Annotated in this window: 51 protein-coding genes and 2 pseudogenes (2 of these 53 cut by a window edge); 18 read left to right on the forward strand and 35 right to left on the reverse strand. The window is 55.4% G+C overall.

Annotated features, from left to right (window positions below):
* From paoC to tssH, 28 genes and pseudogenes are all read right to left on the reverse strand, one after another.
* Positions 1-959, reverse strand: partial view of an aldehyde oxidoreductase molybdenum-binding subunit PaoC gene (gene paoC / locus QZ869_RS17130; RefSeq protein ID WP_296106153.1) — the start only. 1,240 nt of this gene lie to the left of the window's left edge; the window shows 959 of its 2,199 coding nt (coding positions 1-959); the start codon lies at positions 957-959; its stop codon lies off the left edge, out of view.
* 3 nt (positions 960-962) lie between these two features.
* Positions 963-1,913 carry a xanthine dehydrogenase family protein subunit M gene (locus tag QZ869_RS17135; protein ID WP_296106155.1) on the reverse strand — a complete coding sequence of 317 codons (951 nt, stop codon included), beginning with the start codon at positions 1,911-1,913 and terminating at the stop codon, positions 963-965.
* Positions 1,910-2,509 (reverse strand): aldehyde dehydrogenase iron-sulfur subunit PaoA, encoded by a 600-nt coding sequence (paoA, locus tag QZ869_RS17140; RefSeq protein ID WP_365999170.1) that lies wholly within the window; start codon positions 2,507-2,509, stop codon positions 1,910-1,912. The genes QZ869_RS17135 and paoA overlap by 4 nt, the downstream gene beginning before the upstream one ends.
* 156 nt (positions 2,510-2,665) lie before the next feature.
* Entirely contained in the window at positions 2,666-3,988 is a 1,323-nt protein-coding gene (locus tag QZ869_RS17145; protein ID WP_296106156.1) for a solute carrier family 23 protein, read from the reverse strand.
* A 509-nt stretch (positions 3,989-4,497) separates the two neighbouring features.
* The gene (locus QZ869_RS17150; protein ID WP_296106158.1) at positions 4,498-5,154 is read right to left on the reverse strand and encodes a type VI immunity family protein; all 657 of its coding nucleotides are present in this window, start codon (positions 5,152-5,154) and stop codon (positions 4,498-4,500) included.
* A gap of 215 nt (positions 5,155-5,369) precedes the next feature.
* A complete protein-coding gene (locus tag QZ869_RS17155) occupies positions 5,370-5,675 on the reverse strand; it encodes a PAAR domain-containing protein (protein ID WP_296106575.1) in 306 nt (101 codons plus the stop codon).
* Positions 5,676-5,757: 82 nt separating this feature from the next.
* Complete coding sequence (locus tag QZ869_RS17160; RefSeq protein WP_296106160.1) at positions 5,758-6,420, reverse strand: GAD-like domain-containing protein; 663 nt, start codon at positions 6,418-6,420, stop codon at positions 5,758-5,760.
* Between the two features lie 162 nt (positions 6,421-6,582).
* A complete protein-coding gene (locus QZ869_RS17165) occupies positions 6,583-7,248 on the reverse strand; it encodes a hypothetical protein (protein WP_296076479.1) in 666 nt (221 codons plus the stop codon).
* A gap of 204 nt (positions 7,249-7,452) precedes the next feature.
* Entirely contained in the window at positions 7,453-7,983 is a 531-nt protein-coding gene (locus QZ869_RS17170) for an SMI1/KNR4 family protein (protein WP_296106162.1), read from the reverse strand.
* Between the two features lie 9 nt (positions 7,984-7,992).
* A complete protein-coding gene (locus tag QZ869_RS17175) occupies positions 7,993-8,166 on the reverse strand; it encodes an HNH endonuclease (protein WP_296106163.1) in 174 nt (57 codons plus the stop codon).
* A gap of 455 nt (positions 8,167-8,621) precedes the next feature.
* Entirely contained in the window at positions 8,622-9,074 is a 453-nt protein-coding gene (locus QZ869_RS17180; RefSeq protein ID WP_296106166.1) for a hypothetical protein, read from the reverse strand.
* Positions 9,075-9,368: 294 nt separating this feature from the next.
* On the reverse strand, positions 9,369-9,815 hold the full coding sequence (locus QZ869_RS17185; RefSeq protein ID WP_296106167.1) for a hypothetical protein: 447 nt from the start codon (positions 9,813-9,815) through the stop codon (positions 9,369-9,371).
* Between the two features lie 450 nt (positions 9,816-10,265).
* Positions 10,266-10,889: a suppressor of fused domain protein gene (locus QZ869_RS17190; protein WP_296106169.1), complete on the reverse strand. Its 624-nt coding sequence runs from the start codon at positions 10,887-10,889 to the stop codon at positions 10,266-10,268.
* Positions 10,890-10,969: 80 nt separating this feature from the next.
* On the reverse strand, positions 10,970-11,437 hold the full coding sequence (locus QZ869_RS17195) for a hypothetical protein (protein ID WP_296106171.1): 468 nt from the start codon (positions 11,435-11,437) through the stop codon (positions 10,970-10,972).
* An 87-nt stretch (positions 11,438-11,524) separates the two neighbouring features.
* Positions 11,525-12,085, reverse strand: a complete 561-nt coding sequence (locus tag QZ869_RS17200) for a hypothetical protein (protein ID WP_296106173.1) — start codon at positions 12,083-12,085, stop codon at positions 11,525-11,527.
* A gap of 159 nt (positions 12,086-12,244) precedes the next feature.
* Positions 12,245-13,360 (reverse strand): hypothetical protein, encoded by a 1,116-nt coding sequence (locus QZ869_RS17205; protein WP_296106174.1) that lies wholly within the window; start codon positions 13,358-13,360, stop codon positions 12,245-12,247.
* Positions 13,361-13,441: 81 nt separating this feature from the next.
* Positions 13,442-13,873, reverse strand: coding sequence for a hypothetical protein (locus QZ869_RS17210; protein WP_296106176.1), 432 nt, complete (start codon positions 13,871-13,873; stop codon positions 13,442-13,444).
* A gap of 101 nt (positions 13,874-13,974) precedes the next feature.
* Positions 13,975-14,427, reverse strand: coding sequence for a hypothetical protein (locus QZ869_RS17215; RefSeq protein ID WP_296106179.1), 453 nt, complete (start codon positions 14,425-14,427; stop codon positions 13,975-13,977).
* 85 nt (positions 14,428-14,512) lie between these two features.
* Positions 14,513-15,594: pseudogene (locus QZ869_RS17220) on the reverse strand (IS66 family transposase); the annotation flags it as partial.
* Positions 15,584-15,775 (reverse strand): annotated as a pseudogene (locus QZ869_RS17225) (phage late control D family protein); the annotation flags it as partial. The pseudogenes QZ869_RS17220 and QZ869_RS17225, both read right to left, overlap by 11 nt.
* Before the next feature lie 63 nt (positions 15,776-15,838).
* Complete coding sequence (locus QZ869_RS17230) at positions 15,839-16,144, reverse strand: PAAR domain-containing protein (protein WP_296106579.1); 306 nt, start codon at positions 16,142-16,144, stop codon at positions 15,839-15,841.
* 70 nt (positions 16,145-16,214) lie between these two features.
* Positions 16,215-16,754, reverse strand: a complete 540-nt coding sequence (locus QZ869_RS17235) for a GNAT family N-acetyltransferase (protein WP_296106181.1) — start codon at positions 16,752-16,754, stop codon at positions 16,215-16,217.
* Between the two features lie 6 nt (positions 16,755-16,760).
* Positions 16,761-17,384: a hypothetical protein gene (locus tag QZ869_RS17240; RefSeq protein WP_296106183.1), complete on the reverse strand. Its 624-nt coding sequence runs from the start codon at positions 17,382-17,384 to the stop codon at positions 16,761-16,763.
* Between the two features lie 671 nt (positions 17,385-18,055).
* Entirely contained in the window at positions 18,056-19,057 is a 1,002-nt protein-coding gene (locus QZ869_RS17245) for a DUF4123 domain-containing protein (RefSeq protein WP_367115337.1), read from the reverse strand.
* A 5-nt stretch (positions 19,058-19,062) separates the two neighbouring features.
* On the reverse strand, positions 19,063-20,160 hold the full coding sequence (locus tag QZ869_RS17255) for a contractile injection system protein, VgrG/Pvc8 family (protein ID WP_296106187.1): 1,098 nt from the start codon (positions 20,158-20,160) through the stop codon (positions 19,063-19,065).
* Between the two features lie 169 nt (positions 20,161-20,329).
* The gene (locus tag QZ869_RS17260) at positions 20,330-20,830 is read right to left on the reverse strand and encodes a hypothetical protein (RefSeq protein WP_296083854.1); all 501 of its coding nucleotides are present in this window, start codon (positions 20,828-20,830) and stop codon (positions 20,330-20,332) included.
* A 125-nt stretch (positions 20,831-20,955) separates the two neighbouring features.
* Complete coding sequence (locus QZ869_RS17265; RefSeq protein WP_296014167.1) at positions 20,956-21,432, reverse strand: Hcp family type VI secretion system effector; 477 nt, start codon at positions 21,430-21,432, stop codon at positions 20,956-20,958.
* Positions 21,433-21,476: 44 nt separating this feature from the next.
* The gene (gene tssH, locus QZ869_RS17270; protein ID WP_296106189.1) at positions 21,477-24,140 is read right to left on the reverse strand and encodes a type VI secretion system ATPase TssH; all 2,664 of its coding nucleotides are present in this window, start codon (positions 24,138-24,140) and stop codon (positions 21,477-21,479) included.
* Between the two features lie 231 nt (positions 24,141-24,371).
* Between tssH and tssA the strand changes: the two genes are divergently transcribed.
* The 14 genes from tssA to QZ869_RS17340 all read left to right on the forward strand — a co-directional run bounded on the left by tssA (position 24,372) and on the right by QZ869_RS17340 (position 43,040).
* Positions 24,372-25,433 (forward strand): type VI secretion system protein TssA, encoded by a 1,062-nt coding sequence (gene tssA, locus QZ869_RS17275; protein WP_296037854.1) that lies wholly within the window; start codon positions 24,372-24,374, stop codon positions 25,431-25,433.
* A 63-nt stretch (positions 25,434-25,496) separates the two neighbouring features.
* The gene (tssB, locus tag QZ869_RS17280; RefSeq protein WP_296014162.1) at positions 25,497-26,006 is read left to right on the forward strand and encodes a type VI secretion system contractile sheath small subunit; all 510 of its coding nucleotides are present in this window, start codon (positions 25,497-25,499) and stop codon (positions 26,004-26,006) included.
* Between the two features lie 91 nt (positions 26,007-26,097).
* On the forward strand, positions 26,098-27,579 hold the full coding sequence (gene tssC / locus QZ869_RS17285; RefSeq protein ID WP_296037851.1) for a type VI secretion system contractile sheath large subunit: 1,482 nt from the start codon (positions 26,098-26,100) through the stop codon (positions 27,577-27,579).
* A 55-nt stretch (positions 27,580-27,634) separates the two neighbouring features.
* A complete protein-coding gene (gene tssC, locus QZ869_RS17290; RefSeq protein ID WP_296014159.1) occupies positions 27,635-29,029 on the forward strand; it encodes a type VI secretion system contractile sheath large subunit in 1,395 nt (464 codons plus the stop codon).
* A complete protein-coding gene (locus QZ869_RS17295; protein ID WP_296014157.1) occupies positions 29,026-29,853 on the forward strand; it encodes a type VI secretion system accessory protein TagJ in 828 nt (275 codons plus the stop codon). Before tssC (QZ869_RS17290) ends, QZ869_RS17295 begins: the two co-directional genes overlap by 4 nt.
* Positions 29,846-30,355 carry a type VI secretion system baseplate subunit TssE gene (gene tssE, locus QZ869_RS17300; RefSeq protein ID WP_296106191.1) on the forward strand — a complete coding sequence of 170 codons (510 nt, stop codon included), beginning with the start codon at positions 29,846-29,848 and terminating at the stop codon, positions 30,353-30,355. Before QZ869_RS17295 ends, tssE begins: the two co-directional genes overlap by 8 nt.
* Positions 30,348-32,132 carry a type VI secretion system baseplate subunit TssF gene (gene tssF, locus QZ869_RS17305; RefSeq protein WP_296106192.1) on the forward strand — a complete coding sequence of 595 codons (1,785 nt, stop codon included), beginning with the start codon at positions 30,348-30,350 and terminating at the stop codon, positions 32,130-32,132. The genes tssE and tssF overlap by 8 nt, the downstream gene beginning before the upstream one ends.
* Positions 32,133-32,140: 8 nt before the next feature.
* Complete coding sequence (tssG, locus tag QZ869_RS17310; protein WP_296106194.1) at positions 32,141-33,160, forward strand: type VI secretion system baseplate subunit TssG; 1,020 nt, start codon at positions 32,141-32,143, stop codon at positions 33,158-33,160.
* Positions 33,157-34,350 (forward strand): FHA domain-containing protein, encoded by a 1,194-nt coding sequence (locus QZ869_RS17315; RefSeq protein WP_296106197.1) that lies wholly within the window; start codon positions 33,157-33,159, stop codon positions 34,348-34,350. The genes tssG and QZ869_RS17315 overlap by 4 nt, the downstream gene beginning before the upstream one ends.
* Complete coding sequence (gene tssK / locus QZ869_RS17320; protein WP_296106199.1) at positions 34,340-35,680, forward strand: type VI secretion system baseplate subunit TssK; 1,341 nt, start codon at positions 34,340-34,342, stop codon at positions 35,678-35,680. Before QZ869_RS17315 ends, tssK begins: the two co-directional genes overlap by 11 nt.
* Positions 35,677-37,179 carry a type VI secretion system protein TssL, long form gene (tssL, locus tag QZ869_RS17325; RefSeq protein WP_296106201.1) on the forward strand — a complete coding sequence of 501 codons (1,503 nt, stop codon included), beginning with the start codon at positions 35,677-35,679 and terminating at the stop codon, positions 37,177-37,179. The genes tssK and tssL overlap by 4 nt, the downstream gene beginning before the upstream one ends.
* Positions 37,176-40,658, forward strand: a complete 3,483-nt coding sequence (tssM, locus tag QZ869_RS17330; protein ID WP_296106203.1) for a type VI secretion system membrane subunit TssM — start codon at positions 37,176-37,178, stop codon at positions 40,656-40,658. The genes tssL and tssM overlap by 4 nt, the downstream gene beginning before the upstream one ends.
* Positions 40,659-40,735: 77 nt before the next feature.
* Positions 40,736-42,157, forward strand: a complete 1,422-nt coding sequence (gene tagF / locus QZ869_RS17335) for a type VI secretion system-associated protein TagF (protein ID WP_296106205.1) — start codon at positions 40,736-40,738, stop codon at positions 42,155-42,157.
* A complete protein-coding gene (locus tag QZ869_RS17340; RefSeq protein ID WP_296106207.1) occupies positions 42,144-43,040 on the forward strand; it encodes a protein kinase in 897 nt (298 codons plus the stop codon). The genes tagF and QZ869_RS17340 overlap by 14 nt, the downstream gene beginning before the upstream one ends.
* Before the next feature lie 143 nt (positions 43,041-43,183).
* On the opposite strand, the gene QZ869_RS17345 is transcribed toward QZ869_RS17340, so the two are convergent.
* From QZ869_RS17345 to QZ869_RS17370, 6 genes are all read right to left on the reverse strand, one after another.
* Positions 43,184-44,320 (reverse strand): polysaccharide biosynthesis/export family protein, encoded by a 1,137-nt coding sequence (locus QZ869_RS17345; protein WP_363315907.1) that lies wholly within the window; start codon positions 44,318-44,320, stop codon positions 43,184-43,186.
* Between the two features lie 264 nt (positions 44,321-44,584).
* Positions 44,585-46,375 carry a methyl-accepting chemotaxis protein gene (locus tag QZ869_RS17350; protein ID WP_296106209.1) on the reverse strand — a complete coding sequence of 597 codons (1,791 nt, stop codon included), beginning with the start codon at positions 46,373-46,375 and terminating at the stop codon, positions 44,585-44,587.
* A gap of 222 nt (positions 46,376-46,597) precedes the next feature.
* Positions 46,598-48,139 (reverse strand): bifunctional diguanylate cyclase/phosphodiesterase, encoded by a 1,542-nt coding sequence (locus QZ869_RS17355; protein ID WP_296106211.1) that lies wholly within the window; start codon positions 48,137-48,139, stop codon positions 46,598-46,600.
* Between the two features lie 373 nt (positions 48,140-48,512).
* Positions 48,513-49,244 (reverse strand): LuxR C-terminal-related transcriptional regulator, encoded by a 732-nt coding sequence (locus QZ869_RS17360; protein WP_296014140.1) that lies wholly within the window; start codon positions 49,242-49,244, stop codon positions 48,513-48,515.
* A gap of 283 nt (positions 49,245-49,527) precedes the next feature.
* The gene (locus QZ869_RS17365) at positions 49,528-50,355 is read right to left on the reverse strand and encodes an iron-siderophore ABC transporter substrate-binding protein (RefSeq protein ID WP_296106213.1); all 828 of its coding nucleotides are present in this window, start codon (positions 50,353-50,355) and stop codon (positions 49,528-49,530) included.
* 41 nt (positions 50,356-50,396) lie between these two features.
* Positions 50,397-52,529 (reverse strand): TonB-dependent siderophore receptor, encoded by a 2,133-nt coding sequence (locus QZ869_RS17370; protein WP_296106215.1) that lies wholly within the window; start codon positions 52,527-52,529, stop codon positions 50,397-50,399.
* Positions 52,530-52,882: 353 nt separating this feature from the next.
* Here QZ869_RS17370 and QZ869_RS17375 point away from each other — a divergent pair, with 353 nt between their 5' ends.
* From QZ869_RS17375 to QZ869_RS17390, 4 genes are all read left to right on the forward strand, one after another.
* Positions 52,883-53,629, forward strand: a complete 747-nt coding sequence (locus QZ869_RS17375) for a helix-turn-helix transcriptional regulator (RefSeq protein ID WP_296037874.1) — start codon at positions 52,883-52,885, stop codon at positions 53,627-53,629.
* Positions 53,630-53,637: 8 nt separating this feature from the next.
* Positions 53,638-54,477 carry an ABC transporter ATP-binding protein gene (locus QZ869_RS17380; RefSeq protein ID WP_296106217.1) on the forward strand — a complete coding sequence of 280 codons (840 nt, stop codon included), beginning with the start codon at positions 53,638-53,640 and terminating at the stop codon, positions 54,475-54,477.
* 62 nt (positions 54,478-54,539) lie between these two features.
* Complete coding sequence (locus QZ869_RS17385) at positions 54,540-56,528, forward strand: iron ABC transporter permease (protein ID WP_296106219.1); 1,989 nt, start codon at positions 54,540-54,542, stop codon at positions 56,526-56,528.
* 78 nt (positions 56,529-56,606) lie between these two features.
* On the forward strand, positions 56,607-57,518 hold the full coding sequence (locus QZ869_RS17390) for a YiiG family protein (RefSeq protein WP_296106221.1): 912 nt from the start codon (positions 56,607-56,609) through the stop codon (positions 57,516-57,518).
* An 83-nt stretch (positions 57,519-57,601) separates the two neighbouring features.
* Here QZ869_RS17390 and QZ869_RS17395 read toward each other — a convergent pair whose 3' ends face one another.
* Positions 57,602-57,671 carry the end of an ABC transporter ATP-binding protein gene (locus tag QZ869_RS17395; RefSeq protein ID WP_296037805.1) on the reverse strand. Its footprint extends 1,013 nt past the window's final position, so only the last 70 of its 1,083 coding nucleotides appear in the window; the start codon falls outside the window, past its right edge; the stop codon is at positions 57,602-57,604.

Below are 57,671 nucleotides of genomic sequence, written 5' to 3' on the forward strand. Positions count from 1 at the left end.
GCAAGTTCAGGTTGGCCGCCAGGCAAGTCGCCTGACCAGCTTTCATGCGCAATTGCGGTAATCTTGCCGTCTGGCTGCGCACCGATGCGTATACGTTGAATCGTCGCGGGGCGGTGCGTGGTGTTGTTCGGTATCATCGGTCGTGGAAGAGTTACCTTTACTGGTCGACCGACAGATTTTGCAGCAAGCGCCGCCAATAGCGCATCGGCACGCAGGAAAAGCTTTCCGCCAAATCCACCGCCGATATAGGGCGAGACGACACGGACGTTCTCCTTATCGACACCGAGGGTGGTTGCAAGATCGCTACGCCACCAGTCGATCATTTGGCTCGATGTCCAGACAGTCACCTGCTCGCCGTCCCAGGACGCCAGCGACGCATGCGGCTCCATCATGGAATGGGATTGGTCGGGCGTCGTATATTCGGCATCAAGCGCAGAGTGTGCAGCGACGAAGGCGGCATCGAAATCACCGGCAGAACTTTCAGGCTCGGTCGAGGGATCCGGCGTCTGGGCGTTCGCCATTTCTGCTCTCAGGTCGAACCTACCCTGTTCGGGCGCATATTCAACACGAACCAACGCTGCGGCTGCCCTCGCCTGCTCGAATGTTTCGGCAACGACGATTGCAACGGCCTGATGGTAATGCTGAATTTCAGCGCCACCAAACAGCTTTGCGGTGTTGTACTCACCCTTTTGCAGCTCGCCTACATCCAAAGCGGTGATGATATCTACGACGCCCGGCGCGCTCCTGGCGGATGATGAGTCGATCGAGGCGATATGACCTTTGGCAACTGCCGAGCCAACCGGATAGCCGTAGAGGTGCGCGGAGCCAGAATCGTTCCACTCGTAAGCGTAAGTTGCGCGGCCGGTGGTTTTCAATTGACCGTCGATGCGATGGATCGGCTTGCCGACAACCTTCAACTGATCGATCGGGTTATTGGTCGCTGGTTTTTCAAACTTCATGATTTAAGCCCTCGCCTCTGCCAACACTGCGCCCAGCGTTCTTTCGACCAGGTCGATCTTGAATTTGTTTTCCTGCGTTGGCCGCGCGCCCGCCATAAGGACAGCCGCCGCCGCACGGGCGCCATTCGGGAGCTCGCGTTCCGCGGCTTCCACACGCCATGGCTTGTGGGCGACACCACCTACAGCGACTTTCCCCGAGCCATCTGGCTCTATTACCGCCGCCACAGAAACGAGAGCGAAGGCGTAGGACGCACGATCACGAACCTTCCGGTAGATGTGTTTGCCGCCCACAGGCGCAGGTAATACCACGCTGGTGATAAGCTCATCCCGTTGAAGCTCGGTCTCAATGTGCGGCGTGTCTCCCGGCAGACGGTAGAACTCAGAAATTGAGATAGATCGCTCACTTCCATCCGGTTTGACCGTTTCAACCACTGCGTCGAGCGCTCGCATCGCTACGGCCATGTCACTTGGATGGGTCGCAATGCAAGCGTCGCTGACACCGATCACGCCGAGTTGGCGCGTATAACCGCCTATTGCGGAGCATCCGCTGCCAGGCTGCCGTTTGTTGCACGGCTGGTTTGTATCGTAGAAGTAAGGACACCGCGTCCGCTGCAGGAGGTTTCCTGCCGTTGTTGCCTTGTTTCGCAACTGGCCGGAAGCACCTGCTACCAGTGCCCGGGACAGGAGCGGATAGTCGCGACGAACTCGCTCATCCGCAGCCAGATCGGTGTTACGCACCAGCGCCCCAATCCTCAGCCCACCCTCAGATGTTGGCTCTATCGCATCCAGCCCCAGACCGTTGACGTCGATGAGATGCGATGGCTTCTCAATCTCAAGTTTCATGAGGTCAAGAAGATTGGTACCGCCAGCGATGAACCTGGCGTCTTGGTGCTGAGATGCCGCCTCCGCAGCATTCCTGACGGATGAGGCTCGTTCGTAGGAAAAGGCTCTCATGCTCTTACTCCTGCAACGTCTTCTATAGCCTCGATGATATTTGAGTATGCCCCACACCGACAGAGGTTCCCGCTCATGCGCTCCCTGACTTCGCTTTCTGTCAAAGCGGCAGATCCGCACAGATCCGATGTAACATGGCTCGGGATATTCGCCGCGATTTCCTCCAGAACAGCCACGGCGGAACAGATCTGTCCTGGCGTGCAGTAGCCACACTGGAAACCATCATGCTTGATGAAGGCAGCTTGCATGGGGTGTAGATTGTCAGGCTGACCAAGTCCTTCGATGGTGGTGATGTGATCACTCTCATGCATCACCGCCAACGACAGACACGCATTGATGCGTCGGCCGTTGACTATCACCGTGCAGGCGCCGCACTGGCCGTGATCACATCCCTTCTTGGTACCGGTGAGGTGTAAATGCTCCCGTAAGGCGTCAAGCAGAGTGGTCCTGTTATCGAGGGTCAAGCTTTCGGCTTTGCCGTTAACCTCGAACGAAACTTGAGTTGTGCTTTGCAAGGCTGTTTCCTTCGTGCCAGCGGGTAGATTTAACCCGCTCCTCCACCACCGCGAACGATGCGGTAAAAGGACACAAGCCATTCTCGCCGTTAAAGTTCCAAAGTTTTGGATGTTTCTCTCATGGCATAACACGAACAGAAGTGCGCGAAGCACGGCGCAAAGAAGCAGGCAGGCGCAACCGCGCCAGCCTGCCCTCAGTCCAATGAATAGTCATTAAAAGGCTTTTCGAGCCTTACATCACTTGCCGGACGCTGCTTTGCCCAGACCAAGGAGATGGTAAAAGGCGATCGCGCCGATCGTTGCAGTACCGATACCGTCCAGCGTGAAACCGCCGACGTTGAGCTTGAAATTGCCTGCTCCTAAAACCAGAGCGATGCCAACGGTAATCAGGTTGCGCGGCTCGGAGAAATCAACTTTGTTCTCCACCCATATCCGGCCAGCCGTTGCCGCAATCAAACCAAAGACCACGACGGAAAGGCCACCGATCACAGGCCCTGGTATCGTCTGAATAAGCGCACCGAACTTCGGCGAGAAGCCGAGCACGATGGCGACCAGCGCGGCAACGACGAAGACGAGCGTCGAGAAGATACGCGTGATTGCCATGACACCCATGTTCTCTGCATAGGTCGTCATACCCGTGCCACCGAAGGCGCCGGAGAAAATCGTGGCAAGGCCATCGCCGATAAAGGCGCGACCGAGATAGGGGTCGAGATCGCGACCGGTCATCGCGCCAATCGCCTTGATATGTCCCAGATTTTCTGCGACCAGAATGACGACCACGGGGGCGATCAAGGCAATAGCCGAGGCTGAAAACACCGGTGTGGTGAAAGTCGGCAAGCCAAACCAAGAGGCAGCCGCAACCCCTGTAAAGTCGACCGGCTTGCCAAGACCGTACCCGTTTGCAAGCAGCAGATAAGCGAGATAGGCGATGGCGCCACCCAGAAGGATGGGAAGGCGGCGCGCCATACCAGGCGCGTAAACCGCAATCGCGCCCACCGATGCCACCGTCAAAATAGCAATCCAGCGCGAAAGCTGATCACCATCGGGGTTCCCGGGACCTGTACCGGACGCACTCGCAATCGCTATGGGAGCAAGCACGAGTCCGATTGCCGCGACGATAGCACCGGTCAAAACCGGCGGCATCAGCCTTTCGATCCAGTTATGGCCAGCGAACATGACGATGACCCCGATCAGTGCGTAAAGCACACCAGCGGCAATGATGCCGCCGAGCGCAAGCGCGATGTTCGGGCTCGCCGCGCCTGCGGCAGCTCCTGTCGCTACGAGAACCGGTCCGATGAAAGCGAAGGAAGAGCCGAGATAACTCGGCACCCGCCCTCCAACCGCAATAAAGAAGATCAGCGTCGAGATACCAGAAAACAGGATAGATACGTTCGGGTCGAAACCCATGATCAACGGCGCCAGAACGGTGGAACCGAACATGGCCACGACGTGCTGCAGGCCGAGCACCGCAGTCTGCCCGGCGGGCAACCGCTCATCCGGCATGATACGCCCGTCAGTTTTCAGCCGCCAGCGCGGAAAATACCCGCCCGTCTTGTTCATCTTGTTCCCCCTAAAACGCACCGGAAGCGTCTGGCCGATTTCAGCACCAGCTCACCGCGACGCAAATATCTCGCTTTGATGATGTACGCCGCTTTGGCTATTCGCGAATCAACGGTGGCACATCTTTTCCGGCGTAGCGCGATTGATATCCTCTGTCATCGGAACGAACCAGTTACCCACCGTTCAAGCCATGATTGGATGCCAGCGTGGACGCTTGGCCTCAAGTCAGCGTTGCATCGCCTTCAGTTTTATTCGCATGACAAAACACATTTGCCTTGGCTGACGGGCGCGATTCGGGCTTCTAGAAGGGCTCGTCGTCAGCTCACTACCACAAGAGCCATGGCCGTCAGCGCGTTGATGATCGACGTGGTCTGAGCGGAATTCAGAAATGACACTACTATCCAGTGTCAGTTTGACTTCGGTCAGTTCCTCCTAATCTCGGATCAGATGTACATTTTGCCCATGACTAACCAAACCACCGTTCTTGAAATCGATGGTTTTAAGATACTTCAATAAAATCGCCTGACCCAATTTATTGTCTCCTCCAAGGAATCTAAAGGCTGTGGCGCATCGATCAAGGGACGCTGATATTCGTTAAAGCGTATCGGCTGCATTGCTCGGGAAACGCGTTGATACGCCTTCGGTATAACTCCTGTATTCACATCGCCCAGTTCCGGTCTCTGACCCGCCTGAACGATAATTCCGCCGCTGTAAGAGTAAATAGGACATAACGTTCCCAAATCTTCCACAAGTTTCCCTTGTCCGCCAAGTTCGCTTACCAAACCGTCGTCGATAAACGTCAACCAATTTATGGTTCTGATAGCTCGTTTCCGCACACGGTTCATGCGAGCGTACCAACGAGAGTGTTCGGGTAAATCAAGACCGGGAAATCGTTTTGCAATCGGAAATGCAAGTAGACGATCGGAAAGTCCCTGCCGTCCTTTATTGAACAGGATTGAAAGACCGGCCGTTCCATAAGCGGGCTTCAGCTTTTCGCACCAGCGGCCGATGAGCGATCGATAGTGCTCGTAACCAACTGATTCTGGCCAACTGGCAGGTAGGTACATGTTGATGCTTGAAAATTCCCGGTTTTCGGTTTCTCCGATAGCTTCAGCATAATAGATTGTTGGATCGTCGAGATCGCCCCGGTTCGGGTAACCGAACAATGTGGCTTCGAATCCATCATCATTCTTCAGAACTCAATACACCTCGCTTGCGAGCGTGGCGCCCCAGAAAAAATCGTCGTTCAGTTCGATTAAATAGGTGTGGCGGTTTCGCTATCAGAAACCGGTTATACTTGGCTGGGAAGAGTGAAGCATTGCGGCATTCGGGCTTTCCATCTGACCGTGCTGAATTCGTGCCTGCCCTGAAAGATCAACAGCTATTCGAACGTAAGCCAAGGAACACCTTGCACCAGCTTTCCTCCGTGCGCGCATGCGTCGCCCATTCGAGCAACTTTTTTGCGCCCTATACTGGCGACTGAAGAGCCTTCCGTGATCTTATCAGATGTTGTCGGTATGCCACTACACAGACACGATTCGCCGACCGTGGCTACAGGAACGCCATCAACGGTAACAAAACTTTGGTGGATTGAAACGACAGGGCCGCCGATATGCGGTCGTGGCCCCGGATCAACCATGGGACACACATGCATATGGCCCTTCAAACTGACCGCACGGGAAACCATGTAAACCTTCTTTTTTAAATGTTCGCTCAAACGGCATCCTTCAAGCGCGAAACCGCTGGGAGGCATTTAAAAGGTTTTAGCATCAGCCGCCAATGGAACGGACCGACTTGGGCGGGTAAGCGGTATCATCCATAAGCTGTAATTCATGAGCTTGCGTCAAAATCGCCATGTGTGGCACGGCGTCATATATTGAGAGACTAGTTATGTCCCTGTTTCCTCCCAGTGCGAGAATAGGTTTGAAACCGTAAACTTGATCTATGCCGAGCTTGCCTAGTCTTGAACGCGCTCGTTCGAACAATTTTTTCATGTCGGCATCGTACTCATCAAAGCTCGGATCATCGAGCATCATGAGTTGGCTAGTAACAGAAAGGTTCGGGTCATGGGATTTCCTATTCACAAGGGCCGGACACGAAACTCTACCTTTAACGAGATCGATGATTACGTCTTGATGCGCTTCATTCCACGCAATGATTGTCCCGAAGGCACCGAAACCGAGAGAATATGTTTGCTCAGCACGGATCTCTGGATCATTATCGAATACCAGCTTTAGGATACCGCGATATCGGTTGGGATCGCAAAACTGGAAATATCCATCTAGAACGATGCCTGTGCCGTTGTGTTGCCAGAATTCCACCATTGCGTCTGGAACTTTACCCCGATAATCCTCGGCATCGATAGCACCGCCGCCCTGCGGAGCGCCGAAATCAGCGACAATCGAAGCTAGTCTAGTCTGATAATCTTTCACGGAACCTCCAATCATCTAGACATTAAGTCGGCAGCACATTATCGAATGGCAGAAACACTTGATTTCGTTCCATTATAAAGCACTAAAAGCAGTTGCGTCTTATCGTGAAACGTAAAGATTCACTCTAAGGGAATAGCAATCGCGCCACCTATCAAATTGGTCTCAAGCTAGAAAGCTGATTGGTTTCAATTCGTCCCTCACAGACTGCCATTCTTCAAGAACTGCGACGGTCATTGCCTTGTTTTCAAGGTCACCGTCATGAAAGCCAGTCAGTGATAAGCCCAGCGGCAAGAAAACTATGAAGCCGTACATCTCAAATGCTCCCCCTGCGTCGGCCTCTATCATTTTCAAAACTGATAAAGGTTCGGCAGAAAAGATATCGATATTCTTGTAAGTGATCCCCGAAGAATATCGGGTTGCGCCAATCTGAAACAAAGTGCCGTCGCGAAACGCTAAATTGAGGTAATTGTCAAAATACAACTCCGTCACGTCGTCACGAACAGTACGATCTTTTTCTTGGCCAAGCGTTCGTAATATCTGGTTGACACCCATCCCAAATTTCAGATTCCCGACTCCCTTTCCAAGGTAAATTTCCAGAGTCATGTCTGTTCCTTTAGATACTGGTGGTTCGGACGGGCTAGCTTTTCCGGTTCCTGGTGATGCCGGGTCAGGTAAAGGCACATCGACAGGCGTATCGGTCTCCTTGGGCGTATTCAACCCATTCTTCTCGCGGCAAGCTGCGTATTCCTCTGCTTCTTTTATGGCTTCGTCGTACTTAGTTGGATCCCCTGCTTCCTTCGCAATCCTATGTGCATGGTCGATATCCATCTGCCATGCCTCCATAATTTTTCATCCCGGATCATATCGACTTGCTTAGCGCGCCATCTGGCGCCAGTGGCCGATCGGATTTGCCTCAAGGGGTTTCATCCTGCAAACGACCGCCAGACGCCAGTCGCGAGTCTACCGGCACGTAGGGCGCTGGCTCGCTTACGGTCGACTCCCAACCGCCACTTTCAATGCACGCCAAGCGTGTCAAATCTCGTCCACCTTTCGCAGGCTGTAGAAGAATTCGAACAGCGATGGCGCGACCAGACCGAGCCCCCTAGCGTTGTTGCCTGTACCAAACGGATCGGAGGCCTGCTCCCAGATATAGACTTTGTTGTTGGACCGGTCGCGCCCGTCCATAACCGTCAGCGCCTGGCCGCCATCTGCAGTGCCAAAAAACACCATTGGCAAAGTGAATTGGTCTGGCCAGTTGGGCTTGGCAATGTACATGCGATAATTCTGATAGATCGTCTTCTTGGACGAAACGAGTGTCTGCGATTCATGCACCGACCGCGTTCCGTCCTCGAATGTAGCGAGAAACAGAGCGTTCTTGTCTGGTCGCCCGAAACCGTTCCATCCGTATCGTTTTAAAACATCGGCCAACTGGTCTGGTATTAGCAATCCCGTCTCGGCCTCATAATCTAAAATCTCTTGGTCAGACCAGAGTGAATCCTGCTCGTAATCCCAATCGCCGCTGGACTTCATTTTCTCGATGGCTTCGTTCAATGTGACTGGCATTTTCTTCTCCTAATAAGCCGGATCCTTGACGGCAGCCGCCCCGCCCGAATGAGCGCCTCCCCCATATCTGGTTCCGTGAATACGCCGGTATAACAATTGCATCGTCGACGTCTCTTCCATGTGATGCCAGGTGTGGCCGTCTTCCACTTTGCGTGCGGTGCAGCCGTTGGACTTTTCCGCCATTGCGTAACCAAAATCGCCGTCGGCGGCTTAGCTACGGCTTGATTTTGACTATCTGGCTCAGCGGTCGCGCCCGCATTCTCCTGTAACTCGCCAACGCTTCGGTCACCACGCGTCCCGCGTAGCCGCCACCCTGACTCCACTGCACGCCAATCCAAGCTCCTTCAGGGCCGACAAGTACACCACCGATAATACCACCTAGAACGCCGCCGCAAGTAGACCGCCTGCTTGTCTAATCGTTACAACAACGGCGCTCATGTTACTGCACATATGATATAAGTGTCAGACGCAGTCGCTTTGTTCTTCGGTGATAGAGTTCTCACATCTGGACAGTCGAAATTTTTAGCGATTATTTTTTGGCAGGGTCGAGTGGATTAGAAACATCCATGACCTTTCTTTTCAAATCGGTAAATGTCGAACGCGGCAGTCTTCATAGTCTAGATAGCAATATTTCGGGCTTAATTTCGCTCATCTATTTGCTCGTCAGATTGCTGCTCTATTATCACGTCCTCGCAGAGGAAAGAGATGTTGCCGCCATAGCTGCAATCGACTGAAACTAGTTTCCCCTTAGTCATATGGCGTTGATATCTGGCGATATGGGCGACGACTTCCTCTCGATCATTGATCCTTCCTTCGAAAAGGTGCGACCAGCCTACTTCGGAATTAGAAATGTAGCGATCCGGCACCTTATCGAAATCCCATACGAACACGCATGTAACGATCGAGCCTTCCCATAGGCCGGATACGTTTAGCGTATGCAGACTGGACGTTTTGATGATCGTGTCCACGCCGCCAGACTTGAGCTTGAACAAAAGAGTTTTTGCCGCACCAATGAATCTAAGGTCAGCGACTAGACTGTCATGGATTCCACTTAGGGCCAGTCTCCCCGATTCATCTGTCTCTAAAGACATTATAATCTCCTGAATTTGTGGGCTAGGAATATCCCGCCACGGAGCCGGTGGGTCGTCAGCGTTGGGGAGCGAGCTAACTCTCGATATGTACGGCTTGGTGGTCAGCCGCTCGGTAGTCTTCCCCTTTCATGCGAATGATTACCATCACCTATACACCACCGTGCTCAACCGGGGTCATAACCTCATTTAGCGATCTTAGATGACAATAGAGATTACGAGTTCCCGCCGAGCAGGACCAAGCAGTTCCAGGACCCTACACACTCGCAGTTCGGGAGAGAATAATTAAATCAACCCTCACGTGAAGCTAATGCCCTCAAAATCTTCCAACTTGCCGTTCCACGTGCCCCGTGCGGACGCAGTCACCGAATGTCCTGTGCGGGGGCCTTGATCCAGACGTCCAGTGGTCAAACCGAGTTTGTCAAAAACAACAATACCAACAGACAATTTCGCATCGCCATTCAGTTTCCCCAATCGACGAAGGACCTCCAGCCCATCCGACTTGAAAATATCGATTCCCTGAAATGTTACTGATTCTAGATCGTAAAACGCTTCAATTTCCCTGACTCGGTTTTCGTTGTACCGCACGATCGGTGTCCTGTTGGCACGAAACTCGTTGAAGGAGCCAGATCGCAATCCTCGCCTGGATCGATCGGGAGGACCGACGACATCTGCTACTTCGTTCGGCGTCATTCCGAATCTGATAGCTCCTATGCCTTCAAAGGAAACGATTTCCCAATCCATCTTCGTCTCGTACTTTTTTTACCGGGTAGCCAACCATGATCTCTCAAACAATTATAGTATGCGAGAAGCCCGCGGGTTGCCTCGTTATATTTCGTTATGTCGCCACCTTCTTCTGCATTTCTTCTAACGTCCCGTATGTCCCTCACCAACAAACATACGGTCTAGTGTTACCACCAAAACTGGCAGTTAGAAGGCTGTCAGCGCAAGACGGCCTTCACCGTGGGCTTACCGCGAAGCCATTCACGTTGGCTTCGAAGATTCTGATCAACTGTACTCACACGTGCGTAACCGATGCGGGCCATATGTAACCTCCTGCTTAAGGGTCATGGCTACAATATCACAAATAGGCCGTGTCAACTCAGATGTTACTTAGCTGCTCACTTCAGCCAGCATGCCACGAAGGGGTACACCCTCGCGTAGGCAGGCAACCTTTTATATTTCCTACGCACATCAAAAAATTGATGCTCGTTTCAAGTTGAACCAATCGACGTCGTTCTCCTCGAATGCCTCTTCTAACTTTTCAGTTGAATTCTCCCGCGCAAACTGAACCTCAGCTGAAGAAACTGGAACGGGAGAAAGCCATGACACTTTCCGTTCACCAAAGCTTTCAGTTGAGAACCCATCGAATCCAAAAGGCGTGGTGAAGTAGAGATGCTGCATATCGCCGAATTTGCCGAAGCGGGAAACTGCATTGTTTAAAAAAGTGCCGGGCGCACAAAACCATTTTTGCTTTATTATCGTCCGAGCAGAGAAGAAAATCATTTGTTCGAACTCGTCGGCTTGACCTGTTTCGCAAGCACCGACAAGTTCTAGGCGAGTATCAGAATACACACTCCCATCGGAGGCATACAGTGGATAATTAGAAATGCCGTTGGTGGCGAACGCGGTAAGTTGAGGAGAAGGACTATCACTGACCCGCCCAATAGCGACATATACGGGATCTGTCGGCTCATCCCTGTGAATAAAGAACTTTGGACGTTTGCCCAAGCTTGTCTCTAGATACTTCGCGATAAGTTTCTCTTCTTGCGAAATTTGTGGCAGATTCAAAGCCTTAGTCTCCATGATGTAGGTCATCAGGTGCTTACGCCGGTCGCCTAGGGGAACCGCATGCTTAGTCCAGAAAAGAGAGCGTGCCAGGTCCTATCCTAAAGTGTCTATCGCTCTAGCAGGGCAGCTGGAATGTCGATGGCAATCCAGTCTGCTCCATCAAAAATCTGAACACCGTGCTTTCTGTCAAAGTAGTAGAGCGTGTTTCCAACTGTTTGTATTCTGAGCGGGTTGGGGACGTTCTTGTTGATGGTCGGATCGAGTGTCGGTTTGAGCGGCGACATGATATGCCCGTCAGAGGAATGTAGTGCATAATCCGATGCAAGAATCATCCTGCCCCCAAAGCATGTAATGGACCTCAGGTCTTCATCGTCTCCCTTGAAGGACACGTCTCTGAATCCTCGGTCAGCATTGCCCTCCAAGGTTACACTGTTTTCACCGACCGCCCAAACTTTGTCGGGAGCATCTACAAAAACGTCGGAAAGCACCGCTGGCTGGGGGTAGTGCTGTCCATCTCGCGGCGTGGCTGCCACTTTCCAGTGCGCACCGTTCCAGTGATAGAGCCGCCCCTCCATAACCTTCGTCTCGCCTTCCGCCGCGTGGTGGATACCGAGCGCTTCGTCCGTGCGTCCTAGGTCGAAGAGTTCCGCCGCCCGTTCTTCCTATTCCTCGGTCAATTTCCGTCCCGATTGCTTGGGTATGCAGGTAACCGTCATGTAGACGTCATCGAGGGACAAACCCGCCACTGCGCCGAACACGAGATGGTCAAAGTCATCATCGGGCAGCGGCAGCTTTTCCCGGTTGAACCACGTCCAACGACCATCTTTTCGGATGTATAGCTGGGAATTGTGTCCAGTTATCAGCGAAGTATTACCAATCGAAACGATACGGTTCGTGTATCCAAGCCCGGCGGCATCCTCGCCGTAAACGCCCGTTCCCTCGACCTTACTGTGTTGAGGCGCCGCACCAGCCGAGAGATCGTATACATCTCCCTCGTCGCTTTTTATGAAGATAACAGGCTTTCCGTCCTCATCGATCCAGCCCGTTACGCTATCAATGATGCGCGGGATGTCGAACCTTGTCCAAGGCTCCTCATAGTCGCCTTCGTAAACCAGAATAATCGAATACATCTTATCATATTCCGCGTCAATGAACGCGACCCAGAATTTCTTTTCCGACAATGCCATGGCAGCAGTCAAACTGAGGTTCGCCAGAGCATTCATTTGTCTCTCTCTGCTCATTTAGACAGGGGCCAGGAAAGGCTTTTCCGGCCGGTGGACTGTTTCGCAAAAGATCCAGGACCATCGCTTCTCTCAGAGATAGCGAATGTTTCATTGCAGATCCGGCTTTATGACATCGGAGGCTCGCGAGGCGGGATAATATCACGGTCGACCACGAGAAAGACCCTTGAAATGACGTTCAAGCAATTCTGGCGGAAGCTCGAACCACTCCCACCTCGCCCCGTCCCAACGAGCCACTCCATGTTTGCGGTCAAAGTATACCAGCGTGCTGCAAAAAGCTTGGATTTTCAGTGGAGTAGGAACATTATTATTTATCGACTGAGAGTTTAATCTCGGCTTTATCACGTTAAGCTTATGCTCATCGAAGCGCCGGAGCCCGTCGTCGGCTGCTAGGTATAATGTCGAATTTAGTCTCGCTGCGCTGAACAATGTTTCAGTGTCTCCGTAGAAACCAACCTTCTCAAATTCTCCGCGGTAATTCCCCTTTAGAATGAGACCTGACACGCCTAGCAGCCAAATCGCGCCGTCTGGTTCGCTGTAGATACCGGAGATCACGCAGTCCTCTGGAACAGCGAGACGTGAGAATTCGCTCTTATCATGAAGATAGACGCTCTGGATGCGTGGCTTCGCGCTTCGCTCCGCCTGATCTTCGTCCATCATTGCGAGAAATTGTTCGGCCGTCATGTTCTCCCATCGCTTTGGATTGAGGTCCTCAGCCGTTGTTTCGGAATGCGACCGTTGGAAACCGACTATTAGTAGACGGCCGTCGACCAAGGCGGCATGTGCGAAATGCTCCGCCTCATAACCGGGCGAGCGTGATGCGTCTGCGGATAATCTTTCCCAGTCACCCAGCCCATCCCGCTGGTACAATTGGCGGCTGTCGCCGACGACGTATTGGCGACTACCGTTCACCACCAACGCATGCACAGCACCTAAGCCTTCCGCGTCTTCGCTAAGAACACCAGCACCGGGTATCTTGGAATGTTCCGCCCAGTCGTCTTTCACGACATAGACATCCCCCTCACTGCTAAGCGCGACAGGAGAGATACCTTCGGAGCCAGCGATATCCATGTAAGAGACATCTACGATTTCACGGTGGACATCCACTCGGCTCCAGGGTTGAGAAAATTGTCCGTCATAGGAGATGATTGCCGTAAATGGATCATCGTATTCGAGTTCGCCGATGCAAATGGTGAAATGATCTGCGTCGCGCGCGGCAGCTGCTTGCAAAGTTGCATTCCATTCGTTGTCAAACATCAATAATGGCCTCTTCTTAGAACTTTCTCTGCCTCACCGCTCGGCAATGGTCTCTCCTTGCCCTCCAGGATTACACCGCTTTCACCGACCACCCAAACTTTGTCGTGAGCCTCCACGGAAACGTCGGAAAGCACCGCTGGCCCGGGGGTAGTGCTGTCCATCTCGCGGCGTGGCTGTCATTTTCCAATGCGCGCCGTTCCAGTGATAGAGCCGACCCTTCATAACTTTCGTCTCGCCTTCCGCCGCGTGGTGGATGGCAAACGCCTCATCCGGGCGTCCCAACTCAAACAGCTCCGCTGGGCGTTCCTCCTGCTCTTCAGTTAATTTCCTGCCCAATGGTTTGGGTACGCAGGTAACCGTCATGTAGTCGTCATCACGGTATGGTCCCGCTACTGTGCCGAACACGAGATGGTCAAATTCATCATCGGGGAGCGGGAGATTTTCCCGGTTGAACCAGTTCCATTGATCGTCTTCCCGGATGTATGGCTGTGAATTATGTCCGGTCACCAGCAAAGTGCCGCCAATCGGTAAGCGGTGATTTCCCCGCACATTTACCAAGCGTGATAGACAATTCCGAAGAATCCCGCTGCGACATTGAAGGCAAGAATGCGCCATTAGCGGTCATTGAAGCTGATGCTCTTGAAGTCAGCGGTCTTGCCGTCCCAGGTGCCGGACGTAAAGGCGGTTACCGAATGCCCTGTGGGCGGATCTTCATCCAGGCGACCCGCCGTTAAGCCGAGCTTGTCGAACGGTATGATACCAGCAGAAATCGCAGCTCCCCCATTTAGCTGCTCCAATGCGCGGAGTACCTTTAATCCGTTCGTTTCGAAAATTGATATTCCTCGAAACATAACTACCCCAATGTCGTAGAAGGCTTCGATCTCGCGAACGCGGTTTCCTCGATAACGCACGATTGGCGCTTTGGTACCGCGATGTTCACTGAACGTATCAGACCGAAGGCCTCGTCTCGACCGGTCTGGTGTTCCGATATGTGTGGCGACATCCTCTGGAGTCATGCCGAATTGTATGGGCCCAATTCCCGAGAAAGAGTGGATAAGCCATGTCATATCAGTCTTCTCCATAATCAATTGAGAAATTAGAGGATTCGCAAAGTTGAGCAACCTCACTGACCGCTTTGGGCCGAAGCGGACTTCAACCGTTTGTTCGCCCGGAATAATTCCAAGGTAGCAGTTCATCGATCCGGCTCTGCTTGTGCCCGTTGACAATGGCGGTGAAGGTGGCAGTCAGGTAGGCCAAAGGATCAACCGAATTGAGCTTGCACGTTTCGATAAGCGATGCGATAGTGGCCCAGGTCTCAGCTCCAGCATCGTGGCCCGCAAAGAGCGCGTTCTTGCGGTTCAGGGCTATCGGCCGGATGGTGCGCTCGACGCTGTTGTTATCCATCTCGATACGGCCATCAGTCAGGAAGAACTTCAGACCATCCCAATATTTGCGATGTAGGCCAAAGCCTCGCCGAGAGGGGATTTGGTCGCTACGCAGGCACGGTGGTGGACGAGCCAGGTCTGCATGTCAGCGATCAGAGGGGCGGAACGTTCCTGTCGCCCCGCAAGGCGAGCCTCTGGATCGAGGCCACGCAGTTCGGCCTCGATGCGATACAGCTCACCGATCCGTTTGACGCCGTCCTCGGCAATCGGTGCTGCGCCGTTGCGGGTAATCTCGACCAGTTTGCGCCGCGCATGGGCCCAACAATAGGCAAGCTGAATGTCTGATCCGACACGGTCAGGAGCGATCAGCCTGTTGTATCCGGCATAGCCATCCACTTGCAGGATGCCAGAGAATCGCTGTAATATCCGTTCGGCATGAAGACCTCCGCGACCGGGAGCGTAGGTAAAGGCGACACCTGGCGTAGCACTGCCACTCCACGGCCGGTCATCCCGCGCCAGCGCCCAGAGGTATCCGGTCTTGGTCTTGCGCGAACCGGGATCAAGCACCGGGGCACGGGTCTCGTCCATGAACAGCTTGGTTGAGCGCTTCAGGTCGGCGATCAACGCATAGAAGACGGGCCGCAGTTCATAGGCTGCCCAACCGACCCAATCGGCCAGCGTGGAACGGTCGATATCAATGCCTTGGCGGCTCATGATCTGGGCCTGCCGATAGAGCGGTAGATGATCGGCATATTTGGAAACCAGCACGTGGGCGACGGTCGCTTCCGTCGGCAGCCCTGCCTGGATCAGCCGTGCTGGTGCCGGAGCTTGAACGACTCCGTCTGTGCAGATAGTCGAGGTCAGTTTCGTTCCATTGCACGCTGTAGTGCTGTAGGGGCGGTTGCGTGATGATGCCGGATGTGTCGGGTGCTGGAATGCCATGTTCGGAAAACAGCGTCTCGGCAATCTCTATCACCGTTTTGTCCATCCAGATGCGGCAGTCGGAGCGGCGGGACAAAAGCCACATTCGCAGGTGAAGTAAGGTAAATATGCTTTTGCTCACAGACCGCGGCGTAGGTGGAGATAATCGCTTCTACTCAAACGTCAGCCAGGAAACACCCTGCACTAATTTTCCTCCGTGAGCGCAGGAGTCACCAAGTCGAGCAATCTTTTTTCCTTCAATGTTTGCCACCGAAGAACCCTCCGTGATTTTATCAGAGGTTGTTGGCACGCCCGTGCACAGTAAACTGTCTCCGACAGTGGCAATCGGCACTCCCTCGACTGTAACGAAGCTTTGCTGACTAGAGACAACAGGTCCTCCAACATGCGGTTTTGGCCCAGGATCGACCATTGGACAAACATGCATATGGCCCTTAAGGGAAACTGAGCGGCCAACCATTATGAATACCTCTTTTTCACCTACGTACTCATTCAATCTCGAGTCTACGTCACCACCGCCTTCACATCATTCATCTTGCCCGGCCGTTCTGTCGCATGAGAACACAGTCTCGCCGTTCTGACGAAACAAGCGGATGTATTCTGTGATGCGGCAGCATTCTTTCGACGTGAAAGTCGACCTTTTCAAGCAGACGGATTAAAGGTGCCACCTTTGCGTCGATCAGTGTCCATGCTTTTGTTAGACCAAGCTCAGAAATCAGCCCGCGCATGATCTCTTCTGAGAAACCCTGGCCTGAAAAATCATTCATTAAAGCGCCGCCAAGTTCTTCGTCTGGGCCGATGTTCACGAATCCGATAGGCTCATCCACTACTTCTTTTCGTGCAACGACGTAAGTAATCAAGCCCTTGTCCCAGCTCTCGTCCCACTCAACGATTATGTGCTTGACGTCAGTCAATGTGCCAGTGAACGGGACGGGGCTGTAACGGAAAAGCTCCGGATCCGTAAGCATGACGTAAAGTCTGTAAGCGTCGCTCAGAACAGGCCGCCGAAGTATGAGCCTAGTGGTAGCGATTTTGTCAGGGCCTCTCTGCTTGGCCAAATATTTCGACATGCCTTACTACTCCAAAACTGAGTGAACGATAAATCGCTCCATCTCTTCCTCGGGGAGATATGGCTTCTCGCGCAAGATTACAGTACGGCCCTGGAAACGCTCATCACCGTCGCTAAGCGTTCGCACACCTGCCGCCTTTTCTGTAACGCAGAAGCCATCAGTCGAAATGGCAAGCTCATCGAATGCAGCTTCCGTGTTGGCATACCTGCCCGGTCTGCCGTTAAGACGCTCCAGCACCGCCAAAGCCTCCAGCGCTCCCACTGCTAGCAAGTCGACTCCATCAAGAAATATAGGTCGCTGCCCAATAGCGGGCATTATCTCGACTAAACGCTCAGCTTCATATCTGAGAATAAGGCCCGGGTTGCCCCGCGTTTCCGTGACGCTATCCGAAGATGGGCCAACCTGAGCATATGCGGCTATGAAAGCCTGCTTCTCTTCCTCGCTCATTGCTCCGCCAAATTGCTCTAACGTGTCTTTCAAAAGTTTGTCAGAAGCCCGGTCGCTACCGCGACCCGCAATCGCGCCATAAGTTTTCGACCAAACGTCAACTTCCGCTGGAGACATACCAAATTTGAGCTGACCCAGTCCTTCGCGTGGAAAAATCTTCCAATCATCCCCTGCCGTAATCATGATCCGTTCCTATTTCATTATTCCGTTTCGTTTAAGGCACTCGGCATACGCCGTCGCCTCCGCTATGGCCGAGTCGTATTTTGTTGGGTCGCCCTGCAACGTTGCCACTCTACGGGCGTCAACGACGTCAGCCATGAAGGCAGCGTAGGTCTGGCCGCGCGAAAGAAGGCCGCGTTGCAGCGCGTAGCTTGGTCCATGAACGCGGCCACCATACGAAGCGGTGAGGCGATGATCAACCGGATCCATTTGTATCGCTGGCCCCACAGGTCTGGGCAAAGGTGATTTTGAATCTGCTGGCATATGGTGGCTGTCTAATCCATCTCCCACCGTCTCGGGAGTATCAGTCATGCAGCCGTGAGCTCCGCCGCGGTAGGCGCTGCCAGGAGCTCCACAGGCAAGATAAGCGCAGAGATTTTGGGCGCAGCGAGCGCAAGTTACGGTTCGAGTTGCAGGTACTGCCTGATCCTCTGACTGAGCTTCCGACTGGGCGTTTGACATTGCTCCGCTGACGCCGTTAACGATGTCATCGCCATAGACGATTGCTCCTGTCGTTACTACGGCCCCTCCGAGTAACCATGCGGCGGTGCCTGCGGAAATAGTCGCTCCGCCTGCTGCGGCCGTTCCTCCACCAGCGAGCGCGAGCCCGCCTCCAACTGCCAACAAGGGAGGCATCAGTCAGCTCTCCTATGGACGCGAACAACGCTCTTCGTCTTATTAAATAGCACTGCAAAATTTTGGTCAGGAGTATCTGGACCAGATCGAATATAGGCTCGCACCTCAGGCGCCTGACCGCTTTTCTCATCAGAAATCAACATCATGAACGCCCATAGTTTCCGAGAGTACTCTAGCCTCAATCCAAGTTCCTCCGCTTCAGTATCCTGCCGCCGCACAAGGTCGCGCAATTCGTTGTCACTCTTTGTAACGGTAAAATCCGGCGCAACCTTCCGCAGGTAAGCCACGCGTTTGCCCGCGACTGCTTCCCGACGTTGATGCTCAATTTCATCAATATTTCTCATGTTGAAAGTCAGAAAACCCCTAGGCGCAGACGCGGCATCACCCTTGCGGCTGGCTCGCATTATACTGTCGCCCCACTCCTCATCCGGTTGGAAGATGATCGCGTCTGCTGGGCCAAGGAGACGAAGATACTGACCTCGGCTGAGTGTGGGTATAATTTGAGCCATTACGTTAGGGTCGCTATGGCGCAGGATGACCCTCTTCAGGTGACCGTGCGGGGCTACGGATTCATCCGCGTTAGGGCGTGGATCGACCTCATAGCTTTTGCCTTGATCCACTTGTGCATGTCTTGGAAACAGCACTACGTTGATTTTTCTCAAATGGTGATAAAGCTTCTCACCACCAGCTGCGCATTCCCAAAAAACGCAAGCGTGCTTACCTTTGATCAAGTCGATCAGTCGATCCAGTGAGGCTTGTCTAATTGGCCTGTTCACTGTTTGGGAAGCTGCATGACGCCCTCGGTCAAGCCACACCAATTGCGGGGCGCGCCGGTCTTGATCTTGGCCACCTCGCGAGGACGCGCGGTAGAGAGATCGATGAAATAGATCTCCATCAGACAGCGTTGTTGGAAGATCGGGAAATTGTGCACCATCAAGGACTGCAAACAATGGCCTTTGCGACCGCTGCAAAACCTCTTGAAGTTTAGACAAATCATCCATCGTGACTAACCAACAAACGGAGTTGAAGTTACCGTCATATTTCGTAAGCAAGAGGGAGCTTCACCCGGTCCGCCTTTCCTGAAGTTGATCTGGTTGCCCTCGATATCGATCTTCAGCGCGAAGAGTTTGATGCCGCTTTTCGTAAGGGAGATGTAACCACCCGGCGTGGAAAGCCGGATTTCGTCATCCCCGAAAATCTCCCAAACCTTCGCTTCACCGTGGTACTTTTCCTCCGACACGAGATTGTAGAGCTTGCCGACATTGACGGTAATCTTCTCACCAACACGCGTGTACTGGCCTTTTCCAACCTCGACATACTGTTCATTGCCGATGGTAAGGTTTTGCTGCTTTCCCACCTGCCTAACTTCGGTCTGGCCGATGTTGGTCACCTTGCTGACGCGCGCCCAGTCATTGATGTGGTTGCGGTCCGAAGAGCCCTGCGCCAGTCTCACCCTGCCTTCGCCTTGAGCGGAGGATGAAGGCCCAAGCCAGCCATTGGCGCTGTCGGCAATATGCAGCTTGTGGGAGCCGTCTTCATGGCTGAACCAGTAGAAGAGCCCATCTTCCTCGAAGCGGCGCAGGAGATAGTCGAGGTCAGTTTCGTTCCATTGCACGCTGTAGTGCTGTGGGGGCGGTGGCGTGATGATGCCGGATGTGTCGGGTGCTGGAATGCCATGTTCGGAAAACAATGTCTCGGCAATCTCAACCACCGTCTTGTCCATCCAGATGCGGCAGTCGGAGCGGCGGGACAAAAGCCACATTTGCGGGCGGATGGTCATGGCGTAAGACCGAAGGCCGCGAGTGATGGGCGGGCCTTCATGTAACTCCGTCACCAGACCGTTGAAGGGGCGACGCACGCCGCTGCCCGCTTCGCCATCACCCTGGCTTACCTCTACAGAGACATCAACCAGACGACCGATCAGCTCTTCAGGCTTCACCGCTTCCTTCTTGGCACGGACGCTGAGTTGAATCTCGAAGAGATGCGACACGCCCTCTTGGATCACCATGCGTTCGGGAAGAAGCTGGTCTTCTCCCAACGGCGACTTGACCTTCAGAACACGGCTCGCCTGAATGAAATCAGACGATGAGGGTTGGTCGGTCATGGTCTATCTCCGCAATCTATCAAATGAGAAGCGACACGCATGGATTATGGCTTTCACTACTGCTTTTTGCGAAGCAAAGCGGCTAGACCCTGCTTCGAATATTCGCACCTGGCTATCCGCCCGAGGAAACGAACTCGATCAAGTGGCACGACGTCGGTTTGGGCGTTCGTCACCGACGCTCTCCAACCAGATAGGCGTATTTGAATTTGGTCGCGTAGTTGGGAACGGCATCGGCCTTCGGCCCGAACATCACGTCAGGCGTCAGAACGGTGCCAATCTCTTTTGCGCTCGGCGCGGTACCGAGCAGGTATATGTCTCGCGACAAGAACATTTGATTGCCGAAAGAGTTGGCGACAGCGTAGTTTACCTGCAAAGCAAAAGCGCTGTGCCCATGCTGCAGCAACGCCTGGCCAATCTTCGCTTCATGGGCCTGTAGCCACTTCCGCAACCAGACGGAAACGGAGTGTTCGTTCAGAGCGGCCGCAGCCTGGCTGAAAACCGCAGCCGCAGCGCCGCCAACTGCGGCCCGCTGGTTGAACTGTCTGGGGCCATCCGGAAGAGTCATATAGGAAAGGTCTGGTCCCCTACCCATTTTTTGAGGGGCCACGACTTCGTCCTGTCGCACCGGGCGAACAGTAAAATTATCAGTAGAAACGGAAAAATTGGGCATTCAAGACGCCTTCCATGATGGACGATACAACCAGCATACGCGGCCCCGTGAGCACTTGAGCACCATCGGTCCGCAAAGCCCGGGATAGGTAATCCGGTGCCCGTGGGGGCACCGGATCAACATCATCAGGCGGCCTTGGTCGTCGCCAGATCGTAAGAGGCGATCATTGGAGACTGAGGCGTGTTGTTTTCATCTGCAGGAGTGTACTTCACTTCGATCTTGGTGAAGTTCAGCTTAATCGTCTCGACGGGACGGTCGCCACTGGAATCGACCGAATAGCTGGCGATCAGCGTGTTGGTCAGAAGATACTGGATATAGGTGTTGCCGGGATCGCCGGTGGTGACCAGGTGGATGGTCGCAGTTTTCCCCTGTCGGCCAGAGCACGCTTCCTGGAAAAGCTTTGTGGAGGAGGAGTCGCTGACTTTCGTGAGAATGACTTCCGAGATAGTTGGCTCGGATGCCTCACGATTTGCTGCAGAACCAGCAGCGGTGTTCATGTTTCGCGTCACATTCCAGTGGATTGCTTCGATGTCCATCCACTTGCGATGTTCCTGATGAGTCGCATCACCCTGAATACCGTCCAACTGCAGATAAATTGGCATGCTGTAAGCTCCTGTTTTAAACGACCTCTTGCTCCGAGGCCCCGTTACCTTTCGACCTGACGCCGCACACGCCGGGTTGCCCCTTTGGATGCGACAACTTCATCCACCCCGGTATCTGCCGGAGCGAAATCGCCTTTTTCCCCAGCCGCTTCGGCGCGAACGCCGAACCGCGTGCCATCAAAATTGACAGTGACCTTGCCAACGGTTTCGCCGGCGACAACACTCTCAAGGAAGAAGCTTGAAAGAGGTGGCAGAAGATCCTTGCCCATCATGATTTCGATTGCGCGTGCCCCGATGTCGCTGGAGCCCGCCTTGTTGACCAGTGCTGCCCGCGCCTCATCGGAAAGCGAAAGCTCTGCTCCGTAGGTAGCCTTCACGCGATCGCCGATTTTTTCGATCTGAATATCGACAATCCTGGAAAGCTGTTCAGTGCCAAGCGGCATGAATGGGAGAATGATCGTGCGGCCAAGGAAGGCCGGTTTGAACTGCTTCGTCAGTTCCGGCATCAACAGGGCTTCAAGCGCCTCGCCTTCCGGCATCGTGTCAGGGTCAGCGGCCAGTGCTGAGAGCAGATCCGAGCCCGTGTTGGCGGTAAGAACGATCGTGGTGTTCTTGAAGTCGATGTCGCGACCTTCACCATCGCGCAGAACACCCTTGTCGAACACCTGATAGAATATATCCTGGACGCCCGGATGCGCCTTGTCGATTTCGTCGAGCAGAAGCACGCCGAAGGGGCGCCGCCTAACGGCCTCCGTCAGCACACCTCCCTCGCCATACCCTACATAACCGGGAGGAGAGCCGAGCAGCAGCGAGACTTTGTGCTCCTCCTTGAATTCCGACATGTTGATGGTGGTGAGATGGTTGCTGCCGCCATAGAGAAGGTCGGCCAGCGATAGCGCCGTCTCGGTCTTGCCCGTACCGGACATGCCCACCAAAAAGAAAACCGCAGGCGGGCGACGTGGGTCGGAAAGGCCTGCGCGAGCAGCGCGCATGGCATCGGATATCCGTTCGATTGCAGCGTCCTGACCAATAACCCGTTGCTTCATCCGCTCGTCGAGTGTCCGAGCGCTCTCAATCTGGTCCGCGAGCAGTTTACCAAGCGGAATGCCGGTCCAGCGTGATACGACGGAGGCGATAACCTCCCTGTCCACCACGGTGGGAATAAGCTTTTCGGCATCAAGCTTTGAAGAGGCGACCCGCAGGGGCGCGACATTTGACTGGATCGGTTGATCGACGGCCTCTTCGGACGCCAGCAATTCGCGCATCTCTAGATCATAGCGCGCCTGCAAATCGTGTATCTCTGTTCCCAGAGACGAGATTTCGCCCTCTATGGCTGCCTGACGCGCAGCCACATCGTCACTGGCCGGTTCACGCTTCAACCATTCAAGTTCCGTGGCCAGAAGGCGCTGTTCGCTTGTCAACGCGCCAAGCTTCTGCGGTAATGTTTGCCGGGCAAGCGAAACAGCGGCGGCCGCCGTATCCAGCAGGCTGACCGCCTTGTCGGGAAGCTGCCGTGCCGGCAGATAGCGGGCCGAAAGCTGCACGGCCGCGACAATCGCGTCATCGCGAATGATCACGTTATGATGCTTGACGAATGTATCGGCCACACCTCTCAGCATCCGGATGGCTGTCGCTTCGTCCGGCTCACGAACATGGACGGGCTGGAAGCGCCGGGTCAAAGCGGCGTCCTTCTCAAAATATTTCTTGTATTCGCTCCATGTGGTCGCCGCGATCGTTCTCACTTCGCCGCGCGCAAGAGCGGGCTTGAGAATATTGGCGGCATCTCCTTGTCCGGCCGCGCCGCCAGCGCCAATCAAGCCATGGGCCTCATCAATGAACAGAATGATCGGCTCTACCGACCTTTTAACCGCGTCGATAACGCCATGCAGACGACGCTCGAATTCGCCTTTAACACCGGCACCAGCCTGAAGCAGGGAAAGATCGAGCGTCAGTAGCCGAACGTTCTTGAGTTTCTCCGGCACATTTCCCGAAACGATTTCGAGTGCCAGCGCCTCCGCCACAGCCGTCTTTCCAACACCCGCCTCGCCGACAAGAATAGGATTGTTCTGCCTGCGTCGGGTAAGAATATCGACAATCTGCCGGAGTTCGTCATCCCGGCCTATAACCGGATCAATGCGACCGGCTCGTGCGTCGACCGTCATATCCTGGGTGTAAAGACGTAAGAAATCGTTAGGCTCTGCCGATCGAACCGTCCCGTCGTTGGGCAGTTCTTCCCCGCCTGCCTCACTGCCACTTCCGGCGCTCCGCAGTCGCTGAAGAGCGTTTCGGTCCATGCTTTTCATCGATGGAAAAGTGGATCGAACGAGAGATCGAAGAGATTCCTCTTCGTCGAGCGAGAGAAGAAGATCACCAAGCACAACATGCTTACGGCCTGCCTCGAGAGAGGCAAGCAGCCAAGCCTCGCGGCCCGCAGAAAGCACGTTTTGCGACAGTGATAAATCCTCGCCATTGCCAACAATCGCGTCTTCCAAGCTCCTGTCGATCTCCGAACGCAAACGCTGCAGCGGAATGCCCAACTCGTTCAGGTCAGCAACAAAATTCTCAGATTCTACAACCGACTTCAGCCAGTGTGGAAGGTCAACGTAACGATGGCCCATCCGTACCGCAATGGATGCGGCGGCCTCCAAGGCGACCCGCAGCCCAGGCTCAAGCGCTCCGATGAGGCGATTGAGATCGATATGCGACATGCGAAGAGCCTCCCGGCCTTAATCAATTCACAACGTTGCGTAGTACAATTAAGATGATGAACCTGAGTTGTCTAGCCACAAGTTGATTTTTTTATTTAGTAACCGAAAAGGCACATGCCGCAATTTAGACACATTTTCAGGAAGTCTGTCTTAAGTCTGACAGTTGTATATCCTTACGTTACGGAATAAGGCGTCACAAAACTATTACATTTACTAGAGGAAAAACTGCATTTGGACGCGAAAACCGATAAAGCTATTGTAGAATTTTCAGGAGATTGCGGAGAAAACATTCGCGACAATGCTAGAACTCGTGAAATATATTACAAGATTAAGGACGAACGAAACCAAGCACGGACAGAAGAGCGGACGGCTTCGCCGCAGGAAGTTCTGAAAGTTTCGAGTAACTGGGAGAACGTCAACAATCTTGGATTGCATATTATATATTCCGAAAGTCGTGACGTTGAAATTCTAGCGTGGCTGGCGGAAGCAAAGTTGAGGCTTGAGGGTTTCGCTGGCCTTCATCAGGTTTACGAAATGTGCGAGGAGATTTTTCTCAACCATTGGGAAAAGATTTATTCGATTGACGACGAGAGCGAAGAGGACAAATTCGCGCCATTCGCTGGGTTGAACGGCGTCGGCAGCGAAGGATCGCTTGTCCAACCTCTCCGCCTCACATCTCTCATTCCCGGGAAAAAGTTTGGCGAAAACAGCCTCTGGGACTTTCAGTTAGCGCAGCGCCCGAATGAGACGGCACTTAAGGAAGACCTTTATCGCGCAGCGACGGAAGCCGGAAGTGCCGCCATGTCCTCTCATCTGGCGGAGGTGAATGCTTGTCTTTTGGCCTTCGACCGGGTGATGGCGCTTTTGACCGAGCGTTGCGGTCAATATGCACCTCCGAGCTCGAATATACGTAACGTGCTGATCGAAGCCTCAACCGCAATTCGCTCTCTCGGTGGCCGCGACTTAGATCAGCCTCACATCCGCGATGCCTCCCCTGCCCCGGTCGACGATCATACGTCCACACCAGCCACAACACGCCAATCCACTTCTCTCAACCCAGAGGGTATTCAATCCCGAGACGAGGCGTTTGAAACTCTTCTTTTGGTTGCGCGTTATTTCCGTCGAACTGAACCGCACTCACCTATTTCGTTGGCAATCGAAACATTGGTTCGCAGGGGGCGCATGGATTTCTCAGAACTGCTTGCAGAGCTTCTCCCCGAGGCCCAGGCCCGCAATGCTGTTCTCACCGCAGCTGGGATCAAACCCAGTGGTGACAATAACGCAAACCAGTAAGCCGGAGCGCAGATGCTGCGCTTTTCGCAATCAACCATGCGGATACGCATGAAGGAGGTCTAGATGGCAAGTGTTCATGAAAAGCTCGAACGGGTTCGCAAACCGCGCGTCCACATCAAGTATGAGGTCGAAACCGAAGGCGCGATGGTTGTTAAGGAGCTGCCTTTCGTTGTTGGGGTTCTTGGCGACTTTTCCGGCAACCCCACACAACCGCTGAAACCGTTCGGCGAGCGTAAGTTTGTCCAGGTGGATCGGGATAATTTTGACGAGGTCATGCGCCGCATGACGCCAGGCCTCAACATCGCGGTGCCTAACACGCTGGAGAAGGATGGAAGCGACATTCAGGTGAACCTGAAGTTCGAGAGCATGGAAGATTTCGAGCCAGGCTCTATCGTTCAGCAGGTGCCGGCGCTGAAGGCACTGCTGGATGCGAGGAACGAACTTCGCGATCTCCTGTCCAAGGCGGACCGCTCCGAAGATCTTGAGCGCATGCTGGAAGACATCCTTCAGAATAAGACCGATTTGGCCAAGCTGGTTTCCGAATTGAAGGAAAAGAACGGCGCTCCTCAGTAATCGCGCCCTGCCGAAACTTTCGAACAGCCCCACAGCCGGGGCTTTGAACGGTTCTAGCGGCAGAACTAGCCGCAATAGGAAGGATTGAAACATGAGCGCCGAAAGCCTGCTGAAAGGCGACACACAGGTCACGAGTACAGAAGACCAGGGTCTCTTGTCCAAGGTGGTTGCCGCCACGAGGCAAACTGAACCTGACCGTGCGCAAAATCTGCTGCGCACCCTGACGGACCAAGCCCTTAAGGGTACCGTCAAATACGACCGTAACCTGACAGTGACCCTGAACCGTGCCATTGCGGAGTTGGACAAGACAATTTCGGAGCAATTGGCTGCCATCATGCAGTCTGCGGAATTCGCCAAGCTTGAAGGCACATGGCGCGGATTGAACTATCTGGTCAAGAATTCCGAAACGAGCGTCAATCTCAAGATCCGCGTGATGAATGCGAGCAAACGGGAAATCTCGCGCGATCTCGAAAAGGCAGTCGAGTTCGACCAGTCCCGTCTCTTCAAGTCGATCTATGAAGATGAGTTCGGAACCCCGGGCGGAGAGCCGGTCGGCGCTATCATCGGTGACTACGAATTCGACAATTCCTTTGATGACGTCCAGACGCTCCAGGGCGTTTCCGCGATTGCGGCAGCGGCCTTCGCACCCTTCATCTCAGCCGCAAGCCCGCGCATGTTCGGCTTCGAAGACTATCGCGATCTCGCACGCCCCCGGGACCTGGAAAAGATTTTTGACACGGTGGAGTATGCAAAATGGCGCAGTTTTCGCGAAAGCGATGATTCCCGCTTCGTGACGCTGGCTTTGCCACGCGTGCTCGCGCGGATGCCCTATGGTCCCAAGACCAATCCTGTCGATGAATTCAATTACGACGAAACCAGGGGAGCGGCGAATGGCGATCTGAAGCACGATGAATATTGCTGGATGAACGCGGCTTACGTGATGGGCACCAAGCTTACTGACGCCTTTGCCAAGCACGGCTGGTGTACAGCTATCCGCGGCGCTGAAAATGGCGGCAAGGTCGAAAATCTCCCCATGCACGTCTTCTCCAGCGACGATGGCGATCTCGATCTAAAATGCCCAACAGAGGTGGGAATCACCGACCGCCGCGATGCCGAGCTCGGAAAACTCGGTTTTCTCCCACTCTGCCACTACAAGAATACGGATTACGCGGTATTCTTCGGCGCGCAGACAGCACATAAGCCGAAGCTGTACGACCGTCCGGAAGCAACTGCCAATGCCGCTGTTTCGGCTCGTCTGCCCTATATTATGGCGACGTCCCGCTTCGCGCATTACCTCAAGGTCATGGGACGCGACAAGATCGGCTCCTTCATGGAAGCGTCGGACTGTGAAGTCTGGCTCAATCGCTGGATCTCCAATTACGTCAATGCCAATGAGCAAGCGGGCGAAGAAAGCCGGGCGAAATATCCGTTGCGAGAAGCCAAGGTCACTGTTCAGGAAGTGCCGGGAAAGCCCGGTGCCTATAACGCAGTCGCATGGATGCGTCCGTGGTTGCAGATGGAAGAATTGACCACCTCGCTTCGTATGGTCGCTCGCATCCCATCCAAGAACTGAACCCTAGAAGGCGGGTGCGTGCCGTCCGTCCCGCCCTTTCCTCGGAGCGTTTCTCATGGCGCCAAAGTCCTTCACGGACGCCCGCAGTCTGGTCGATCAGCTCATCGCCTTTATTGACGATGCGCTGAACGAGCAGGTCAATGCCATTTTGCATCACGCCGATTTCCAATCGATGGAAGCAAGGTGGCGCGGTCTTGCCATGATCGTGCGAGAAGCGTCGCGCAGCGACGAGGTCAAGGTTAAGCTGTTGAATGCCAGCTGGCGGGAACTATCACGCAACCTCGAAAAAGCAACTGACTTTGATCAGAGTCAACTTTTCGAGATCGTCTACAATCGCGAATTTGGCATGCCGGGTGGCGAGCCAATAGGCATCATGATCGGCGATTATGCATTCTCGCCCGACAGCAAGGATGGGGCCGACTGTGTTACGGCGCTTTCGCAGATAGGCATGGTCGCGGCCGCAGCCTTCTGCCCATTCATTGCCGCAGCCTCGCCGGAAGCCGTGGGGTTGCAGGATTTTTCCGAGATGAGCAGGGTTCACGATTTTTCGTGGTTAAGGCAGGAAAAGTCTCGCCTAAGGTGGAACGCGCTCAGGGCCCGCGACGATTGCCGGTTCATCGGCTTGGTCGCGCCCCGGATCTTGATGCGCCCACCCTATAGGGCCTTTTCCAGACGCCGGAACGATCCTTTTCCTTTTCAGGAGCATATCGCCGAAGACGGCACGACCCTTCTATGGGGCAATCCGGCTTTCGCCTTCGGCACAATCGTCGTGCGTAACTTTATCGACAGCGGCTGGTTCGCCGACATACGTGGGGTGACGCAAGACGGCATCGACGGAGGCATGCTCTCGGCCTATCAGCTCCCACCGCTTGACTTTGGGCTGGAGAGCAATGGCCTCTCCGCGCAGCCACCGGTCGAGGTGCAGTTGACGACTGGCCAGGAGCAACAATTCTCCGACCTGGGTCTCGTCCCGATTTCCACCACTTATCTTTCAAGCATGGCGATCTTCAATGCAAATCAATCGCTGCATGCCCCGGGACATTATGTCAGCGAAAGTGCCCGCCAGAACGCCCGTATCGCCGCCATGTTGCAATATGTGCTCTGCGCCTCCCGCTTTTCGCACTACCTCAAGGTCATCATGCGCGACGACATCGGTCAACTGAGCGACGCAACCGCGATCGAGCGCAAACTCGAAGCCTGGTTGTCCTCCTACACGCTCGGCAATGACGATGCTGAAACCTCTCTTCGAACACGCTATCCCCTGCGATCCGCGGGTATCACTGTGTTCGAGATTCCTGGCAAACCCGGCAGCTTCTCCTGTACCGTGCGGATCCAGCCGCACTTCCAGCTGGACGACGTGTCCACCAGTTTCCACCTGATCGCCGAAACGGCGACACCGTCCGCGTCCACGCAATGGACATCGGCCGAGCCGAAAAGGATTTCCGCATGAACTTGCGCGCCGACATTTCCAGCCTCCTCGACGAAAACCAGATCGATACCGCGCTTTCGCTTGCCAAGGACCAGGTGAAGTCCTCACCGTCAGACAAGGAAGCCCGACACCTCTATATCGACCTGCTAATCCTCGCCCGCGACTACGAAAAGGCAGATGCTCAGTGCGGTCTGGCTGCGACGTTCTCGCCCCAGGACAGCGTCGGATTTTCGCTCCTTCGCCAACAATTGCGCGCCATGGCGGCGCGTGATGCATGGTTTACGAAGGGTGCAGTGCCGGAATTTCCAAGCGGTCCGAGCGAACTGGATCAACTGGCGATCAAGGCGAACATCGCGGCGCGCGAGAGCAACATCATCGAATGTGCCGACACCCTAAGCGAGTTGGATGAAAAACGTGGCGACGTTTCGATGTTCGTCAATGGCAAAAAAGTCAGCGATATCCGGGATCTCGACGATCGTGTTCCGCACGCACTTGAAGTTCTGACCAATGGCGGTAGGTATCTCTGGATCGGTTTCGACCGGATTGAAAGCCTGACGATCGGAGCGATGACCCGTCCACGCGATCTCGCCTATCGCGACGCCGAACTGACACTCAAGGATGGCGCAGTCGCATCGATACTCGTTCCCGCCATCTATCATGGCGAGGACAAGGCCGCAGTTCTACTGCTTGGGCGGGAGACTCGCTGGGACGAAGACAGCAGCCCATTGGTCACGGGTCAGGGGCAGCGATGCTTTTTGGTCGGTGATGATCTGATGCCGTTCCACGAAATTACGAGCATTACCGCGTCTCCTGCAAAAGACGAAAGGAAGATCGCGCGTGGTTGATCCGCTGGAGCAATATCGGCCGAAGCAGAGAACGCTGTCCCGCTCGGTACTGGACAGGCTGCTGGACGATGCGCCGGACGTGGATGGAGATCCGCTGGTCAGCCTTTCGGATCAGGTCAGGGAAATGCGGGAGGTGATACGTCGTGACCTCGAAGCGCTTTTGAACACCCGCCGAAATCCCGCCGGCCCGCCGGGCTTCCTGAAGGAACTCAATGACGCTCTGGTCTCCTACGGTATGGATGGTGTTTTGTCTGCCAACCTCGTGACGGATGCATCCAAGGAAAAACTTGCTCAGAGCATAGAGCGCCGTATCTCGATGTTCGAAACCAGACTGTCCGATGTGCGGGTCACCATCCTCAAGAACCGCATGGAGGGTGAACGTGCACTGAGAATGAGAATTCAGGCGACCTTCCGCCTGCATGAGGGCATGCCGCCAATCAGCTTTGAATCCAAGATCGACCCGTCGACACAGCGCTTCCATGTGGAGGCCGCCAATGGCTGATGGCTTTCTCGAGAAATATAATGACGAACTTTATGCGCTGAGAAAGCGTGCCTCGCGCTTTGCCGCTGCCTTCCCCAAAATCGCGGGCCGTCTGCGCATGACGGGCGATGTTGCCGACGATCCCCATGTGGAGCGATTGATCCAAAGCTTTGCCTACTCAGCAGCTCGCGTGAGACAGAAGCTGGACGATGAATTTCCCGAGCTCTCGGACAGCCTGCTCGAAACGCTTTACCCTCATTATCTGGCACCGCTCCCGTCCATGAGCATCGTCCAGTTCGAACCGAGCGCGTCTCTCGCGGCGGTACAGACGCTTGCCCGCCACAGTGAAATTCTTGCAGAACCGATCAATGGAGAGAGCTGCCGATTTCGCACCACGCAGAATGTAGAAATCGTGCCACTGACCATTTCGAGCGCGGTCCTTTCCGGCCAGCCTATCGACGCACCATTCTCCTCTGCTTCGGCGGGTGCGGCCAGTTGCCTGCGTCTTTCGCTGCGCACCACATCTCCGCGCCCGTCGACTTTTCAGGAAATGGGGCTCAAGAGGCTGCAGCTTTTCATTTCCTCGGCCTGGCAACAGGCAACGGCGCTTCATGAGTTGCTCGCGAACCATTGCGTCGGAATGGCGCTGGCGCGTCACGCGGAAGATCCGCAAGCCGTCTTTCTTCCGCCAAATTACCTAAAGCCTTCCGGCTTTGCGCGCGACCAGGCCATGCTGCCGTATCCCGCCAACAGTTTTGACGGCTATCGGCTTCTGACCGAGTTCTTTGCTTTACCGCAGAAGTTTCTCTTCCTCGACATACACGGTGTCGAGCGCTGGGCCGGTGGCGACTGCGAGTTATATATCTATCTGAACGCGGCGGATACCCGACTAGAGCGCTTGGTTTCAGCCAGGGACTTCGTGCTGAACGCTTCACCGGTCATCAATCTCTTCCAACAGAGTTGTGAGCCTTTGAGCCTGGATGGCACAAGAACAGAGTACCGGCTTTTGCCGGATGCCCGCCGCCAGCGAACGCGTGAAATCTACTCGGTCGAAAACGTCCAACTGACAACCCGCGACGGGGCGATTGAAAAGACCTCTCCTTTCTTCGGTCGTACGCAAAAAAACAATGGTTCGAATGTTTTCTGGCAAACATATCGTCGCTTTGACGAGGATGACGGCTCCTCTGATACCGACATAGCTTTTGTAGACGAAAAGCGCGGGCCGCTGGGACCAATCGATATCGTCGCCAGCATCGATACTTTGTGCATCAACCGAGAGTTACCAAGCCAGTTGCCCTTCGGTGGCGGGCATCCCCACCTGCAACTTTCCGCCGGCAACGAGGCTGTGCAGTCGATACAGGCGCTGATGCCACCGACACCCGCCGTTCGCATGAACGAGCGCAGCGCCCGCGAATGGCGGCTAGTCTCGCATCTCCTTTTGAACCACCTCTCCCTGTTCGATAGTGGCGGAGCGGCACTTAAAGATATTCTCTCGCTCTACGCGTTTCGGGATTCACCTGAGACGCGTCAGCTTGTCGAAGCCATATCTAATGTCCAGGCCCGCAATTCACACGCCAGGCTTGGTGCTGCCATGGTGCCCGGAACGGACGTGACGCTTGAGTTCGATCCAGCCCTGATCGACAGGCCAGCGGCATATGTTTTTGCAGGCGTGCTCAATCATTTCTTCGGGCTCTATACCTCGATCAACAGCTTTACCCGCTTGACGGTGACCATGCGCGGCCAATCCGAACCTATCGCCCTGTGGCCCGCGCGCGCGGCAGACCGCCCGCTGGTTTAGGAGTGTCCATGCCAACGCAAGCAGAAAGCCTGAAACATAAGCAGGAGGTACTCCTCAGCACTGACCCCGGTCGCTTCGATCCCGCGACCGCCTTTCGTGTTGCACAACATATTACGGATGAAGAAAGACTGGTCGTAGGCTCCCATGGAGGAACAAACCCGATTACGGCTTTCGTCGGCGGTTTTCGCAAGAAGGGAGAGGATGCTGAACTGCGCTCGGCGCTCGTTCCTATCGTTGGACCGCTCGGCTCACTGCCTCCTGCCTATAACGAACTTATCCAGCAAGAAGAACGCAACCGCTCTAAGGCACTTGCGAGTTTCTTCAACCTGTTCGCCACCCGTTTCAGCGAACTCTTTGTTTACGCGACAGAAAAATATCGTCTCGCACGCAGGCTTCGTTGGTCGGACGATCGACGCGACAGCCAGTTTAGCAAGACACTGCTGGCGTTAACCGGCTTTCGTACCAAGGGAATTGCCAAAAATGCGGGTGTCAAACAGGACGTCATGCTTCGCTTCAGCGGGCTGCTTTCAAACCGCACGAGGAATGCCACGGCGCTGACCTCAATGCTTTGCGAATTTACCGGTCTGCCGGTCAAAGTCGAACAGTTCCGCCGTCGTTGGGTATCCATCCCCAATAGCGAGCAGAGCCAATTGGGTCAACCCGGCGGGCTGCTTCTGGGACAGAACACGACAGCCGGTAGCAGTATCGAAGACTTTGCCGGAGGCTTCCGCATCGTCGTCGGCCCGGTCTGTTATGCCGACTATCTCGCGCTTTCGCCGGGCTCCCGCCGACTCTCGGAAATTTTCGCACTGACACGGCTTTTCACCGGTAGCGCGCTGGAATTCGACGTGCAGGTGATCCTCAGGAAGGAAGACATTCCATTTTGCCAGCTGGGCAACAGCGCCAGCCCAGCGCGGCTTGGTTGGAACAGTTGGGCGCGCATAGCCCCTGCAGGCAAAGACAGCGCGGATGCTATTGTTACCGAGCGCGAGGGTACGGCACTCGGTCGGCTGGGAGTTGCAACATGAAACTCGTCCTGAAGCAAAGGCAACAGGATGGCAGCATCCAGCCTTCGCGCTGGAGCTTCGAACATGGCAAGCGCGTGCTGGGACGATCGAACGATTGTGACTGGCAAATCGCTGATGGCGAACGGCGCGTTTCCAAGCTCCATTGCACGCTCAAGCGCGACGGTCAGGGGTTTTCCATTATCGATCAGAGCGCAAATGGCACTCTTGTCGATGGCCGACTGCTGCTCGAAGGCCAATCCGCTGCGCTAAACGACGGATCGCAAATCGAGATCGGCAACCAGTCCTTCGAAGTCGCCATCGTCGGCGAGCCTGACATGGATTTCGGCGATCCCGACCAGACGCTGAGGGTCAGCAACGAGGAGCTGACGATCTCCGCCATACTCTCCGATATTGCACCTGGCGGACGCTCGGCACGCGGGGTGCTCGGCAACGCAGACGCTAACGCAGATTGGCTGGAGGACGACCACGCGTACCTCAAGAAGGGAAGGTCGATCTCCCGAAACGTGGAAATCGGCTGGAACGCACCTCCGTCGTCGAACGGTATCGGCGCTGTCCTTCCTGACGATTGGAATGAAGAGCCGGTTGAGAGCAGCCGCCACGAGCATATTGACGCGCTCAATATCCCCGTCAAGGTCTCACGACCGTCGGTAGACGCCCAAGAGGAGTTCGAGACCGTCTTTGCCGGGCCGGAGGACCTGCCCGACACGCAACTCCTGGAACCACAATCGTCAACTCCGGAGAGCGAGCTGAAGGATTTGCTAGCCCAACTCGAAAGGGAGTGCGCGGACTGCATGGCGGCGCTCGATATCGCGACCGAAGCAATTGATCTTTCGCAAGAGGCGAGTATCGCGGCAAGGCTGGAAGCAATCATTCTCCAACAGAGGCTTCTCTCGACGTCACTGGAAAATCTGATGCGCGTCTCCACGCAGAGACTTGAGCCGAGACTGCTGGAAGCCAAGGCCGATGCCGGTAACGACCTGCGCTCCAAGATCGAACGCAAGGACTGGCGCGGTATCGTTTCAAGGCCTGACTATTGGGATTTTTACAAGAAACAATTTGAAGAAAACGGTCGTCAGCTGTCGATCCGGCAATTCCTCCAGCGCGCAGCGCTCGGCGGAGATTACGAGCAGGATGACACAATGCGTGAAAAAGCAAGGTACCAGGGGGTAGGCAAGCAACATGAGGCATGAAAATCGCGTTGCCTGGAGCGAGGGCATGTTCCTTCGCGTTCAACATTTCCAGCAGGCCGATCGCTGGACCGAGCGATTGGTGCGCAATACAACGCGCAACCTTTCGGCCTATCCCTGGGGTGTCGCGGAAATTGGGATCGACCGTAGCGCCCTTGCAATCGGCCAATTCGCGTTGTCGAATGTCCGTGGCATCCTGCCCGATGGCACACCGTTTGAAGCGCCTGGCGATACGGACCTGCCCCCTCCCCTTGAACTGGATGAAACTGTCAAGAACGCTACTGTTTATCTGGCGCTTCCTGCCCGCCAACCCGGCAAGGCTGATATGTCCTCGGCTTCAAGGCAGGAAACCAACAGCGTGCGTTTCGTCGCCTCAAACTACGAGGCGACTGACGCCAATGTGGATACCGATTTTGTCGCGCCGATCAACGTCGGTCGCCTCAGTCTCAAATTCCTGAAGACCGGCGACGACGTCTCCGGCTACGACCTCATAGGGTTGGCACGCGTTATCGAAGTGCGATCCGATCGTGCAGTCATCCTCGATCCCGACTTCATTCCACCCAGCCTGAATTGCGCAGGATCATCCCGCCTCACCGAGATGATGACGGAGCTTCTGGGTATCGTTCGACATCGCGCGCAGGCAATTTCCGAGCGTATCGGCGATCCGACGATCCGCGGCACGGCTGAGGTCGGCGATTACTTTCTGCTGCAGATTCTCAACCGAGCAGATCCGCTGCTGGCCCATCTTGGCGCAAACGCCACCCGCATCCATCCAATCCGCTTCTATGAGGAGTGCCTGCAGCTTGCGGGTGAGCTTGCCACCTTCACGACGGAAAAGAAGCGTGCGACCGACTTTCCCCCTTATCGCCACGACGATCTTAAAGCGAGCTTCGGCGCGGTCTTCGATGACCTGCGGGCGTCGCTTTCCGCAGTTCTCGAACAGGCTGCGGTCGCAATCGATCTGGTCGAGCGTCGACATGGCGTGCGGGTCGGAACTATTCATGACCGTGGACTTTTGCGCGACGCAGGCTTCGTGCTTGCGGTACGGGCCGACATGCCAGCGGAGGACATTCGTCGCAGGCTGCCAGCGCAGATCAAGGTTGGCCCGGTCGAGCGAATTTCGGAACTGGTCAACGTTGCGCTGCCGGGTATTCCGGTGCGCTCTCTGCCGGTCCTTCCGCGCCAGCTGCCTTACCGCTCCGGCACCATCTACTTCGAAATCGATACCAAAGCACCTTTGTGGAAACAACTCGAGACCTCCGGCGCAATCGCTCTGCATCTTGCAGGCGACTTTCCCGGGCTTGAATTGGAAATGTGGGCGTTACGCGAATGAGTGACCAAAAGTCCTCCTCTTGGCAGGATCTGCCGACGGTGGTCGAAATCACCGAGGAAAGCCGTCAGCGCAACCAGAACGCTCGTAACATGGCGGCGTTACTGGACGATATCATCGAGCCGAACGAGGCGAGTGGACGAGCACATGGCCAGATGGGCGCCCTGCCAATAGACGCGCTCCTGACAAATTTCCGTTTCGGCGGCGAAGACGTGCCGACGTTGGTCCAGTCCGCCGCACCGCTTCTCAATCTTGCCCATATGCTTCGTTTCAGCGATGTGCAGCCGGATCCGGATCATCTGCGGCGCGCTTGCCTTGAGGCGATCACCCGCTACGAGCGCGACCTTGCCTCCGCCCGCATCAGCCCGGAACGGGCAAGAGCCGCCCATTATGTGGTTTGTGCCACTGTGGACGATGTGATCCTTAGCAAACCTTGGGGCGTCAGGGCGGGCTGGGCTCGCTCGGGCCTCGTCTCCACCTTCCACAATGATGTGACGGGAGGTGACAGGGTTTTCGACATCCTCGATCATTTTCACCAGTCGCCTGGCGCCAACAAAGATCTGCTGCTGCTGATCTATCTATGCCTTTCGCTTGCATTCGAAGGGCGTACCCGCGTTTCTCCCAAAGGCGCGCTTGAGCTCGCCCGCATTCGAGACAGTCTCTACAAAACCCTGATCGGCCAGTATGGCGTCTTCGAACGCGAACTTTCTCCCCATTGGCAGGGTGTCGAAGCACGACATACGCCGCTTAAAACCATGTCGGCACTATGGACATTACTGTCGGTCCTCGCGCTTGCCTTCGCGCTTGGCTACCTGTTCTTCACGCTGTCTCTCAACGACGCATCCGATGCCACCTTCGAGCGGCTTGCAAAGCTACCGCCGTCGCAAACGCCAAGCGTGCTGATCGCTCCACCGCCCGAACCGCCTGCAATAAAAGAGCAGCCACCGAAGGTCGCAGAAGTGCCTCCTGTGGTGAAACCGCCTGAGCCTTCCAGACTCCAGAAGCTGATGGAGTTCCTGGAGCCTGAAGTTCAGGAGAAGCTGGTGACGCTGGCCGAAGTCAATGGGCGTTTGCGGGTACGCATCAACAATTCCGGGCTCTTCGAGACCGGCAGCGCCGAAGTCAGCCCGAAGTTCCGCGATCTGATCCAGCGTATCGGCGGCGCGCTGTCGGCGGAGAAATTCCGCGCCGTCGTCATCGGCTATACAGACAATGTGCCGATCAAGACGGTTCAGTTCCCGTCCAACTGGCATCTATCCGAAGCACGCGCCAAGGCGGTGGGTGATATTCTCTCGCAGTTTACAGGCCCGGAGGCAATTCTCACCGAGGGGCGCGCCGACAGCGATCCAATTGCAGATAACGCTAGGCCCGAGGGTCGTGAGATGAACCGCCGAACTGAAATCATGGTGCTGACCAATCCGGATGAAAAACTGAGCGATGCCGGCATTCTCTCGCCGACCATCACAACGACGCCCGGACAGCAGCCAGGAGCCCAGCAATGAACCCGCTGAGTTACTTTTATACGATCCGAGCTTATGTCGAAAGCTATGCCTCACTCGTCGGGCGTCGCTTCATATCGCTTCTCTGGGCCATAGCGCTTTGCGTCGTCATCTGGTTTTACGGCTATCTGGTTGCATTCGGTGATTTCAAGCCGTTCGGCACCACGCAGGCGCGGCTTATCGCTATTGGCGCAGTCCTCGCCATTTGGGTCGTCTATATTGCGATCGCCATGTTCCGGGCCCGCAAGCAGGACAAGGAACTGATCGATAGCCTTGAACAGGAAGCGCTTGCCAATCGCAACGCTGAAGTGGGCGAGATCCAGACGCGGCTCAAAGAAGCACTGGCGCTTCTGCGGCGCATCACCAAAAAGCGCTTCGGCTATATCTACGATCTGCCATGGTACGTCATCTTCGGCGCACCTGGATCAGGCAAGACCACAGCACTGACCAACTCCGGCCTGCAATTTCCGTTGGGCGATGCCCTTGGCGAAAATGCCGTGAGAGGTGTTGGCGGAACGCGCAATTGCAACTGGTGGTTCTCAGATGAAGCAATTCTCATCGACACAGCCGGGCGCTATACGACACAGGACGATCTAGACGGATCTTCGAAGGCCGGCTGGGAAGGTTTCCTCAATCTCCTGCGCCGCTATCGTCGCTCTCAGCCAATCAACGGAGCCCTTATCACACTTTCGATTCACGATCTTATGACGCGCGATCCGGAAGAACAGCGGCAGGAATTGCGTTCACTTCGCCAGCGCCTATCCGAGCTCGACGAATATCTCCATGCCCGCGTACCGGTCTATCTGGTGCTGACCAAGGCCGACTTGCTGGACGGTTTCGTCGAGTTCTTCGACGGCTTCAACAAGACCGACCGCCAGCAGGTTTGGGGTGCGACCTTCAAGCTCGATGAGAGCTATACGTCCCAGTCTCTGCCCCAACGTTTCCTGGAAGAATTCGAGCTTCTTCAGCAGCGCGTGGATGCCATGCTCATCGAGCGGCTCCAGCAGGAGCAGAATGCGGAGATCCGGGGTCGCATCTTCCGCTTCCCGGCAGAACTCGCCAAGTTAAAAGACCGGCTGCACGACGCCTTGAGCGAGCTTTGCGCCAGTTCGCCCCTCATCGAAGCTCCTCTTCTACGCGGCGTCTACTTCGCCTCCGGTACCCAACAGGAGTTGGACACTGCCACCACACGGGCACGGCGCAGCTATTTTCTTTCACGGCTTTTCAAGGACGTCATTTTCCCGGAAGCCGCACTGGTGATGCGAGACAAGCGTCTTTCGGGTCGGCAGCGGCTAGTGCGTCGTATCGCCTATGGCGTTGCCGCAGTCTTCATCGCAGTCGTCTTTACCGGCTGGATCAGTACCTATTACTCCAACACGCAGGCTCTTGCTGAAGCAGACCGAAAGCTGGATACCTACGAGCGGCTCGTACAGGGCATTCCCGTCCGGGATGTATCCGACGCAGATTTTCTGCGCATCATGCCTGCCCTGGACAACTTGCGTGATGCCAGCTCCGGCTTTTCCAGGGAACGCCTCTGGAACGTCGGCTTCGGTCTCGATCAGAAAGACAAGATCGCCGGACGGCAACGCGACGCCTATCAACGCGCCCTCAATGCACTCCTTCTGCCGCGCATGATCGTACAATTGCAAAAACAGCTGGAGGATGAAAAGGACGTCACGCGAACGTTCAATTCGCTAAAGCTTTACGGCATGCTGGGCGGATTGGGCACTTTGGATCGCGATTTCCTGACCGTCCAGGCCGAGGACATGTTCGCGTCCCTTTACCCAGGGGATGGTAGAGCGGCTGCACGTGAATCTCTCAATGCCCATGCCCGAGCCCTTGCCACTGGCAATCTCGCCCCGATCGAACTCGACGCGCGGCTGATAGCCAAAGCGCGTGAAACTATCGAGGGACAGAGTATTGGCGCACGGGCATACGATATTCTTGCAGGGCTGCCACAAGCACGTACGCTGCCGGAATGGACTCCGGCCACGGCATTTGGACCTCTGGGTGAAAAGGCTTTCGAGCGCCGCAGCAAGACGCCCATGGTGGATGGCATCGAGGGATTGTTCACGGCAAATGGTTATCGCAATGTCGTGATCCCGCAAGTCGCTTATGCCTCTCGCGTGGCGCTCTCGGAAGCGTGGGTTCGCGGCTCGGACGATGCCGTGCGTGGCATAAGCGTCGAACAAGTAGCGCAGGCCGCGTTGCAAATCTATTTCGACCGTTTTGAAAAGCGTTGGGCCGACGTTCTGTCGGACATCCGCGTCAAGCCATCGAAGACGCTGGGAGATGCTGTCGAGACGACGCGCATTCTTGCCAATGACCGCAATGTCGTGATGGAGGCCGCAAAATCTATTGCGGACGCGACGGACCTTCGTCCAAATGCCGGCGAAAACATCACCACGCTTGCCTCGACGGCGGATGGCGATACGACTGCGATGATCCTTTCAGCGACGGTTAGTGCCGTGGATCCCTATGCGCAACTGCGCGAAATGCTGGCTGAAAAATCCGCAGCCTCTCAGATCGAGGCGCAATCGCCAGACAATAACACGGCTGGCTCTCCTTCCGAACAGTTGCTTGGCAACCTCAAGACGTTGAACGAGCAGCTGGCTCGCTCCTCCACCACGTCCGACGAGGTGGCGAAAGTCTTCGATGTCGATAGCCAGTTGACGAAGGCAAATCAGGACCTGTTGCAACAGGCGCGCCAGATGCCTGCACCGCTCGATATATGGATCGCCGGGGTTTCGGCGGATGTCGGGTCGCTAGCAGTAAAATCGGCAAGAACCCAGATCGCCGATCTTTGGGCAGCGGACTCCGCATCCCTATGCTCGTCTATCGTTTCCGGGAGATATCCTTTTGACCGCGCATCTCCGCGAGATGTTGCGATGGCCGACTTCACACGTCTTTTTGGACCGAAGGGCGTGTTCCAGACGTTCTTCAAGCAGCGCATGGAGCCATTCGTAGACAAGACCACAACGCCATGGAGCTGGAAGGGTACGTTCGGCTCGGCTGGCATTCCCAGCGAAGCCATAGCCCAATTCGAAAACGCAGATAAGATTTCCCGCGCTTTCTTTCCAAACGGCAGCGAGGTTCCGGCGGTGTCCATCAATGTGAAGCCGGTCTCGCTGAGCGAGCAATCAAGCGCGGTGATGCTGGAAATAGAGGGAGAGCGGGTTGTCTATTATCACGGCCCAATCCAGGCGAAGTCGATTGAGTGGCCGTCCAAGGAAAACTCCGCCAGCTTGTCCCGCATCGCCTTCCAGCCAGGAGGTTGGCAACAGGCGAAAATCGAGAATGGCGACTGGTCTCCGTTCCGCTTATTCGACGACGCAAAAATCGAAACGCAAACGGGTGATATCATGAGGGCGCGTTTCGAGAATGAGGGGCAGACAGCAGAGTTTGACATTCAGTTCGGATCGGTCCTCAACCCATTCAGACTGGATGCCATCTCGCGCTTTTCCTGCCCAACACAATTCTGATCTGGACGCGCATGAGCTAACAAGGAGGGGAACATCATGAATAATGGTATGGATCACCGACAGGTCATGCCCGGCTAATGATCAAGCCAGGCCAGAAGCCTGCCGTTGCGGCGTCAGAAAGCGACCGCATCGGTTTCTTCGGTAAAATACCAAGCCACGGAGATTTCATCTCCGAGGGCATTGATCGTGAGTTTGTCGCCAGGCTCGACGAGTGGTTGCGTGCCGGCATGCATGCCTGTGCCGACCATTACGGTGCGTCCTGGTCTTCGATCTTCTCCAACTCTCAACCCATACGCTTTATCGTGGAAAGCGGCGCGTGGAGCGATAGCGCCTATGCCGGCATCCTACTGCCAAGCCGTGACCGCGTTGGTCGAAAGTATCCATTGGTCGTTCTGGCGCAACTCGCTATGTTTCGACTGCACCCACGAACGCTTTATCTGGATGAAACTTGGTTCATGGCTGCTGAGGCCCTGGCTGAAACCTCGTTGAATGAGGATTTCGACATGCACCGATTCACATCTGCGATAAGGCGGCTACGCTTACCCAAGCCAAAAGTAGACGAGGATGCTCCTGCTGCCATTGCAAGACCTGATAAGCCGACGAGCCTCTGGTGGAGGATTGATGAAGAAACCCGTCGGCCGAAAGGCGTGAAGCTGGATGGTAGACCTGGCACAGAAGATTTTGTCAGACTTTTTCAGGACAGCGCTCACTCACCTGAAACCGCCACGCACTCGCAAGAAGAGCATCGGACAATAGATGCAAGGACCTCAGTTCCCAAGCTGAGCACGCCAGCCGCACGAGCCCTGGCGCCTGAACCGAGTGCGCCAGCCTCTATAGTCTATAGCTACGCAACGCATGCGGGAGCGAAGTTGTCGAACAACGCCGACTCGCTCTTTGTTTCCAGCAGGCCTGCTCTATTTGCCATTGCGGATGGGATCGGCGATGGGCAACCGGCGGCTGAAGCCGCCCGTTTGATCGTTAACCTTCTTGCGGATGTGACAGAAAGGGCCGATCAAGACATCGACCCGCAGTCGATTAGAGGAAAACTCGGGACGGCCAACAGCCTCCTTCTTTCGCGACAGGTCGCCGAGGGTGTTCCGCGGCCTGGAGCGAGTGTCGTTACAGCCTTGATTTCAAATCACGCGATCGCGGTCTTGTGGTCGGGCGACGCCAGGGCCTATCTTTTGCGGGACGGCACGATGCATTCGCTCACCCGCGACCACGTCATTGTTGGGATGAAGAAAACACTCGCGCAATATATCGGCCATTCCCAGCAGTTCCGGCCAGACATCAGTCGAGAAAGCTGGGGGAGGAACGACAGGTTGCTGTTGTGCAGCTTCCCGCTTGTCCAACAACTGAAAGAGAGAGCGGTTGCTGAAATCCTGTCCGGGACCGCGCTGGAGGACTGCGCGAATGCGCTCGTCCAGGAAGCGCTGATCGAAAATGTTAAAGACAATATCAGCGCCATCGTGATTGGTCACGACCTTGGCCAGCGATAAGCGCCCCGACCCCACCCTTGTCGCACAGCGCTATGCCGACCTTTGGCAGGCCATCCAATTTGATGACCAGGCAAGACGTGCGCCCAATGAAGAAATGGAGTTGATCGACCAGGTTCGAAATGCGCTCGACCGAAAGGCACCGAACCTGCTCGCAGAAAGTCATAGCCGGATTGCAAACAGCTTTCTTGTCGAGGCCGTTGCAATTGCAAGCGATCAAACGGAAATACTGCATGTACGACACATAGATCTCGGCTCATCACACGGGCTCAAGACCCTTCGCCAGTCCTGGTGCGACGACATCGTCCTTACGCACTCGCTCAGGCGAGAGGCAGAAACCGGCCTACGTTTTCGGCATCCAAACATCATCGAGACATCGGCTTTGCTGAGGCTGGAGGACGGCAGACCAGGATTGTTGATGCCATGGCACCCCGTGACGCTCGCTTCGTTACCAAGCGACCAATTCCTCGATGAACAAGAAGCCTCCATGATCCTGCGGAGCGTTCTCCTTGCGCTCCATGCGATACATCAAGAGGGACTTGTGCATTGCGACGTGACACCAAGCAACATCTTCCTGAGAGAAAACCATTTCGAACGATCGATGCTGGGAGATTTTGGCATCACCATACCGATCGGAACAAGGCATAAAGATATTGGCCTGGAACGCGCTGGATCCCCGGAATTCGCCGCGCCGGAGCAATGGCGAGGTGAGCAGGCCCACCCAGCGCAGGACATTTACGCTCTAGGAAAGCTGGCAGAAAAAATCGCAAGCAGGATAGCCGAACGTCGGATGATATGGAGCGAGCTGATTGAGCGATGCTGTCAGACGCGGCGGGAGGATCGACCTCAAAGCGCCTGGGAAGTTCTTCAAATGATACCGGAATGACGGCCCAGCCTCACCCGCTCGCTATCCGAAAACTTTCACACTGGAACCGCATTGTGACCGGTCAAAGTCACACCTAAAGCGGTCGCCCTTAACGCCCATCCATGGTCCGCGCAAAACCGCATCAGTTCTGCGCGAATGGTGCTTTAATTCAAGTTTCCTGGCTGAGGCGCAGCTGCCGTCGGCACGCTCTTCTGGAACACGGTGAGCAGCTTGGCAGCATCAACAAGTGGAGCGTTGCTCGCATAAAGAACATCGCCCTTCTGCATCTGGAACATCTGCATTAAAGCAATGCTGGAAGCGTCACGCATATTCACGCGATAGATCACAGGACGCTTCTGCGTCAGCACTTCGCCGCGCTCCTTCGACGCGGTAGGACCGACAGAGCGGAGTGGAACCTCTTCGCTGCGGAAAACATAGACGTTACGGGAGTCCGCTCGATCGTCGAGGAGGCCGCCCGCGCGACCGACGGCCTGCGCCAAGGTCAACTTGCCGGTTTCGAACTGAAACTCGCCAGCGCTCTTGAAAGCGCCGAGCGCCGTGAAACTGGATGCATCACCGTCGATCATGATCTGGTCGTCGGGCGACAAGCGAACATTCTGCCGGTCCTCACGCATGACCCGATCAAGGGTGGCGCTCGCTCTCTGCTGGCCGCGCACGATCGTGACAGTCGCAGCTCCCGGCGCTACGCCAGCTCCACCCGCCTGGCTTATGGCATCGAGAACACGCTCCTGCCGCGCTGTCAGTGGGATTTTACCCGGAGTCTTGACCGCACCGCTCACCATGACAGCACTCGTCGGCTTGTCGACAACCGTTACGACCGCCTGCGGATTGACCGCAGATCCCTTCAATCCCGCAACAACCTGGTTCTGCAAGCCTTCCGGCGTTGAATCAATGACCCGCTTCTTGCCCACGAATGGAAGATTTACGCTGCCGCTTTGATCGACAGTGAAGCGCCCGAGGTTGAGCGTCTTGCTCTGTGTGGAGGAGAACAGACCGTCTTCGCCAGTGTCGAGCACAGTAATATCGACAACATCGCCGCGTCGCAGACGCTGAGCATTATAACCCGTATTCCGCAACGCCGCGAGACCTGGGCCAGCCGAATAGGACATGATGCTCGCCGTTGACGTCGAAGCTGGCGCATTCGCAAGATCGATGACAGGAATTTTCTCATGCGTATTGGGTAGCGTTGCTGAGCGAATGTTTCCTGCCGTGGGTCCGTCAGAAGGCCTTGCGCATGCGCTTAACACGGCCAAAAGAAGCACACAAACAATCTTCTTCATCCTCAGTCCCCACGAAAGAATCAGCTACACGCAGGAATAGCATCAAAGGAAGAAGCCGCAATATCTTTAAACCCCAAAATTGAAAAAGCCTTTCAATCTCCTCTTGTCTGTGTCGAACACGCAACCTCAAAGTCGCCAGCAGCAACATCGATCTCACAAGGTTGGCCCAACTCCTATTGAGTGCGGGACGAGGAAGATACTCCGCAAGCGGTCCTCACCGCTGGCCGCTCCATTTGGAGCGACCACGCGGCTGGCACTTTCCAATCAGAATTCGTCCCACCCTGCTTCTGCGACCTGCCTGCTTTGGCCGCCGACGGAGGCAGCAATCTTCGTCACCATCCTGCGGGCTGGTGACGCTACAGGTAGATCGGTCCTGGATGCCAAGGCGATCGGCTTCTGGCTCATCGCCGCTGGCTGAGCGCCGAGCTGGAAACCTTCTACGAGCCCGCGAAGCCGCGCCGTCTCTTGCGCGAGAGAAGCGCTTGCTGCATTGGTTTCCTCCACCATTGCCGCATTCTGTTGCGTGACCTGATCCATCTGGTTTACGGCAGAATTCACCTCTGAAAGACCGACAGCCTGCTCTTTCGCAGAGCTGGCGATCGCCTCCATATGCTGGTTTACCGTGCTAATGTTCTCATGAATGATGCGCAGAGCGTCGCCGGTCTCGCTGACCAACTTTACGCCGGTACTGACCTCTTCGCTTGAGTTTCGGATCAACCCCTTGATTTCCTTTGCAGCCTGAGCAGAGCGTTGAGCAAGTTCGCGCACTTCCTGCGCGACAACTGCAAAACCCTTGCCCGCCTCACCCGCGCGGGCCGCTTCGACACCAGCATTGAGCGCAAGCAGGTTGGTCTGAAAAGCGATCTCATCGATGACGCCGATGATGTTCGATATTTGATTGGAGGAGCTTTCAATTCTCGACATGGCCGCTACGGCATCGGCGACAACCTGTCCCGACCGGGTCGCGTTGCTGCTGGCGACGATCGCCGCATGGCGAGCATCATCCGCACGTTTGGAGGCATTGTTCACGTTGACGGTGATCTCATCGAGAGCGGCTGCGGTTTCCTCAAGTGACGCGGCCTGCTGCTCGGTCCGCCGCGACAGATCCTCTGCGCTTTGGCTGATTTCCCGTGTGCCGCCGTCAATCTGGTCGGTGGAATGCGCGACAGCACTCAGCGCGTTGCGCATCTGGCTCAGCGCTTCATTCATCGTCCGCCGAAGCTCTTCGAAATCGGACGCGAACGGTTCGTCGACATTGAACGACAAATCACCGGCCGCCAACCGTTTCAGTGCCTCACCGATGGTGTTGACGGCATGAACACGGTCAGTCACATCGGTCGCAAATTTGACGACCTTAGTGACCTTCCCCGTCGCATCAAGAATGGGATTGTAGGCAGCATTGATAACGACGACCTTGCCGTTTTTGCCATAGCGGGTGAATTCTGCTGACTGCACCTCGCCTTTTCGTAGCGCTGCCCAGAACTCCTCATATTCGCGTGAATGTCCGTAGGAAGGCTCCACCAGGATCTTGTGTGAACGGCCCTTGATTTCTTCCAGCCGATAGCCAAGCGCTTTCAGAAAGTTTTCGTTTGCAGTGACGATCTCGCCGTCGGTGGTGAACTCGATGATCGCCTGCGAGCGGCTGACCGCTGCCATCTGATTTTGGTAGTCCAGGTTCTGCAGTCGCTGCTTGGCATCTGCCCACTCGACCGCGAAGCCCGAAATCTTGCTGCCGGTGCGTAACGGCGTCACGAGCAGATCAAAGGCTCGATGTCCGATCCAGATGGTTGCCTTGTGCTGGTTCTGCAAATGAGCAAGCATATTACGCTGGTGCGCGGGATTCTTGTGAAAAATGTCGATATTGCTGCCGATCAGCTTGGAGAAGTCGAAGCGAGGCAATTCCTTCTTCAGGTCCGACTCCGCCTCTTTCAGCAATTCCTGCACCGCTTTATTCATATACCGGATATTGAGACCAGCATCGGCGATCATGATGTTGGCGCTAATATAGTTGAGCGACTCTGTCTGCATGGTCGTGGTGTTGGAGAAGCCAAACATGCTGTCATACCTTTTCGTGGTTGTAGGAGGCGACTTCGAGCCGAAGTCCTGAGGTTTCATCGATTTGTAAAATTGAGCATCCATAAGGGCTGGGCGACGCGACGTTCGCACCTGACCAGAGGCATGGTTAGCCTGGAGGATGAGATGGGCGCCAAGGACGGCATAGGCTTTCTGGTCGGCTGATCATCCACCGTCCTAACAGCCAGTTAGCTCCAACCTCATTCAAAGTCGTCTGTGTTGTGCCTGCATCATATGCGAGCCAGGCGGCCCCGTTATGTTGGCAGCCGGCCTTCCCAGGAAGTATCCCTGCCCTATGTCACAGCCGAGCTCCGTCAGCTTGCGCATCTCGCTTTCGCGCTCGATGCCTTCCGCCACGATCGTCATGCCGAGCCTCGACCCCAACGACACGATCCCCTGCAAAATCTGGTTCTGCTTCTCGCTATGTTCGGAACTCGAGATAAAGCTTCGGTCGATTTTGATCTTGTCGAATGGATATTGAGCCAGTTGCGACAAGCTGGAGTAGCCTGTGCCGAAATCATCGAGCGCGATCCTGATCCCGGACCGGACGAGACTGTCGAGGACAAAATGCGCGCTTTCCGCATCTTGAATGATGGCGCTTTCCGTCACTTCAAGTTCCAGCCTGTGAACGGGAAAACCCGTTTCATCCAGAATCTTGAGAATACGGAGCCCGAGTTGGCGGTCGTTCAGCTGCGCGGCCGATATGTTGAATGCGAGTGTCGTCTCCGCAGGCCACGATGCGGCATCGCGGCAGGCACGCAGGAGTAGACTGCTGGTCAGGCGCGTAATCAATCCCAACTCTTCAGCGAGCGGGATGAACTCTGAGGGAGGGACGAAGCTTCCGCTTGGCGTCTTCCAACGTGCGAGCGCCTCGTATCCCACGATCGCCCCGGTCTTGAGATCGACAAGGGGCTGATAATAAGGAAGGATGGCGTCCGCATTGATCGCTGCTTTCAGGCTCGCTTCCATCTTTTCACGTTTACGGGTCAGGGCAGCCATGGCGGAAGTGAAAGCAGCGGTGACGTTGGGACCGTCTTTCTTGGCAACATACATCGCACATTCCGCAGCGCGGGAAAGACCTGGTCTGTTGTCGATGTCACAAGGATAGGCGGCGTATCCGAGATTGGCAGCAATCTCGATCGAGGCACCATACTCAACAATGGGCTGCCCGATCGCCTGCATGATCTTATCTGAATGAAAATCTGGCGCTGCAATATTTTTGCTCAAGACGATGAATCGGTCGCCACCGAGGTGAAATACCAGATCTGATGGCTCTAATTGAGATAAACGCGAGGCTGTTGTCTGAATGACAGCGTCGCCTAAACTTTGACCAAGTTCGTCATTGACCTTTTTCAGTCCGGTAAGATCGATACTATAGGCAACGCACGCTTCGTTGTTTGCCTGCCCGCCGGATGGACCAGCCAAGTGCAGATTGAGCATCTGCCTATTCGGGAGTCCGGTCAGACAATCGTGGAGTTTTGCACGATCGACTTTTGCCTCCGCCTCGCTACGTCGGTCCACTTCTTCCAGAAGGTCCCTGACGCGCAATAATGAATAGACCAACCCGAGAGCACCACCGACGTTCAGCGCGACAAAAAGCTCGTCGAGCTGGTAGGCGTCATATTGGAGAAAGAAAGCATCGAGCGTCTCGTGGGCATTTAAAAGGACAGCTAATCCGGCGATCGCTAGAAAAGCAGTCCACCAGACCACGATGGCAACATGGTATCGACTACGAAAATACGCCATGACACCTCTCTACCGGGCTTGGCTTCATGCCGTTTAGAGATGCCTCCATCGGCACCCTATTGGACGCGACAGAGCAACTGGCCTTGCGTTATCGCAAAGTCTCTGTAGGGCGCGGTCCGGGCGATGTGTGAGCAGGGCGCGGAGTGGCAGCGGAAGCAGATCGTCACCTGTCGAGACGCTTTGACTTCGCCTCTCGTACGGCTCCAAATTTAGGGCCAATTCATGAAGAAATGCTTAATTCGAATATTCAGAACACATCATTTGCCCATCAAAGGAGCAAAAAAATCAAATCTTAAACTATCGTCTAAGGTGGAGCACTATGGCCGCGACGCTATACTTGGAAAAACGCCATCTAGGGAAGAAAATTAGAACCTTATTCGATCAGGCCCCTACGGATCGCCTCCGCGATTGCATGACTGCGGTTCTTCGCGCTTAGCTTTTTCGTCGCTGCCTTGATATAACTGTTCACGGTATCCGTGGTGTAACGGCAAGCAGATGCGATCTCTTCGCTGGTCTTTCCCAAGCTTGCTATTCTCAAGCAGTCGAGCTCGCCATCTGTAAGACGCATTTCCTGCGCTGCGAAACGCTCCATGATGGGCTTTGTGATGATCGTATGCATGGTGCCCGAAATATCTCCCAGAAAATCGATCTCTTCTCGATCAAAAGGCGTCGAGCGGGAAAATGTCACTGCACCGAAAATGCGTGAAAGGCGCCGGATGGGAAAGAGCGTACGGTTCAGCACGCCAAAGGTGTGAGCCAGATATAGCAGCCGTTCCGAGGGCGGATCTTGCTTATATATCTCCTGCTCGATCACGACGCCTGTGGCTGTCGATGAAGCCTTGACGAATGGATCTGAAGCCAACAATCCATCGCCATAATAGGCATCGAGATATGCTGGGGGAACGTTGGTGTCGATCGAATGGCCGCTGCCGAACCGATAGCCATCAAGGTCCAGTCCGGAAACGGCAAAAAAGTCAAATGGGACCGCTGCGCGAAGTCGCTCTACGAAGGGATGAGATGGCAAGTGCCGTCGCACAGGCAGTGAGCTAAGATCTACCGCATGATCGAACGAAAGAGTGGAAGCAAGCGTTCGCGAAAATGGCATAGTAAGCTCCGAGATGAACCCTAAATATCAATGCCAAAACTTAACAAAGGGCAAATGATCGCCTTATCCACTTGAAATTGCTCGCGGTGCGCACCACAACTGTTCTTCTCAAGAGCGAGCAGAGGCCACAATACGGACCGAAACCTTGCGGTTCTCAGCCCTAGCGGTTCTTTATTCCGTTGCTGGGGTTACGCCTGATTATATCGCCGCGCAACAGCAAAGCATCAAATGCGAGCGCTGGCTTAGCCAAAACCACGGATGGTCATATCGGCATAAACGATATCTACGTGAACTGGTTGACTATATCGGTCGTTAGACGAGTAAGCGAGGCGCAGGAGCCGAATGGCCAGCTCGGAGCGCCGGTCAGCCGGACATGTCCGTTTTTGACAACGGGAAGCACGGGCCATAGCGGGGACTTGCCGAGATCGTCGGGAAGTTTTTCAGATAGAATAGCCAAAGTGCTATCGCCATCCAACGCCGCCAGGCCTTCAAGATCGATCGTCGTAAAGCCAAATGGCTCGGATGGCAGATCCATGGGGTCTGCAAAACCGAGTCTCTTGAGTATCCCGCAAATTGCAGCATTGGGCGCGAATATCCGCAACCGCGGAACACCCGGTAATGGTTGCGCAACGACCAGTTTTCTACCCACGATGCGTGATGCATAGCGCGACTTTAGGTTCTCGATGTCGTCGTCGAAGCGCATGAGAAGGTCATTTGCATTCGAAGTTCGAGAAAGCGCTTCCCCGACTTGCCGTGTACTCTGGTAGACACTCGCCAGCATTCCGCCATCCTTCGGCTGATCATCGATCAGATGAGTGGTAGCGATTGAGCCAAGAGCCTGCTCGATAGATGCATGCCGGTAATGTGATGTCAGAATGATATCCGGCCGCAGCCTGCGGATCGCTTCGAGGCTCGGCTGCTGTCTCCGGCCAACGTCGACCGCATTGAAAAGGCGCTCCGCAGCGATATCAACCCAGGTTTTGTACCCGCTAATCTCGGCGCAACCGACCGGTGATAGTCCCAGCGAAAGCGCAATTTCGGCAACAGTCCATTCGAGCGTGACGATACGAGCCGTTCCAGCAGACGCGAACGCCCTTGGCGCTGCGATCATTGCCGCAGCTCCACCCAGAAACGACCGCCTGTTCGAAGTGCCTACCACTTGACGCTCACAGTTCCCAGGACCGTCAGACCCTGTCCGTAATAGCATTGGGTCGGCGTGTTACAACCAGCGACATAGGTCTTGTCTCCGAGGTTATATCCATTGAGCTGGAACGCGTAACGGTCGTGGTCATAACGGGCGAAAGCATCCACCAGCGTATAGCCTGGCACGAAGAAAGTGTTTGCCGTGTCGCCTGCTGTCTTGCCGATGTGGCGAACACCGGCTCCGACGGTCAGCTTGCCCTCCCAGTTGTCCGGCGTCGGCATGTCGTAGCTGACGAAAAGTGACTGCTGCTGCTTAGGGACGGTATAGGGCATCTTGCCCACCTGAGCCGGCGTCTGGCTTTCGGTGACCTCCGGCTCCTGAAAACTTGCCGCCGCGGTCAGGTTGATGCGATCCCAAAGCGTCGCACTCCCCTCCAACTCTATCCCGCGCACCCGCACTTCATCGGTCTGGTAGTACACACCCGACACGCGATTGACGACATTTTGCTGTGTAGCCTCAAAGCCGGAAAGTGTGACGCTGAAATCCTCGCCATCTGGCGCATATTTGAGGCCGATCTCCTTCAACTCGCCTTTCGTAGGCTTAAGCGGCGTTGGTGCGAGCGTCAGCACTGGCGCAAAAGACGTGGAGTAGAGGGCATAAGGAACGAAGCCGTTATCGAAAACATAAGCGGCGCCGACTCTACCGGTGAAGGCAGAGTGGTCCTGCTGGTAACGCGTCGTGGTACCTGAGCTTATAGCCAGACTGTCGGAATCATTGCTCACGAAGTCCTGGCGAGCACCAAGGGTCACGCGCAGGCCACCCCATTCCATCTGGTCCTGGAGGTAAACTCCGACTTGCTGCTGAGTTTGATCGAGATGAGTGGTGATTGGCGCTGGCTGCACGCCGATGCCGTAAACCGGATTGAAGAGGTCGAGGTTAAGCGTCGTATCGGTCCGCGAACCCGTTCTATTGACTAGATTCTGCCACTGGAGATCAATCCCACCGAGAAGCTTGTGAGCAACCGGCCCGCTGTCGAATTGATATTCGAGGTTCGTGTCGAGTGCCAGTGCGTTCAAAGTTGGCTGTGCATTGTAAGCGAGGCGAGAGAGCGTACGCTGGTCCGCACCAAGACCATTGCTGAAAAGATTCTGGTAATTCACATCCAGATAGGAGTATCGAAAATTCTGCCGAAGAACGAGATCCTCATTCAGCGCGTGCTCAAAGCGGTATCCGATATAGGCGGTTTCCTTATCATAGATTGCCAGTGAGGGATCGCCGTCTGAAAAGTTGCGCGGAATTTTTAGTCCGAGGCTATTGGGAAAGATCGTTCCGACAGCGGGAAGAAGCGATGGTACCTGGCCCGCTTCATCCTTCATGTAAGCGCCATATATCGTCAGGCTTGTATCTTCGTCCGGTGACCATTTGACGGTTGGGCTGATAGCCATTCGGTCATTCTTGCCGAAGTCGTTCATAGTTTCTGCATTGCGGACTACCCCTTCCAGGCGATAGGTAAAGTCGGAGTCCGCCCCGATAGGGCCAGTTACATCGAACCCTAGTTCCTTCTGCTTATAGCTTCCAAAGCGGGTGTAGACTTCTCCTTTAGGGGTTTCCAACGGGTCCTTGCTAACCATGTTCACCACACCGCCGACGTTTGTTTGCCCGAACAGCGCTGAGCTCGGCCCGCGCAGCACTTCCACCCGGTTCAGGAAATAAGGTTCGACACGAAAGCCCGCGTAGCCGCCTGTCTGGTTGGCGATTTGCGGAACCCGTAGCCCGTCCAGATAAAGATCAGCACTGAAACCACGGATACTGAAGTAGTCAGAGCGCGGGTCGTTGCCGTAACGCTGGCCGTTGACATTCGCGCTGTAAAGCAAGCTATCGGCCACCGTTTGCACCGCTCGATCGGTCATCGCACCACGCGTAATTACGGATACCGATTGCGGCGTTTCGGCAATCGGCGTGGTCGTCTTGGTGGCGGAAGCGGAGTTGCTTGCCACATAGCCGCGCTGTTCCACGCGAGCACCTTTTTCTGCAGCACCTTGAATAACGATTGGCTTGAGGACTGTTGCACCGTCAGCGTCTTGCGCTTTCGCATGCTGAGGATGGAGTGCGATTACACCCACGGCGGCAGTCGACATCATGAACAGTAAGCCCCTCACACTAACCGTGTGGTGAGGCGTCATGGGGAGGCGGAGGGCGGCGTTATGCATTGCGGGACCTGTTATAGACTGTTGCCGAAGCGGGACGCTCCGGAAAGTCCGTCTTTTCATCACATCCCGCGCGCTCGGTGGCTTAAGTAGACTTTTTTTATCAGCATTGTCAGGTCAAAATCGAACTTCTACGGGCCACTTAATGACCCGCTTTCTACTTTCATGCCTTTCTGTAGGAAATGGGCCATTCTTTCGTTTTGAAAAACTGAAATGATGTGGCTATGGCTCTCCCGTCACCATCCATTGAAGCGTCCGCGCAGAGAACCGACTTGCACGAATCCGAAATCCGAAAGCCGCAAAGAGCAGCCGATCTTCAAAACGTGCAGCGGCCGATCGCCGCCATGGCACGGACTTATGAACAGAGCGTCGATTTTGGCTGGCACAGCCATCGTCGCGGCCAGCTTTTGCAGATCGTCGACGGCTTCATGACCGCACGAACACCTGACACGTCATTCATCATTCCCAGTGGCTACGGCTTGCTGATCACACCGGAAATCCCCCACGCGGTGCATTCTCATGGGAGGGTATCAATGCAGTCGATTTACATTGAACCGGACCCCGGCGTTTCGCTTCCATGGGAACCGGTTCGCGTGATTGCGACATCCCCACTTCTATCCGCCACCGTCAGCGCGTTTCTGGAACAGCCGACGCTTTATGACGAGGATGCTCGTGGTGGACACCTGGCTGCATTGATCCTTGAAGAGATCGCTCTTGCCCGCGAGGGACCGTTTGCTCTACCGATGCCGAGCGACAGGCGGTTACAGCGGCTTTGCCGCGATCTGACCGAAACCCCATCAATCGATCTCGATATCGATCAATGGGCAGACAATCTCGGCATGAGCCGACGAACCATGACACGGAAATTCCGAACTGAGACCGGTATGAGTTTTGCCGAGTGGCGGCGTCGCTTGCGCACAGCGCATGTCATGCGCCGTCAGGCTGAAGGAGCCAAGCTCGAAGAAGCGGCGGCCGATGTCGGTTACCGCAGCCTGTCCTCTCTGCGCAAAGCTTTGCGCGAGGCGTCGGTGTGACGATCCTCATGAGTCATGCGCCAGCCGACCCAATTGCCGCCGAAGCCGTCGACGTGAGCGTAACCTTTGATGAAGCCACGGCGCTGAAAAACGTGTCCGTTGCCATGGTTGAGGGACGCATTACCACGATATGCGGCGCAAACGGCTCTGGAAAAAGCACTCTTCTGAAATGCCTCGCGGGGCTTGAAAGACCGACTTCTGGTCATGTGCGTCTGGCGGGACAATTGCTGGAAGCGATGCCCCGGCGCACAGTCGCCCGACATATCGCAGTGATGAGCCAAACGCCGGAAACTCCAATAGGCCTGACAGTCGAAGAACTTGTCGAGCAGGGCCGGTACCCTCATCGTCCCTGGCTCGGGCGGCTCTCTGATAACGACTTCACGATTGTCGACAGCGCGATTTCGCGGGTCGATCTTCACCATCTGCGCCACCGCCAAATAACAACTCTTTCTGGCGGCGAAAGACAGCGAGCCTGGCTGGCGATGGCTCTTGCGCAGGAGCCGCGTGTTCTGTTTCTCGATGAACCGACGAGCTTCCTCGATATCAGACATCAGGCGGAACTTCTGACGCTCCTTCGTAGCCTCAATCGAGATGATGGGCTCACGATCGTTGCAGTCCTCCACGACCTCAATCACGTAATGGATATATCTGACGACGTCATACTGATGCGTAGAGGTCAGGTTCTCGCAACAGGTTCGACCAACAACGTGCTTCAAACCAGCCTGTTGCGGCAAGCTTTCGAATGCAGGGTCGACATCGTTGCGCACCCGGATGGAACGGGCAGACAGTACTGCATGGTCGACTGGATCGATGCGCGCTATCGCCCGAACAATGCGGTCTCAACGTGACGGCGAGTTTGCGTTTCATCTCGCCGTCCGCAATGGCATCGGCGATCGCGTGGCCGGTAGCCTTGGCATTTTTTCTGGTGTTGGCGGCCCTTGAACTTCGGGCGGGAAGCAGTCTGGTCAGCTGGCGCGACATCCTGGTGTTTCCATCACAGCCAACGACGCTGGCGCAAGCAATTCTGGAGACTGTCCGTGCGCCTCGTCTGATCGCTGCCGTTCTGACCGGCGCTGCGTTGGCAGTCGCGGGCTCTGTCCTGCAAAGCGTGCTGCGAAATCCTCTGGCCGCGCCGGATATATTGTCCGTTACAAACGGCGCACAGCTTTTCCTCGTGATGTCCACTTTATTGCTGCCTGTGGCCATGCCGCCCCTTATCGCAACCAGCGCCGGCGGTCTGACGGGCGCAATCGCATGCCTCATTCTGGCCGGTGGATTTCGTGCGCCTGCCGGACGACTGGCCCTTGCAGGTGTCGCGATTTCCCTCTGCTTCTCGGCCTTGTCGTCTGCAATCGTGCTTCTGGCCGACGAACGTTCCTCGGGCTTGCTGCTTTGGTCGTCCGGCATTCTGGACCAGACCGGGTGGGGAAAGGTGTTAACGACAGCGCCGGTCATTATCATGTGCGCCGTCACCTTGGTGCTGTTGGCCCGTCAACTCGATCTCCTTGGACTGGGCGAGCAGACCTCCGCCAGTCTGGGCATGACACGGGCTGTCACTCTTATTAGCCTTGCATGCGCCGTTCTCCTGTGCGGCTGCGCCGTAACCCTGGCTGGGCCTGTCGGCTTTATCGGGCTTGCTGTCCCGAATATGCTTCGCGCACTCGGTCTCGCACGGCACCACCGCCACTTACCGCTATCGATGCTTTGGGGTGCCAATATGTTGGTTCTTGCCGATGTGATCACCCAAACGTTGGCAAGCGGTGGCACCATCGTTCCAACAGGTGTGACGGTCGCCTGCCTCGGGGCGCCCATCATGCTGTTTCTTCTGCGCGCCGCGAAGATCGGCGGGGAACGTCGCATTGGTTTGCCAGCGGGAACGACACGCCCGCCCCTCTTCCGCGTTCTTGTCGCTCTGGCCGTGGCAGCTTTTATCAGTGCAACTGCCGGCCTCGCCGCCGGTAACAGCCTTTCCCTCTCGATGAGCGAGATCGTCATCAATCTCGACCTTCGTCTCCCCCGCCTCCTCGTCGCGCTTGGATGCGGGGCATTGCTGGCTGCCGCAGGCAGCGTCATTCAGGCCGTCACACGCAATCCGCTTTGCGGACCGGAAACGTTAGGAATCACACAGGGAGCGGCCTTTTGCAGCCTTCTGGCACTCCTTTCAGGACTATTGCCAGCAACCTTGCCTTTTCAACTCGTGACCTTGGCGGGCGCCTTGGCCGTTGTACTGAGCTTGAACGTCCTTGCCCCCAAGCAGGGGCCTGAAAAATTCGTTCTGGCGGGGGTGGCTATCGCTGCAAGTATCGCTGCGGCTTCAACGATCGTCGTCGTTGAAGCGCGCTTGCAAACTGCGCAGGCGCTTTCCTGGCTGGTGGGCTCCACGCATGCGCGCGGCTACGATGACGTATTCATGTTGATGCCCTGGGTCGTCGGCCTCCTGGTGATCGGCACACTATACGCACGCCACCTCGACACTTTTTTGCTTGGCGATGAAAAAGCCAGATCGCTTGGCCTAATGACAGGCAACGCCGGCCGCTACGCCATGGTCTACGCCGCTGGCGCAGTGGCAGTTGCCGTATCGTCCATTGGCGCTATCAGTTTTATCGGCTTGCTCGCTCCTCATGCCGCCCGCCTTCTCACCGGACCGCGCCATACAAAGAGCCTGCCCGTTGCAATGGCGATCGGTGCTGTTGCCCTTGCGCTCGCAGATACCGTCGGTCGCAGCATCATCGCCCCACTCGAACTCCCAGCCGGGATCGTCACTGCGATCATAGGGGCGCCTGCCTTCACAGTATTGTTGCGCAAAACGCATAACGACCATGTCCGACGACCCACCGTTCGGAGGTTACGGAGGTTGAATGACATTGAGCCGAAAACAGCTGCAAGAAAACGCCCCTGAGAAAAGGGAGCTTTCGGCTTCGTCGCAGCACTTTACTAACATCAAAACAAAACATCGTAGTCGGAAGAGGAGACAAGTTTGAAACGGCTTTTGAAACTGCTGATCGGACTAGCATTCGTCATGGCGTTCGTTCCGAGAGCCTCGGCGCAAACAACAGAAGAAGATCATAACGCGACCGTTGTGAAGATGAATGCCTATGTTGCCTTCATGAACCGTGCGATCCGCGCATCGGACTCGCTCGCTCGATATGAAAGTTGGGTCAACATGAAGAAAGGACCAACTGGAAAAGAACGCATCATCTACGGTCTCTATGCGCCGTATGACGTACGCTCCGAAATCGCAGAAGCCGAAAAAGTCACGGGTGCCGATCCGAAAATGCCCGAGCTGGATACTGCGATGACACGGTTCATCACTGTCTACAAACAGCTCGCGCCCGTCCTCGAAAAGGCCAGCAAATATTATGATCGCTCGGACTACAAGAGCGACAAGATGCAGGGTGGCAAAGAGTTTCACGCCGAAATCATCAAATATGCCGACGAATTTTCCAAGGCACGGTCGGAAGCCGACACGCTCCTGGCGAAGGAGAAGCGAACGATCGATCTGCAGGAATTGGCCGCGCTTGAAAAGGCCGAAGGCAAGACGTCCCACTGGCATGTCCGCAATATCATGATCAAGGCTCAAGCCGTCATGGAGACATTGCCGAGCGGCGACAAAACGAAGGTCGACCTCGCGGCCTATGATAGCTCGCTCAAGGACTACGCGGAGGCCGTCAAAACGTTCGACGACTACGCAACTGAGCATCCAGGCTCATTCCACGTCTTCGAATCCAGCCCTGGAACTCTTCTCAGTAAACTCAGGGATTTTCAGGAGAAACTGGAAAAGTACAAGGGCGATGCGCGTAAAGCTGCAGACGATCTCGAATGGATCTACAACGACTATAATATGATGGTTTCGACGTCTCAGAGTGCAACCATATTCTCGAAAGACTGAAGCGCTTCCCGGGTCCACAATGACTTTCCCCGCGCGTCTTCATGGCGCGGGGAAATCCGCGAGCAACAGGCAGAAAATCTGCATCAGCCTTGATCGGCGTCCACCCGGTCGCCCTTGCTGTCAAACACATGGAGCTTGGCTTCCGGCAAGCCA

Source organism: uncultured Agrobacterium sp. (assembly GCF_913777885.1).
Classification (GTDB): domain Bacteria; phylum Pseudomonadota; class Alphaproteobacteria; order Rhizobiales; family Rhizobiaceae; genus Agrobacterium.

Bases quoted from the DNA above. Each gene is read 5' to 3' on its own strand.
- QZ869_RS17245 (WP_367115337.1), bottom strand. From the start codon at position 19,057: ATGGATGATTTGTCTAAACTTCAAGAGGTTTTGCAGCGGTCGCAAAGG.
- tssC (WP_296037851.1), top strand. From the start codon at position 26,098: ATGAGCGCCGAAAGCCTGCTGAAAGGCGACACACAGGTCACGAGTACA.
- QZ869_RS17350 (WP_296106209.1), bottom strand. From the start codon at position 46,375: ATGTTTGGCTTCTCCAACACCACGACCATGCAGACAGAGTCGCTCAAC.
- QZ869_RS17360 (WP_296014140.1), bottom strand. From the start codon at position 49,244: ATGCCATTTTCGCGAACGCTTGCTTCCACTCTTTCGTTCGATCATGCG.
- QZ869_RS17195 (WP_296106171.1), bottom strand. From the start codon at position 11,437: ATGGAGGGGCGGCTCTATCACTGGAACGGTGCGCACTGGAAAGTGGCA.
- QZ869_RS17345 (WP_363315907.1), bottom strand. From the start codon at position 44,320: ATGAAGAAGATTGTTTGTGTGCTTCTTTTGGCCGTGTTAAGCGCATGC.
- tagF (WP_296106205.1), top strand. From the start codon at position 40,736: ATGATCAAGCCAGGCCAGAAGCCTGCCGTTGCGGCGTCAGAAAGCGAC.
- QZ869_RS17135 (WP_296106155.1), bottom strand. From the start codon at position 1,913: ATGAGAGCCTTTTCCTACGAACGAGCCTCATCCGTCAGGAATGCTGCG.
- QZ869_RS17370 (WP_296106215.1), bottom strand. From the start codon at position 52,529: ATGATGTCGACTGCCGCCGTGGGTGTAATCGCACTCCATCCTCAGCAT.
- tssL (WP_296106201.1), top strand. From the start codon at position 35,677: ATGAGTGACCAAAAGTCCTCCTCTTGGCAGGATCTGCCGACGGTGGTC.
- QZ869_RS17265 (WP_296014167.1), bottom strand. From the start codon at position 21,432: ATGCCAATTTATCTGCAGTTGGACGGTATTCAGGGTGATGCGACTCAT.
- QZ869_RS17355 (WP_296106211.1), bottom strand. From the start codon at position 48,139: ATGGCGTATTTTCGTAGTCGATACCATGTTGCCATCGTGGTCTGGTGG.
- paoA (WP_365999170.1), bottom strand. From the start codon at position 2,509: ATGGCTTGTGTCCTTTTACCGCATCGTTCGCGGTGGTGGAGGAGCGGG.
- QZ869_RS17165 (WP_296076479.1), bottom strand. From the start codon at position 7,248: ATGGATATCGACCATGCACATAGGATTGCGAAGGAAGCAGGGGATCCA.
- QZ869_RS17380 (WP_296106217.1), top strand. From the start codon at position 53,638: ATGAGTCATGCGCCAGCCGACCCAATTGCCGCCGAAGCCGTCGACGTG.
- QZ869_RS17170 (WP_296106162.1), bottom strand. From the start codon at position 7,983: ATGCCAGTCACATTGAACGAAGCCATCGAGAAAATGAAGTCCAGCGGC.
- QZ869_RS17200 (WP_296106173.1), bottom strand. From the start codon at position 12,085: ATGAATGCTCTGGCGAACCTCAGTTTGACTGCTGCCATGGCATTGTCG.
- QZ869_RS17365 (WP_296106213.1), bottom strand. From the start codon at position 50,355: ATGATCGCAGCGCCAAGGGCGTTCGCGTCTGCTGGAACGGCTCGTATC.
- QZ869_RS17240 (WP_296106183.1), bottom strand. From the start codon at position 17,384: ATGATTACGGCAGGGGATGATTGGAAGATTTTTCCACGCGAAGGACTG.
- tssM (WP_296106203.1), top strand. From the start codon at position 37,176: ATGAACCCGCTGAGTTACTTTTATACGATCCGAGCTTATGTCGAAAGC.
- tssF (WP_296106192.1), top strand. From the start codon at position 30,348: ATGGCTGATGGCTTTCTCGAGAAATATAATGACGAACTTTATGCGCTG.
- QZ869_RS17175 (WP_296106163.1), bottom strand. From the start codon at position 8,166: ATGGCGGAAAAGTCCAACGGCTGCACCGCACGCAAAGTGGAAGACGGC.
- QZ869_RS17180 (WP_296106166.1), bottom strand. From the start codon at position 9,074: ATGTCTTTAGAGACAGATGAATCGGGGAGACTGGCCCTAAGTGGAATC.
- QZ869_RS17215 (WP_296106179.1), bottom strand. From the start codon at position 14,427: ATGACATGGCTTATCCACTCTTTCTCGGGAATTGGGCCCATACAATTC.
- QZ869_RS17185 (WP_296106167.1), bottom strand. From the start codon at position 9,815: ATGGATTGGGAAATCGTTTCCTTTGAAGGCATAGGAGCTATCAGATTC.
- QZ869_RS17255 (WP_296106187.1), bottom strand. From the start codon at position 20,160: ATGACCGACCAACCCTCATCGTCTGATTTCATTCAGGCGAGCCGTGTT.
- QZ869_RS17145 (WP_296106156.1), bottom strand. From the start codon at position 3,988: ATGAACAAGACGGGCGGGTATTTTCCGCGCTGGCGGCTGAAAACTGAC.
- QZ869_RS17235 (WP_296106181.1), bottom strand. From the start codon at position 16,754: ATGTCGAAATATTTGGCCAAGCAGAGAGGCCCTGACAAAATCGCTACC.
- QZ869_RS17295 (WP_296014157.1), top strand. From the start codon at position 29,026: ATGAACTTGCGCGCCGACATTTCCAGCCTCCTCGACGAAAACCAGATC.
- QZ869_RS17230 (WP_296106579.1), bottom strand. From the start codon at position 16,144: ATGGTTGGCCGCTCAGTTTCCCTTAAGGGCCATATGCATGTTTGTCCA.
- tssH (WP_296106189.1), bottom strand. From the start codon at position 24,140: ATGTCGCATATCGATCTCAATCGCCTCATCGGAGCGCTTGAGCCTGGG.
- QZ869_RS17260 (WP_296083854.1), bottom strand. From the start codon at position 20,830: ATGCCCAATTTTTCCGTTTCTACTGATAATTTTACTGTTCGCCCGGTG.
- QZ869_RS17190 (WP_296106169.1), bottom strand. From the start codon at position 10,889: ATGACCTACATCATGGAGACTAAGGCTTTGAATCTGCCACAAATTTCG.
- QZ869_RS17205 (WP_296106174.1), bottom strand. From the start codon at position 13,360: ATGTTTGACAACGAATGGAATGCAACTTTGCAAGCAGCTGCCGCGCGC.
- tssB (WP_296014162.1), top strand. From the start codon at position 25,497: ATGGCAAGTGTTCATGAAAAGCTCGAACGGGTTCGCAAACCGCGCGTC.
- tssC (WP_296014159.1), top strand. From the start codon at position 27,635: ATGGCGCCAAAGTCCTTCACGGACGCCCGCAGTCTGGTCGATCAGCTC.
- tssG (WP_296106194.1), top strand. From the start codon at position 32,141: ATGCCAACGCAAGCAGAAAGCCTGAAACATAAGCAGGAGGTACTCCTC.
- QZ869_RS17315 (WP_296106197.1), top strand. From the start codon at position 33,157: ATGAAACTCGTCCTGAAGCAAAGGCAACAGGATGGCAGCATCCAGCCT.
- QZ869_RS17155 (WP_296106575.1), bottom strand. From the start codon at position 5,675: ATGGTTTCCCGTGCGGTCAGTTTGAAGGGCCATATGCATGTGTGTCCC.
- tssK (WP_296106199.1), top strand. From the start codon at position 34,340: ATGAGGCATGAAAATCGCGTTGCCTGGAGCGAGGGCATGTTCCTTCGC.